Source organism: Klebsiella variicola (assembly GCF_000828055.2).
Lineage (GTDB): Bacteria > Pseudomonadota > Gammaproteobacteria > Enterobacterales > Enterobacteriaceae > Klebsiella > Klebsiella variicola.
Genome location: NZ_CP010523.2, coordinates 284,790 through 340,465 on the forward strand (window position 1 = coordinate 284,790; position 55,676 = coordinate 340,465).

Genomic DNA, 55,676 nt, shown 5'->3' on the forward strand with positions numbered 1-55,676 from the left:
TGATGTATCTAATGCGGGATTTTTCCCGCTGGTGTGACCAGAGTGAAATATTTACAAAACCCGACAATTGGGGAACGAGGAACGCGGTGTGGAAAGGTTTGATGCCATTGTCGTTGGCGCCGGAGCGGCAGGAATGTTTTGCGCAGCGCAGGCGGGCCAGCTCGGCTGCCGCGTCCTGCTGCTCGATAACGGCAAAAAGCCGGGACGAAAAATTCTGATGTCCGGCGGCGGCCGCTGCAACTTTACCAACATGTATGTTGAGCCGGCGGCCTATTTGAGCCAAAACCCGCATTTTTGCAAATCTGCCCTGGCGCGCTACACCCAGTGGGACTTTATCGAGCTGGTCGGCAAATATGGCATCGCCTGGCATGAGAAGACGCTCGGCCAGCTGTTTTGTGATGATTCGGCGGAGCAGATCGTCAATCTGCTGCTCGCGGAATGCGAAAAGGGCGACGTGCAGATCCGCCTGCGCAGCGAAATCCTCAGCGTCGAGCGAGATGAACAAGGCTACCGGCTACAGGTGAACGGCGAAACGCTGATGACCAAAAAGCTGGTGATTGCCTCCGGCGGTCTGTCGATGCCGGGGCTCGGCGCCTCGCCGTTTGGCTACAAGGTGGCCGAGCAGTTCGGCCTGAAGGTACTGCCGACCCGCGCCGGGCTGGTGCCGTTTACCCTGCATAAGCCGCTGCTCGAGCAGCTTCAGGTGCTCTCCGGCGTTTCGGTGCCTTCTACCATTACCGCCGAGAACGGCACCCTGTTCCGCGAAAATCTGCTGTTTACCCATCGTGGCCTTTCCGGGCCGGCGGTGCTGCAGATATCCAGCTACTGGCAGCCCGGCGAGTTCGTCACTGTTAACTTGTTGCCGGACTGCAATCTTGAGGACTTCCTTAACGAGCAGCGCAGCGCGCATCCCAACCAGAGCCTGAAAAATACCCTGGCGATGCAGCTGCCGAAGCGGCTGGTGGAGTGTCTGCAGCAGCTGGGACAGATACCTGATGTAACACTGAAGCAACTGAACGTTCGCGATCAGCAGACGCTGGTGGAGACACTGACCGCCTGGCGCGTGCAGCCGAACGGCACCGAAGGCTACCGGACGGCGGAGGTGACCCTCGGCGGCGTGGATACTAACGAACTTTCGTCACGTACCATGGAGGCGCGTAAGGCGTCGGGTCTCTACTTTATCGGCGAAGTGATGGACGTCACCGGCTGGCTCGGCGGCTATAACTTCCAGTGGGCGTGGTCAAGCGCCTGGGCCTGCGCGCAGGCGCTGGTGGAAGGGTAATCCAAGGGCCCGGGTACTGTGGCACCCGGGCTTACTTGATCAGTTCAACCCAAGAAAATACTGGGCTATTTTGAAATAGATAATCAGCCCGGTGCCATCAATCAGCGTAGCGATAAACGGCGCGGAAACCACCGCCGGGTCGATGCCGATCCGCTTAAGCACCATCGGAATGATCGACGAGACAATCGCGCTCCACAGGGTAATACATACCAGCGTCAGGCTGACGATCAGCGTGATTTCCATGCCAATCCCCATCATCCAGGCGCGCAGGCAGCCCGCCAGACCCAGGGTCAGGGCAATCAGAAACGAGGTCGACACCTCTTTGCGGATCACCCGCCCCATATCGCGCAGCCGCACTTCCCCCAGCGCCATCGAGCGCACCAGCGTCGAGGTGATCTGCGTTCCGCTATTGCCGCCGGTGCCGATGAGCAGCGGAATAAAGAAGGCGAGGGCGATGGCCGATTCCAGCGCCTCTTCGAAATGCTGCAGCACGCTGCTGGTATAGGCTTCGGCCACGAACAGCAGCAATAGCCAGACCGAACGTTTCTTCCACAGCGTCCACGGACTGATTTCCAGATACGGTTTTTCCAGCGGCAGCGTCGCCCCCTGCAGCTGGGCGTCTTCGGTGACGTCATCCTCCAGCAGATGGGCGATCTCCTTTTCCATCAGGCAGCCGACCAGCTCGCCTTTATCGACAACCGGTACCAGGTCGAGGCCGCGCTCGGTGAGTTCGGCAATCACCTGCGGGCGCTCGTCGTCAGGTTTGACGCGAAACAGGCAGCTGTCCATCAGGTAGCGGATAGACTGCCCGACATCCCCTTCCTGCAGGAGCTTTTTGACCGACAGGCTGCCGCGCAGTTTCCTGCCGGCGACGACAAACACCTGGCCGGGAATGTCATCACTGTCCAGCTGGGAGATAAAGTGTTCGCGCGCCTCATGGACGCTGAGATGTTCCTGCAGCGTAATAAAATCGGTACGCATGTACTGGGCGATCGCATCGCCGTCGAAGCCAGAGGTCGCCTGATGGGCGGCGCAGAGTTGAATGGAAGACATGATTAAAATCCCTATAAAAAATCACTCATAGGGGCGAACAAGACAGGGTTAGCGCAGGCAGATCCCTACGTCCTGGTTTTAGCACTGCATAACGTATCTGAACGGTCATGACCGCCAGAAGTTACCTTGGCAACACCTTGATTCGATGGAAGCCTGTATTTCCCTGAGTGGTCTCTCTCGATACCAACAGGGCGGTAACTTGTATTTATGCAGGAGCCTCGCCATAACGAGATCGTTAAATGAGGCGCCATTATTGGCGAAGAGGGATAATTCACAAAGCGTATAATTTATGTGGTTTATCAACTGTTGATAAACAAACTTCATCAGAATTTGGCTTGACTTCATCTTGTGCTATCATTAGCTTGACTTCAATGGATGAAGTCATGGGGCAGGGCGATGGAGCAGCAGGTTTTATCTTTACGTAATAAACAGCGCCACACGCTGGAGCAACTGTTTAAAATCCCTGTGCCACAGGGCATTAAATGGGCCGACATTGAATCGCTAATTAAAGCGTTAGGCGGGGAGATTAAAGAAGGACGCGGCTCGCGCTGTAAATTTTTGTTGAACCACAGCATTGCCAGCTTTCACAGGCCTCATCCTTCGCCGGATACTGACAAAGGCGCCGTGGAGAGCGTGCGCGATTGGTTAATCACTATAGGGGTAAAACCATGATCAAACCTAAAACGCCAAACTCAATGGAGATTGCCGGCCAGCCTGCCGTTATCAATTACGTGCCTGAGCTCAATGCATTCCGCGGTAAGTTCCTTGGATTATCAGGATATTGCGATTTTGTTTCCGATAGTATTCAAGGGTTACAACAGGAGGGCGAGATATCATTACAGGAGTATCTCGCAGATTGTCATGAAGCGGGGATTGAGCCTTATGCTCACCCGGAAAAGATGAAAACCTTCACGCTGCGCTATCCTGAGTCATTTGGCGAGCGTCTTAGCTCCGCCGCTGCGGAGGAGCAGGTTTCCGTAAATACCTGGATCCTTGAGACGCTCAATGAACGTCTCAAACAGGCTTAAAACAGTATGCAGCAGCTCGCCATCGTTTTAATTTTCATCCGCTAAACACTGCAAATGCCCATGGCGCACGCCGCGCTGGGCAATCACCTCGTCGGCAAAATGCTGTACCTCGGCCATGTCACCTTTCAGCACCGCAATCTCCAGGCAGTCGTCATGACTGATATGCACATGCAGCGTGGCGACGGAGAGATCGTGATGATGATGCTGGGTGGCCACCAGCCGGCTCGCCAGTTCGCGTTTCTCATGTTCATACACGTACGACAGGACGGCATACCCGCGCCGTGATTCCGGCGACGGAGGATCCTGGTTGAGGGCGTCGCGCAGAATATCGCGTACCGCCTCCGAGCGATTGTGGTAGCCACGGCGGGCGCTGAGCGCATCGAGGGCGGCCAGCAGGTCATCATCAAGGGTCAGGGTTACGCGCTGCATGGCATGGCCTCGTTTAGCAGAGTGGCAGGAAAAGGTGGCAGCACCGCGCGCTGCAGCGCCTGACCTGCAGGGGAGTGCAGGCGCAGCGGTAAGCTGACCGTCGCGGTTTCGACGATGCGCCCGTGCTCCATCACCAGCACTCGCTGGCAAAAGCGCTCCACCAGCCGCAGGTCGTGGGTGATGAACAGGCAGGCGGTGTCAAACTGCGCCTGCAGGCGCTTCAGCAGGGCGATAATCTCCGCCTGCAGCAGCAGATCGAGATTTGAAACCGCTTCATCCAGGATCAACAGCTGCGGCCGTACCGCCAGGGCGCGTGCCAGGCAGACGCGCTGCAGCTGTCCGCCGCTGAGCTGCGCCGGGCGCTTATCGAGCAGCGACGGCGCGAGGTCGACGGCCAGCAGCATCTCTTCCACCCGCCGCGAACGCGCCTCACGCGACAAGCGTAACAGATGGCGTAGCGGCTCGCTGACGATCTCGCGCACCGTTTTGCGCGGATTCACCGCGCTGAAGGCATCCTGAAATACCAGCTGAATATCACGGCGGAAGGCGCCGATGGCCTCGCCCTTGAGGGCAGTCAGCGGCGTGCCGCGCCAGGCAATATCACCGTGCTGCGGCGTTTCCAGACCCACCAGCATCCGCGCCAGGGTGCTTTTCCCACAGCCGCTGCGTCCGAGCATGGCCACCGTTTCGCCGGGGGCGATGGCGAGATGGATCGCATGTAGGACCCTGCCGTGGTGAGGATAATCGTGACTCACTCCGGTGACGCTGAGTAAATTCATGGTGTTTTCTCCAGGCCGTACAGCGCCAGATGCGCGGCCAGCAGGCGCTGGCTGAGCGGGTGCCGCGGGGCGCTAAATAGCGTATTCACATCGCAGTGTTCAACGAGGCGACCGTTCTCCATGACCGTCACGTGATGCGCCAGCCGCGCCACGACGCCCATATCATGCGTCACCAGCAGCAGCCCCAGACCGCGCCTGGCGACGATATCCGCCAGCAGATCGAGAATGCGCGCCTGGGCGATGGCATCGAGATCGGTCGTCGGCTCGTCGGCGATGATAAAGGGCGCGCGGCTGAGCAGGGCGAGAGCGACCATCATCCGCTGCAGCATGCCGCCGCTCATCTCAAAGGGGTAGCGCTTCAGCAGCGCCCGCGGATTGTCCAGACCGACCTCCTCCATCGCTGCTAGCAGCACGGCGTCATTTGTTTCACGACCCGCTGCCCGGCAGGTTTCCCGGGCGTGCGCGGCCATGGTCTGCAGTGGATTAAAGGCGCTGCGTGGGTTTTGCATGATGGTGGCAATAGTCGTGCCGCGCAGTTGTTCGCCGTGCACCGGAATGCCGTCGAGCAGCACCCGGCCGGCGGTTTGCCTGACGCCAGGCGGCAACATGCCCAGCGCGGCGGCGCAGGTCAGCGATTTTCCGCAGCCACTGCTGCCGAGCAGCGCCAGCACCTGCCCGCGGCGCAGGGTGAAGGAAACGTCGCTGACCAGCGGTCGGTCAGCGGCAAGCGAGATCTGTTCCAGTTGGATCTTCTGCGGCATCAGTGGCTATGCTCCGCGATCAGGTGGGGATCGAGACGATCGCGCAGCGCGTCGCCCAGCAGGTTAAAAGCCATCACGCTGATGAACAGCGCCAGCCCCGGCCAGACCATTTGCAGCGGCTGGGTCCAGATATACTGTCGGGCGTCGTTGATCATTACCCCCCATTCCGCCGTCGGCGCGCTGACGCCGAGACCGAGGAACGACATGCCGGCCACGTGAAGCATCATATGGCCGATATCCAGCGAGGCGAGCACCAGCAGCGAGGGGATCACCGCCCCGGCCAGATGGTCGCTGAACAGCCGCCACTGGCTGGCGCCGCTCAGTCGGGCGGCGAGGATAAATTCGCGCTGGCGCAGGGAAACCACCAGGTTACGCACCATTCTGGCATACCAGGCCCAGTGCGACAGCGCAATGGCGAGGATCACGTTGGTCAACCCGGTACCCAGCACCCCCACCATAAAAAAAGACAGGATCGAGGTCGGAAAGGTCATAAACAGTTCGGCGAGGCGCATCAGGCCGCGGTCGGCGCGGCCGCCCAGCAGCCCGGCGCAGCCGCCGACCGCCAGACCGATCAGCAGCACCAGCAGCAGACAAGCCATCACCGCCCCCAGCGAAACGCGGGTGGCGGCCAGCAGGCGTGAGAAAATATCCCGGCCGAGATGATCGGTGCCGAGCCAGTGCGCTGCGCCCGGCGGTAGCAGCCGCTGCTGAAGGTCAATCGCCGCTGGATCCCAGGGCAGCCACCAGCCGCTGCCGATGGCGATGACTGCCAACAGCGCGATAACCAGCATGGCCAGTTTTACCGGCCAGCGAAAGCTTTGTAGCCATCTCATGCGCTCACCTCCTCGTGGCGGCGCAGGCGCGGGTCGAGCGCCGCGTTAAGCACATCCACCGCCAGATTAGCCAGCACGAACACCGTCACCATCATCAGGGTAAAGCACTGGATCACCGGGTAATCGCGATTGAAAATGGCGGAAACCGCGTAGCGGCCGACCCCGGGCCAGGCAAAGATATTTTCGATAATCATGGTGCCGCCGATCAGCTCGCCAATGTGCATGCCTAGGGCGGTCACCACCGGCAGGGTGGCATTGCGCAGGATATGTCGGCGCTCCACCTGGCGCGCGCTCAATCCGCGTAGCCGCGCCCATATCACGTGACGCTGGCTGGCGGCGTCCAGCATGCTGGCGCGCAGCAGACGGGCGTTGATCGCCAGCGACATAAAGGCGATGGAGACGGCGGGCAAAATCAGGTGCTGCCAGTCGCCATACCCCATCGCCGGGAGCCACTGCAGATGCACGGAAAAGAGCATCACCAGCAGAAAGGCCAGCCAGAAGTTCGGCATTGAGACGCCAAGAAAGGCAATCAGCCGTACCACATAGTCCGGCAGGCGATCGCGATGGCGCGCCGCCCAGATGCCCAGCGGCAGGGAGGTGACGAGGATCAGCGCCAGCGCCGCGCCGGTGAGCAGCAGGGTGGCTGGCAGGAAGTGCAGCAGGTCATCCAGCACCGGGCGCTGGGTGGCATAGGAGAGACCGAAATCCAGGTGCAGCGCCCGCCACAGCCAGTGCAGATACTGCATCGCCAGCGGCTGGTTGAGCCCCAGCAGCTCGCGGGTCGAGGCAACCATCTCTTCAGTGGGCGGCAGGTTCGACAGGCGTAAATAATCCAGCGCCGGGTCACCGGTGCCGAGCCGCAGCAGCAGAAAGATGATGGCGGAGGCGGCGAGCAGCAGCGGGATCAGCAGCAGCAGGCGGCGTAAAATATAGCGTAGCATTATGGCGTTACCGGGTTAATCTGATCGAAAGGGATCTCGGTGGTCACCGGGGCGAACGGGATCTCCCCGACCTCCTGGTGCGCAACCGACATCAGCGAGACATAGCTGATGGGCAGATACACCGCGTCCTGATGCAGGCGGGTCAGCACATCGTGGTACCGTTTTCTCCGCAGCGCCTCGTCCCCCGTGGTCAGTACTTCGCTAATCTCTTTATCAATCAGCGCCTTGTCCGGCAGGCCTCGCTGGGCCTGGTAATCCGCATGCGACGGGACGCGCATCGAGCTTAAAAAGGCATGCGGATCGTAGGGCGCGCCCCAGGTGCGATTGAAGATCATACCGAAGCGGCCTTCGCGCTGGCGGGCGTAAATGCTGCTCTCCTCCTCACCCACCAGGGTGACCTGGACGCCGACCTGCCGCAGATTGGCCTGAATAATTTCGGCCATTGATTTAGCCAGCGCGTCGGTGCCGATAAACGCCAGCTCAATCGCCAGCGGTTGCCCGGCTTTTTGTCGCCAGGGCTGGCCCTCTGGCTGCTGCCAGCCAGCCTGCTCCAGCAGGGCGCGGGCTTTTGCCGGATCGTAACGGCGCGGCGTCAGATCCTGCGGCGCGTAGGGGACCGAGGGGGCAAACAGGGTGTCGGCAACCTGCTGGGTGCCATACAACACGCTATCGACAAGGGTCTGTTTATCGACGGCGTAGTTGAGCGCCTCACGAACCGCCTGCTCGCGGGTCGGGCCCTGGCTGGCGTTCAGCGCCAGCATCACCGTTTCCACCGGGGCGGACAGGCGCGCCACGTAGCCGGGGTGATGGCGAAAACGTTCGAAGGTGTCCAGCGGCAGCAGCCCTTCGTCACCGTAGAGCATATCGATTTCCCCGGTTTCGAACGCCACCGCCCGGCTGGTAGCGTCGGGGATCACCTTGATGGTGATTTGCTGCAGTGCCGGTTTGCGACCCCAGTAGCGCTCATTGCGTACCAGCACATCGCGCTGATTGAGCTGCGAGCTCGCCAGTCGCCACGGACCGGTGCCGATCGGGGCTTTAATGCCCCTGGCGGTGCCGCCATCGATAAACTGTGAGGGCGCGATGAAGCGGAACGGGCGGGGCAGGGCCAGCTCTTGTAGTAAGGGCGCGTAGGCGCTTTTCAGAGTGATCTGCAACTCAGTGGCGCTGAGCGCCCGCACGTCGGTGATCTGGTTGGCGAGCTCAAGCCAGGCATGGCGTTGGCGGTTGGCCAGCACCGCCTGGAAATTGGCCGCCGCGGCCTGGGCGTTAAACGGTTCGCCATTGGAGAAGGTCACATCGTCGCGCAGGGTGAACCACCAGGTTTTACCATCGGCGGCGTGACGCCAGCGGGTCGCCAGCCAGGGCTGTACGCTGCCGTCAGCCTGATACTTCACCAGCGGTTCATAGACCATGCTTTGGGCAAACATCTGGTTGGGTGTATAGAGATGGGGATTCAGCGGGCCGACGTTAACCGGCCAGGCGGTGGTGAGCTGGTGCGGCGCGGCCTGAGCCAGTAAAGGGACGCAGGCAACCAGCGCCAGCAGGGTGAGGCGGATAGTAGACAAGACGGTGATCTCAGCGACAGGAAAGTATGACGATTTTAGTGATTCATCATACTTTGGGAGTAACCTGGATCAATATTGCGCCGGAAAGTATAAGAAAATCGTATCATTACACGCGGGCGGTAAACACCGCCTGCGCTTCTCAGGGCGCCCGGAATAAGCCCAGCAGCGTGGCTACCTGCTCGTCGATCGGCGCCAGGTCCCGCTTAACGATCAGGTGCAGCGGCGTCGCGCGGCGCGCGCCGTGGCTGAGGGGCAGCCGCTTCAGCACGCCCTGGTCGAGATGGGAACGAATGCGCTCTTCCGGCAGCCAGCCGAACCCGACCTGATACATCACCGCATCAATGGCGGCGTCAATGGTGGAGAAGGTCCAGGCGTCACGCGTCGCCTGACCATCGCCGGTCTGATCGGCAATGCGCACCAGCGACCACGGCGCCAGCGTGCTGTCCTCCAGCGGCCCGTCGAGCGTGGCGAGAGGGTGGTCGCGGTGGGCGACGGCGATAAAATCAATATTCATCAGCCACTCTCCACGGCCGGTAATATCCTGGCGGCGGGTCAGCACCATCACATCAGCTTCCGTCCGCGCCGCGCTCTCGTCATCAACGTTTTCCAGCACTTCGGTGAGTCTGACCTGGGTCTGCGGATAGCGCTGCTGGAACTGGCGTAAAATCGCGAACAGCCGCTGGCGCGGGAAAATGCTGTCGACCACCAGATCCAGGCGGGTGCGCGCCCCGTTGCGTAAGGTGGCGGCGTGGGTCTCGACGTAGGCGAAGGCCTGCAGCAGCGGTTTGACCTGATTCAGCAGCAGTTCGCCGGCCGGGGTCAGCACCGCCCGCCGGCCGGACGGCGCCAGCAGCGCCACGCCTAAGCGCTCCTGCAGCAGCGCGAGGTTATAGCTCACCGAAGACTGACTGCGGTTGGTCTCCTCCGCCGCTCTGGCAAAGCTCCCCAATTCCACTACCTTTTCGAGTAACGCCCACTGCTCCAGGGTTGTCTTGTGCATAATCAATCTAAAATTTGGATGTATTTAATCCAAACATAGCGTTATTCATTCATTTTTTAAAGACGTATGCTGTCCTCAACAAAACAGAGGAGAATAAATGATGAGCACTTTCGACAAACATGACCTCAGCGGCTTTATCGGTAAACATCTGGTCTATACCTACGACAACGGCTGGAACTACGAGATTTACGTCAAAAATGGCCACACCCTCGACTACCGTATTCACAGCGGCATCGTCGGCAATCGCTGGGTGAAAGATCAGGAAGCGTACATCGTGCGGGTGGGGGAAAGTATCTACAAAATCTCCTGGACCGAACCGACCGGCACCGACGTCAGCCTGATCGTCAACCTGGGCGACAAACTGTTCCACGGCACCATTTTCTTCCCGCGCTGGATCATGAATAACCCGGAAAAAACCGTCTGCTTCCAGAACGACCATATTCCGCTGATGAATTCGTACCGTGATGCCGGCCCGGCCTATCCAACGGAAGTGATTGACGAGTTCGCCACTATCACCTTCATTCGCGACTGTGGCGCCGATAATGACGAGGTCATTAATTGCCCGGCGAGCGAATTACCTGCGGATTTTCCTGCAAACTTGTAATTCAGCAGAAATAACTTTGTGATCTGCGCTAACATTTTGTCATTAAGCGTGACGATCGCTAATTAAAGTATTGTGTATTGGTTTAATTCCCGTTTACTTTTTGCTATTGCGTTCCTGTTTCTTGCCGCTTAACAGGAACGCTTTCCTGTCATACCCCTGCCATAAAAAATTCCTATCATACTGTTTAGTAATGAGTTATTACTTATTCTGAGAAAATATTAATTTCTTAATATTATCCTAAGCAAGGTCGACTACATTAATAGTGGTCGAAATACCCTGAAATGGAATGCCGCGCTGAACTCACTTCATTTTAATTTCGTTTAAGTCCGCAGGCGCAGGATATTTTATTCTAACGACCCTGATTTGTGCGTGGGTCAACTACAGAACAGGATGATGATGAGCGATTTTTTGCCGTTTTCGCGCCCGTCGATGGGCGACGCAGAGCTGGCTGCGCTGCGTGAAGTTTTAGCGTCGGGCTGGATCACCACCGGACCGAAGAATCAGGCACTCGAAGCGGCATTCTGCCAGCTGACCGGCAACCGCCACGCGATTGCCGTCAGTTCAGCGACCGGCGGGATGCATGTGACCCTGATGGCGCTGGGTATTGGCCCCGGCGATGAAGTCATTACGCCGTCCCAGACCTGGGTCTCCACTCTCAATATGATCTGCCTGCTGGGCGCTACGCCGGTGATGATCGATGTCGATAACGACAATCTGATGATTACCCCTGACGCGGTGGAAGCGGCGATCACTTCGCGTACCAAAGCGATAATTCCCGTGCACTACGCGGGCGCGCCAGCCGACATCGACGCCATTCGCGCGGTGGGCGAGCGCCACGGCATTCCGGTGATTGAAGATGCCGCCCATGCGGCGGGTACCCATTATAAAGGCCGCCACATTGGCTGGCAGGGGACCGCCATTTTCTCGTTCCACGCGATCAAGAACATGACCTGCGCCGAAGGCGGGCTGATTGTCACCGACGACGACGAGCTGGCCTCCCGTATCCGCAGTCTGAAATTCCATGGTCTGGGCGTGGACGCCTATGATCGTCAGACCCACGGCCGCGCGCCGCAGGCGGAGGTGATCACCCCGGGCTTCAAGTACAACCTTGCCGATATCAACGCCGCTCTGGCGCTGGTCCAGCTGGAAAAACTGAGCCACGCCAATCAGCGCCGGACGGAGATTGCCCAGCGCTACCTGCGCGAGCTGGCGGACACGCCGTTTAAACCGCTGACCGTCCCGGCATGGGATCACCAGCACGCCTGGCACTTGTTTATCATCCGCGTCGATGAGGCCGCATGCGGCATCAGCCGCGACGCGCTGATGGAAAAGCTGAAGGCGATGGGTATCGGCACGGGTCTGCATTTCCGTGCGGCTCATACGCAAAAATATTACCGCGAGCGCTTCCCTGAGGTTTCCCTGCCAAATACCGAATGGAACAGCGCCCGCATCTGTTCTCTCCCGTTGTTCCCGGACATGACCGATGACGATGTCACTCGCGTCATTTCCGCACTGCGCCAGCTGTCAGGACGTTGATATGCTTACTTACCCTCCCGTGAAGAAGGTCTCGGTGGTTATCCCGGTTTATAACGAACAGGATAGTCTGCCGGAACTGCTTCGTCGTACGGATACCGCCTGCGCCACGCTGGGGCGGCAATATGAAATTCTGCTGATCGACGATGGCAGCAGCGACGATTCTGCGCGCATGCTGACCGAAGCCGCCGAGGCGGAAGGCAGTCACGTCGTCGCCGTGCTGTTAAACCGTAACTACGGCCAGCACTCGGCGATCATGGCCGGCTTTAGCCATGTGACGGGCGATCTGATTATTACCCTTGATGCCGATCTGCAAAACCCACCGGAGGAAATTCCGCGGTTAGTAGAGAAGGCTGATGAAGGCTACGACGTGGTGGGCACCGTCCGCCAGAACCGTCAGGACAGCATCTTCCGCAAAAGCGCCTCGAAGATGATCAACCGCCTGATCCAGCGCACCACCGGCAAAGCGATGGGCGACTACGGCTGCATGCTGCGCGCTTACCGCCGCCATATTATCGACGCGATGCTCAACTGCCACGAGCGCAGCACCTTTATCCCGATCCTGGCGAATACCTTCGCCCGTCGCGCGGTCGAGATCCCGGTGATGCATGCCGAGCGCGAATTCGGCGACTCCAAATACAGCTTCATGCGCCTGATCAACCTGATGTACGACCTGGTGACCTGTCTGACCACCACGCCGCTGCGTCTGCTCAGCATTTTCGGCAGCGTGATTGCCCTGCTGGGCTTCGCCTTCGGCCTGCTGCTGGTGGTGCTGCGCCTGGCCTTTGGGCCGCAGTGGGCGGCAGAAGGGGTGTTCATGCTCTTCGCCGTGCTGTTTATGTTCATCGGCGCCCAGTTTATCGGTATGGGCCTGCTCGGCGAGTATATCGGACGCATCTATAACGACGTTCGCGCTCGTCCCCGCTACTTTATTCAACGTGTTGTTCGCCAGCCGGAAACGGCATCTAAAGAGGAAGATCGTTCATGAAAGCCGTAGTCTTCGCTTATCACGATATGGGCTGCACCGGTATCCAGTCCCTGCTGGACGCCGGGTATGATATCGCTGCTATTTTCACCCACCCGGATAACCCTGGCGAAAACCATTTCTTTGGCTCCGTGGCGCGCCTTGCCGCCGAGCAGGGCATTCCAGTGTGGGCGCCGGAAGACGTGAACCATCCGCTGTGGATTGAGCGTATCCGCGAGATGAAGCCGGACGTGCTGTTCTCCTTCTACTACCGCAACCTGCTGGGCGATGAGATCCTCAATCTGGCGCCGAAAGGGGCGTTCAACCTGCACGGTTCGCTGCTGCCGAAATATCGTGGCCGTGCGCCGCTGAACTGGGTGCTGGTCAATGGCGAAAGCGAAACCGGCGTCACCCTGCACCGCATGGTGAACCGCGCGGATGCCGGCGATATCGTCGCCCAGCAAACCGTGGCGATTGGCCCGGATGACGCGGCCCTGACGCTGCATCGTAAGCTGTGCGCCGCCGCCACTGAGCTGCTGGGCCAGGCGTTGCCGGCGATCCTTGAAGGAAAAACCGAAGAGCGCCCGCAGGATCACAGCCAGGCGACCTACGTGGGGCGTCGTACCCCGGAGGATGGCCGCCTCGACTGGGAGCAGCCGGCGCAGACCCTGCACAATCTGGTGCGTGCCGTCTCGGATCCGTGGCCGGGCGCCTTCGGCTACGCTGGCGCGAACAAGTTTATCGTCTGGAAATCCCGCGTCCGTCACGATCTGCCGGCAGCCAAACCGGGCACCGTTATCTCCGTTGCGCCGCTGATCGTGGCGTGCCAGGACGGGGCGCTGGAAATTGTCACCGGCCAGACCGAACGCGGTGTGTACATGCAGGGCGCTCAGCTGGCGCAGGCGCTGGGCCTGGTGTCCGGGGCGGTGATCAGCAGCAAACCGGTGGTGGCGATTAAGCGTCGCACCCGCGTGCTGATCCTCGGCGTCAATGGCTTTATCGGTAACCATTTGACCGAGCGCCTGCTGCAGGACGACAACTATGAAATTTACGGCCTGGATATCGGCTCCGACGCCATCAGCCGTTTCCTTGAGAGCCCGCGTTTCCACTTCGTGGAAGGCGATATCAGCATTCACTCCGAGTGGATCGAGTATCACATTAAGAAATGCGACGTGGTGTTGCCGCTGGTGGCCATCGCCACCCCTATCGAATACACCCGCAACCCGCTGCGCGTGTTCGAGCTGGATTTCGAAGAGAACCTGAAGATCATCCGCGATTGCGTGAAATACAATAAGCGCATCATCTTCCCGTCGACCTCTGAAGTGTACGGCATGTGCACCGATAAAAACTTCGACGAAGATACCTCCAATCTGGTGGTCGGGCCGATCAACAAACAGCGCTGGATCTACTCGGTTTCCAAGCAACTGCTGGATCGCGTGATTTGGGCCTACGGCGATAAGTACGATCTTAAGTTCACCCTGTTCCGTCCGTTCAACTGGATGGGGCCGCGCCTGGATAACCTCAACGCCGCGCGTATCGGTAGTTCCCGCGCCATCACCCAGCTGATCCTCAACCTGGTGGAAGGGTCGCCGATCAAGCTCATCGAGGGCGGCAAGCAGAAGCGCTGCTTCACCGATATCAGCGACGGTATCGAAGCGCTGTTCCGCATCATCGAGAACAAAGACGGCCGCTGCGACGGGCAGATCATCAACATCGGCAACCCGGAAAACGAAGCGAGCATCAAAGAGCTGGCCGAAATGCTGCTCGCCTGCTTCGAACGCCATCCGCTGCGCGATCGCTTCCCGCCGTTTGCCGGCTTCCGTGAAGTGGAAAGCAGCGATTACTACGGGAAGGGCTACCAGGACGTTGAGCATCGTAAGCCGAGCATTCGCAACGCCAAACGCTGCCTGAACTGGGAACCGAAGGTGGAGATGGAAGAAACGGTCGAACACACGCTGGACTTCTTCCTGCGTACAGTTGAACTGGTGGACGATAAAAATCCATGAAACAGGTCGGCTTACGCATAGATGTCGATACCTTTCGCGGAACGCGGGACGGCGTTCCGCGGCTGCTGGACCTGCTGGGCCAGCACGGGATCCAGGCAAGCTTCTTCTTCAGCGTCGGGCCGGACAATATGGGGCGCCATCTGTGGCGCCTGGTAAAACCGAAGTTTCTGTGGAAGATGCTGCGTTCCAGAGCGGCTTCGCTGTACGGCTGGGATATTCTGCTGGCTGGCACCGCGTGGCCGGGACGCCGCATCGGCGCGGGGAACGAAGCGGTGATCCGCGCGGCCGCCGAGTCTCATGAAGTCGGGCTGCACGCCTGGGATCACTACAGCTGGCAGGCGTGGAGCGGCGTCTGGCCGCAGGAACGGCTGGCGCTGGAGGTTGAGCGCGGCCTGCTCGAACTGGAACGCATCATCGGCCGGCCGGTCACCTGTTCGGCTGTCGCCGGCTGGCGCGCCGATCAGCGGGTGGTCAAAGCCAAAGAATCCTTCGATTTTCTCTACAACAGCGACTGTCGCGGCACGCGGCCGTTCCTGCCCCAGCTCGGTAGCGGCACGTTTGGTACGGTGCAGATCCCGGTCACGCTGCCGACCTGGGATGAGGCGGTGGGCACGGCGGTCGATATCGCCGGCTTTAACCGCTACCTGCTCGACTGCATCCATCGCGACCCGGGCGTGCCGGTCTATACCATTCACGCCGAAGTGGAAGGTATTGCTTACGCCGATCAGTTCAATGAACTGCTGACCATGGCGGCGGAAGAGGAAATTCAGTTTTGCCCACTGAGCCAGCTGCTGCCCGCTGACTTTAGCGAGCTGCCGTCTGGCAAAGTGGTTCGGGGTGAACTGGCTGGCCGAGAAGGCTGGCTCGGACGTGAACAATTACTGACTTCGGGTGTTTGATGAAAAGCATTCGCTATGGCGTCTCTCTGATTGCGCTGTTTGCGCTGTATTACCTGCTGCCGCTTAATTTTCGTTTGCTCTGGCAACCCGATGAAACCCGCTATGCGGAGATCAGCCGTGAAATGCTGGCCACCGGTGACTGGGTGGTGCCGCATTTTCTCGGATTGCGCTACTTCGAAAAGCCGATTGCCGGTTACTGGATCAACAGTATCGGTCAGTGGCTGTTTGGCCATAATAACTTCGGCGTACGCTTTGGGTCGGTCTTCGCTATCACCATGACTGCCCTGCTGGTGGCCTGGCTGGCGTGGCGCGTCTTTCGCGACAAAAAGGTGGCTGTCCTGTCGCCGGTGATTTTCCTTACCGCGATGCTGGTGTATGCGATTGGCACCTATGCGGTGCTGGACCCGATGATCACCCTGTGGCTGGCGCTGGCGATGTGCAGCTTCTGGGGCGCGGCGCAGGCGCAGAGCCGCAGCGGCAAAATACTGGGCTACGCGCTGCTGGGCGTCGCCTGCGGTATGGGGGTGATGACCAAGGGCTTCCTGGCGCTGGCGGTGCCGGTGGTGGGCGTGCTGCCGTGGGTGATCGCCCGTAAACGCTGGCGTGAAGTGCTGACCTACGGCTGGCTGGCGGTGATCGTCTGTACGCTGGTGGTGCTGCCCTGGGGGCTGGCTATCGCCCAGCGCGAGCCGGACTTCTGGCGCTACTTCTTCTGGGTCGAGCATATTCAGCGTTTTGCCGAAAAAGATGCCCAGCACAAAGCGCCGTTCTGGTACTACATTCCGTTCCTGATCGCCGGCAGCCTGCCGTGGCTGGCCCTGCTGCCGGGGGCGCTGAAGCGCGGCTGGCTTGAGCGCGATGAGGCTCGCGGCGCGCTGTATCTGCTGGGTTGGGTGGCGATGCCGTTCCTGTTCTTCAGTATCGCCAAAGGCAAACTGCCGACCTATATCCTGCCGTGCTTTGCGCCGCTGTCGATTCTGATGGCCCGCTACGCGCTGGAGGCCGCAAAGACCGGCGCAAAAGCGCTGCGCATCAACGGGATGATCAACCTGGGCGTTGGCCTGCTGGGGCTGATCGCCGTGCTGGTGGTCTCACCCTGGGGCGTGATGCACAAGCCGGTGTGGACCAAGATTGAGCTGTATAAATGTCTGCTGGCGGCGATCGCCTTCGCAGTCTGGGCGCTGATGGGCTGGCTGGCGATGAAAAACCCGTGCCGCCGTTGGAGCCTCGCCGCGCTCTGTCCGCTCGGCCTGGCGCTGCTGGTGGGCTTCGCCATCCCGGACCGGGTTATCGACAGCAAACAGCCGCAGTTCCTCGTGGATATCGTCAGTGAATCCCTGCAGCCCAGCCGTTACGTCCTGACCAACAACGTTGGGATCGCCGGCGGCCTGGCCTGGGAGCTGAAGCGCAGCGATATTATTATGTTCGACAAACAGGGTGAGCTGAAGTACGGTCTCGACTGGCCGGATGCTCAGGGAAGCTTTGTCAGCCAGGCCGGTTTTGCCGACTGGCTGGCCACGCACCGTCAGCAGGGGCCGGTCTCGCTGGTGCTGTTGATGGATAAAGGAGAGAGTATGGTTGACTTACCGTTACCGAAGCCAGATAACGCCTACGAGCTGGGTCGGGTGGTCTTCCTTCAGTATCTGCCGCAATGAGCGTCTGGATCTGTCTGGTGTTCGCCAGCCTGCTGAGCTGCGCCGGGCAACTCTGCCAGAAACAGGCGACCCGCCCGTCCCGTCGCGGACGGCGGAGTCGCCATATACTCTTCTGGCTGGGGATGGCGCTGTTATGCCTGGGCTGCGGCATGCTGCTGTGGCTGAGCGTGCTGCAGTCTATTCCGGTCAGCATCGCCTATCCGATGCTGAGCCTGAATTTCGTCTGGGTTACCCTCGCGGGCTGGGGCATCTGGCATGAGCCGGTCGCTCGCCGTCACTGGCTTGGCGTCGGGTTGATCGTCGTGGGCATTGTCATTCTGGGGACCAGCGTCTGATGGGCTTTCTCTGGGCATTATTCAGCGTCGGCCTCGTCAGCGCCGCGCAGTTGCTGCTGCGCAGCGCCATGGTGGCCTTGCCGCCGCTGACCGATATTGTGGCATTTCTCCAGCATCTGCTGCATTTCCAGCCCGGGACCTTCGGCCTGTTTTTCGGCCTGCTGGGCTACCTGCTGTCGATGGTCTGCTGGTACTTTGCCCTGCATCGCCTGCCGCTGTCGAAAGCGTATGCCCTGCTGAGCCTGAGCTATATCCTCGTGTGGGCCGCCGCCATCTGGTTGCCCGGCTGGCATGAGCCGTTCTACTGGCAATCGCTGCTGGGCGTGACGATCATTGTCGCCGGCGTGTTGACCATCTTCTGGCCGGTCAAACGCCGCTAGCCGGGGAGCCGGCTTTTGGGACGGCCCGGGCCGAGCAGGATCGCCAGCTTGCTGCCTCCGACGGTGGTCTCCATCCAGATTTTACAGACGCTGGTTAACGGTACCGAGAGCAGCATCCCCACCGGCCCCAGCAGCCAGCCCCAGACCAGCAACGACAGGAACACCACCAGGGTCGACATTCCCAGCCGATGGCCCATCATGCGCGGCTCCACCATGTTGCCCAGCACCATATGCACCACCAGAAACAGCGCCCCGACCAACAGGCACTCATAAATGCCGCTAAACAGCAGCGCCTGCAGCATCGGGGGGATAGCGGAGATAGCGGAGCCAATGTTCGGCACATAGTTCAGCAGAAACGCCAGCACCCCCCACATCAGGGCGAACTGTACCCCCATCGCCAGCAGCCCTAGCCAGACAATCAGCCCGGTCCACAGGCTAATCAGCGTCTTCAGCGCCAGATAATGGGTGACGCCTTTCAGCGCCCGGTGCAATCCGGCGATATGCAGGCGCGGGTTATTGAGGGCAAAACGCAGTTTGTAGGGCAGGTGGCGAACCTCAAACAGCATAAAGATCACCGTCATCACCAGCAGCACGATGCTGGCCATCGCCCCGGAAAGCTGAGTCATTAGCGTCGTGGCCCAGGTCATCAGCCGTTCTGAATCCATGCGCCGCAGCATGCGCTCCGGATTGATATGCAGATTAAGGAAGGGGAGATACTCCTGGAGCTGGAGGATCTTGCGCGTCAGGGCGCGGTTGAAATCGGGGAGCATGGCGACAAAGTCATTGAGCGACGCCGCCAGTACGCCAAGCAGCGCGGTGAGCATCACCAACATCGCCGTCACCACCAGGGTAATGGCGAACGGACGCCGCACCCCGCGGCGAATGAACCAGGTGACCAGCGGGTTGAGAACAATAGCGAAAAACAGCGCCAGCAGCAGCTGCACCAGAATATCGGCGGCGGCGTGGATCCCGGCGAGGATAATCACTAACGCTGCCAGCTTAAGTAAAATATGGAGCCCGGCTTTATCAGCCTGCGGAGAGGACATAGGTATTCCTTTTTATGAGTCGCGCCAGATAAGTGTAGCGGTTCGCCGACTGCCAATATTCTGAAAGGAGGGCTGCTTTTCCGCCGACAGCGTGGTAATAGTGAAAGCTGATTGTCGAAATCTGGTGGAACCTGATGCCCGAACCCGTCGCCGAGCCGGCGCTCAATGGACTGCGCCTCAATCTGCGGATTGTCTCTGTCGTTATCTTTAACTTTGCCAGCTATCTCACCATCGGCCTGCCGCTGGCGGTGCTGCCCGGCTATGTGCATGATGTCATGGGCTTTAGCGCTTTCTGGGCCGGGCTGGTGATTAGTCTGCAATATTTCGCCACGCTGCTCAGCCGCCCGCATGCCGGGCGCTACGCCGACCTGCTGGGGCCTAAAAAGATTGTCGTCTTCGGTCTCTGCGGCTGTTTTTTGAGCGGTTTGAGCTATCTGTTGGCGGCCTGGAGCAGCGGCTGGCCTCTGGTTAGCCTGCTGCTGTTATGCCTCGGACGGGTGATCCTTGGTATCGGCCAGAGCTTCGCCGGCACAGGCTCGACGCTGTGGGGCGTCGGCGTGGTCGGTTCACTGCATATCGGGCGGGTGATCTCGTGGAACGGGATTGTGACCTACGGGGCGATGGCGATGGGCGCGCCGCTCGGCGTGCTGTGCTATTCACACATTGGCCTCAGCGGCCTGGCGGTAGTCATTATGGCGGTGGCGCTGGTGGCGATCCTCTGTGCGCTGCCCCGCGCGGCGGTGAAGGCTACCAAAGGTAAAGCGATGTCGTTTCGCGCGGTGCTTGGCCGGGTCTGGCCCTACGGTATGGCGCTGGCGCTGGCCTCCGCCGGCTTCGGGGTGATCGCCACCTTTATCACGCTGTTTTATGACGCCAAAGGCTGGGACGGCGCGGCTTTCGCTCTGACGTTATTCAGCTGCGCGTTCGTTGGCACGCGGCTGCTGTTTCCTAACGGCATTAATCGCCTCGGTGGACTGAACGTGGCGATGCTCTGCTTTAGCGTGGAGATTATCGGACTACTGCTGGTCGGCTTTGCCGATACGCCGTTGCTGGCGAAAATCGGTACCTTCCTTACCGGGGCGGGGTTCTCGCTGGTCTTCCCGGCGCTGGGGGTGGTGGCGGTCAAAGCGGTGCCGCAGCACAATCAGGGGTCGGCGCTGGCGACCTATACCGTGTTTATGGATTTGTCGTTGGGGGTCACCGGGCCGCTGGCCGGATTGTTGATGGCGTGGACCGGGATCTCGATGATTTATCTCGCCGCGGCTGGGCTGGTGATGGCGGCGCTGCTGTTGGGCTGGCGGCTAAAAAAACGGCCCCCGGTTAGCGAACCGGAGGCCATCGCACCAGGCCAGTAATTACTGGATGGTGAGGGTGTTGATGATGCTTTCTGCTTCGGTCTGCGCCTGCTGCTGGTTGTCCGCCGGCAGGGTCACCTGCAGGGTCAGCAGTTTGTCATCCACTTTGCCGAGGATCACTGAAGACCAGGCGGTCTGCCCCTTGGCAGAGATGATGCTGTCCAGCTGCTGCAGGGTATGGCCTTTCATCTCCAGCGATTTGTTGCTCACCACCTGCAGCTGCGGGTCGCGGCTACGCTGCTGATCTTCCAGTCGTTTCGCCAGTACCGCCAGATCTTCATTGGTGCTGTCGCCGACGATGACGATGACCGCTTTCTGGCCGGTAGCGTCAGAGTAGACGTGCATGTTGTTCGCCTGGGTACCCAGTTTGCCGCTCTGGTCGGCCATGCCCGCAGGCAGGGTGAAGCTCAGTTTGCCATCCAGCAGGCTGATTGCCTGGCCGCTGGCATTGCTCTCCGCTGCTGCGCCAACGGTTGGCGCTTTTGAATCGCTGTTATCGCAGGCGGCAAGCCCCATTACCAGCAGGCCAATACCGACATATTTAACCAAATTGCGCATTGACATCTTCCTTTCGATAAACGGCCACTAATGGCTCATCCGGCTATCTTAACACATCGGCCCGCGAGTACCTTTAACTCGGCTGTAATGCCGACAAATCAGATTTATCCGCCAGTCTTTTCAACAGCATATTTAACAGCACGCCGTACATCGGCAGGAAGAAAATAATGCTGATAAGCACTTTAAAGCTGTAGTCGACGAGGGCGATTTCCCCCCAGTGGGCGGCCATAAACGGGTCCGGGCTGCGCCAGAAAGCGATAAAGAAGAACGCGACGGTATCGCTGATGTTGCCGAACAGCGTCGAGGCGGTGGGGGCCAGCCACCAGTGGCGACTCTGCCGCAGGCGGTTGAAGACGTGGACGTCGAGGATCTGCCCCAGTGCATAGGCCATAAAGCTGGCGATGGCGATGCGCGCGACGAAGAGATTAAAGGTGCCCAGCGCGGCAAAGCCCTGCCACTCGCCCATGTAGAACAGCGCAGAGATGCCGTAAGAGATAACCAGCGCCGGGACCATCACCGCGAAAATGATGCGTCGCGCCAGCGGTGCGCCAAAAATGCGTACCGTCAGATCGGTGGCGAGAAAGATAAACGGAAAACTAAACGCGCCCCAGGTGGTATGGAAACCAAAAATGGAGATCGGCAGCTGAACCAGATAGTTGCTGGAGGTGATGACCAGCAGATGAAATAGCGAAAGCCAGACGAGCGCTTTTTTGCGCTGTACGGTAGTAAACGGATTCATATTGTGACCTTTTTATGCCCGTCATGCTTCAGGTGAATGAGCAATCGGCAGCGGAACGTTGGGGTGAGGGAACCCAATAAAAAACGGCTGCATGATACTGCGTTGTCGGCGTAATGCAATGGTTGTTTTTCGCGCAAACGTTAACCTGGCTTGCGTACTGGCGAACTGGGGGTAAACTAGGGCCGTTTTGTTAACGTGAGACTAAAATGAGCGAACTTTTCTCCACTCCTGACCATACCCTGGATGCCCTGGGGCTCCGCTGCCCGGAGCCGGTCATGATGGTGCGTAAAACCGTGCGGACGATGCCGGTCGGCGAGACGCTGCTGATTATTGCTGACGATCCGGCCACCACCCGCGATATCCCGGGATTCTGCCGCTTTATGGAGCATGAGCTGGTGGCCCAGGAAACCGAAGCCCTGCCGTACCGCTATCTGATCCGCAAAAGCCACTGAGCTTTTCCCGGATAGCGGCGCGTAGCGCCTTATCCGGGCTATCCGACGGTCCGGAACCGTAGCCCTGCTAAGCGCAGCGCGAGCAGGGAATACTCCGGATGGCGGCGCGTAGCGCCTTATCCGGGCTACCCGACGGTCCGGAATCGTAGCCCTGCTAAGCGTAGCGCGAGCAGGGAATATCCCGGATGGCGGCGCGTAGCGCCTTATCCGGGCTACCCGACGGTCCGGAATCGTAGCCCTGCTAAGCGCAGCGCGAGCAGGGAATATCCCGGATGGCGGCGCGTAGCGCCTTATCCGGGCTACCCGACGGTCCGGAATCGTAGCCCTGCTAAGCGCAGCGCGAGCAGGGAATACCCCGGATGGCGGCGCGTAGCGTCTTATCCGGGCTACCCGACGGTCCGGAACCGTAGCCCTGCTAAGCGCAGCGCGAGCAGGGAATATCCCGGATGGCGGCGCGTAGCGCCTTATCCGGGCTACCCGACGGTCCGGAATCGTAGCCCTGCTAAGCGCAGCGCGAGCAGGGAATACCCCGGATGGCGGCGCGTAGCGCCTTATCCGGGCTACCCGACGGTCCGGAATCGTAGCCCTGCTAAGCGTAGCGCGAGCAGGGAATATCCCGGATGGCGGCGCGTAGCGCCTTATCCGGGCTACCCGACGGTCTGGAACCGTAGCCCTGCTAAGCGCAGCGCGAGCAGGGAATACCCCGGATGGCGGCGCGTAGCGCCTTATCCGGGCTATCCGACGGTCCGGAACCGTAGCCCTGCTAAGCGTAGCGCGAGCAGGGAAGCCGGTATCTATGCTACAACTTCTTACGCAATAACCGCAGCGCGTTAGCCGTTACCAGCACAGTGGCGCCGGTATCCGCCAGCACCGCCAGCCACAGGCCGGTCAGGCCGAGCAGGGTGGTGACGAGGAAAATCCCCTTCAGCCCTAAGGCAATCGCGATGTTCTGGCGAATATTGGCATGGGTGGCGCGCGCCAGGGAAATCATCTGCGCCAGGCCGGTCAGACGGTTATGGGTCAGCGCGGCGTCGGCCGTCTCCAGCGCCACATCGGTGCCGCTGCCCATGGCGATGCCGATGGTGGCCGCTTTCATCGCCGGGGCGTCGTTGATGCCGTCCCCGATCATCGCCAGCGGCGCATCGGCATTCAGCGCCATGACGGCTTTCACTTTGTCCGCCGGCAGCAGACCGGCGCGGAATTCCAGCCCCAGTTCGCTGGCGATGGCTGCCGCGGCGCGCGGGTTATCTCCGGTAAGGATCACCCCTTGAACCCCCAACTGATGCAAGGCATCCACCGCCTGACGCGCGTCGTCGCGCAGGGTGTCGCGCAGCGCCAGAATACCGAGCAGCGTCTCGCCGCGCATCACCAGCACTACCGTTTGCCCGGCGCTTTCCAGCTGCTGGATCTGCGCCTCATGTTCTGCCGGGGCGGCTTTGCTGGCGGCGCAGATCAAGATGCGGCTGCCGTTCACCTCGGCTTCGATGCCAGAGCCCGCCAGCGCCCGCTGGCCGCTGGCAAGCGGAATACTCAGCTGACGCCGCTGTGCTTCACGGACGATGGCCTGCGCCAGCGGGTGGCTGGAGCCTTGCTCCACCGCCGCCGCCAGCGCCAGCAGCGCGTTGTCGTCAAACTCAGCCGTGGCGATCACCGAAGTCACCTGCGGCTGGCCGACGGTCAGGGTGCCGGTTTTATCGAACGCCACCTGCCGCACCTGGCCCAGCTGTTCCAGCGCCGCGCCGCCTTTGATTAGCGCCCCGCGGCGGGCGGCGACCGCCAGGCCGGAGGTGATGGCCGCCGGCGTGGAGATGACCAGCGCGCACGGACAGCCGATCAGCAGCAGCGTCAGCCCTTTATAAATCCACGGCAGCCAGGCGCTGGCGAAGAACAGCGGTGGGACAATGGCGACCAACAAAGCTACGACCATAATGGCCGGGGTGTAGATCCGGCTGAAGCGATCGATAAAACGCTCGATTGGCGCCCGACGTTCCTCTGCCTCTTCAATCAGCTTCAGGATGCGGTCGATGGCGCTGTCGCCCGGTTCGGATATCACGGTAAGCTGCACCAGGCGATCGACGCTGGTGGCGCCCGCCGCGACTCGTTCCCCGGCCTGACGCTCCACCGGCACCGACTCACCGGTCAGGGCGCTTTCATCAAAGCTGGCAAACGGCGACAGCAGCTGGCCATCCGCCGGCAGACGCCCGCCGGCGGCCACTTCAATCACATCTCCGGGACGCAGGTCGCGCTGGGCGACGATTTCCCGCACGCCGTTGCGCAGACGGATGGCGGTGTCGGGCTTCAGCGCCATCAGCGCGCTCACCCCCTGCCGTGCGCGGCTGGCGGCCCAGCCTTCGAGACGCTCGCCGATCAGGAACAGCAGCAGGACCATCGCCGCTTCCGCAGTGGCGCCGATAAACAGCGCCCCGATGGCGGCGACGCTCATCAGCGTTTCAATGGCAAACCAGCTCCCGCTTTTGATCAGGCGCAGCGCCTGGCGAGCAACCGGCCACAGGCCAACCAGGGTGGTGGCAATAAAGGCCAACTGACCGGCGGGGTGGTTGGCCTGCTCCAGCCCCCAGCTCAGGGCCATCATGATAACCAGCGTCAGTAACGGCAGATTGTCGCGCAGCAGCGACCCTCGGGTTTTCTCTGCTGCGGGAGCATCGGCATCGCGCAGCGTATAGCCCGCCTGGCGGACCGCGTTCTCAACCTGAGCGCGGATATCACCCTCGGCGTTAACCAGCAACTTTTCTGTGGCGAACAGCACCTGGACCTGACTGACGCCGGGTACCTGGCGAACCGCGGTTTCCACCTTGCGGGCGCAGGCGGCGCAGTCCATGCCATCAACCTGCCAGCTATAGCGGGCGTCGTCGAGCGCTTCGGCGGCAGGGGCGGATTCTGTGGCGCAGGCGTGATCTGTACAGCAGCTCTCCGCCGGCGCGGTCGCTGGCCGCATGGTGAATGACGAGAATTGTGGGACTTTTTTATCCTGCGCGTCTGGAGTCGACATGGCACCCTCCGGGAAATGATAATTTTCTCATTAGCCGTAGGATACACTCTGGAGTCGACTCCAGAGTCAAGGACTAAATTACAGGTATAACGCGCGCACGATCAGGAAGTGGCCGGCAAAGTAGAACGCGGCGGCAATGGCGTTATCGGCGCGGAAGCGGCGACGATAGTGGCTCACCAGCCATACGGCATTGCTCAGCAGCAGCAGGGCCGCGCCAGCGAAACCGGACAGCGCGGTGTTGGTGGGGCGGGCAAACCACAGCTCACCGGCCAGCCAGACCATCACCAGCGTCATTCCAATAAAGGTCAGCACCGGCATTTTCATCTCTTCCAGCCGACTCCAGATCACCGCCATCAGCAGGGCGCCGAATACCAGCAGCACCAGCGGCAGCGGCCAGAAGAACGACAGCGTCAGCTGGCTGGCGAACCAGATGGTATACAGCAGATGTGACAGGAAGAAAGCGCCCACCGCGTACATCACCCGCTGGCGCGGCAGCAGGGTCAGGGCGTCGCCGAGCAGCGAGGCGCACAGGCCGGCCAGCACCAGATAGCTGATGGCATTGAACATCGGCGCCTGCCAGGCCAGTAACAGCAACAGAATCAGGGTGACAGGTTTAAATACCCAACGTCGCCAGGCCGGCCCACGATAGGATGCATCGACATAAAGCCATGCGGAGAAACAGACAGCAATAAATGACCAAAGCATAGTAAGTCCCTGTATCTGTTATCATAAAGAAAGTTACGGATGCGTGATGCTACAACTCAGTGTAGTGGTTTGGCGTAGCAGATGACAATGTTATTCCCGACGCAGTATGCTGATTCCTGATATTTTTTATGGGTAACCTTGATGAGTAAAATGCCCCTCTTTTTTGTTCTGGTCGTCGCGGTGATTGTGGTGGCGGCTTCGTTTCGCTATGTCCAGCAGCGGCGTGAGAAACAGGCGAATGACGCCGCGCCGTTGCTACAAAAGCGGGTTATCGTCAGCAATAAACGGGAAAAAGTGATTAACGATCGGCGCTCGCGGCAGCAGACGGTGACGCCCGCAGGCAGTGAGATGCGCTATGAAGCGAGCTTTCGCCCCGAAAACGGTGGGCTGGAGGTGGTGTTTCGCCTCGACGCGCCGCAATATCATGCGCTAAGCGTGGGCGATCGCGGGATGTTGAGTTATAAGGGCACAGCGTTCGTGGCGTTTACGCCCGATCCCTGAGCCCTTTTCAGGACTACTTTTTCAGCGTCGCCTTCAGTTTTTTCTGCCAGGCGACGAGCTCAAACACGCCGAAGATAAAAATGCGGATTTGCTCAAAGCGGCTCAGCGGCGGCGCCTCTTTCGGCTGCGTCGCCTTGAGCAGCGTCAACTGCAGCCCGTGCATCAGGATCATGAAAATCAGCGCGACGTTGACGAAGATATTCAGCGGCTTCGGGAAGGGCTGAAACAGGTTCAATAACAGAAAGGCCCAGACGCACAGCATCAGCAGGCGGCCTAAATTAATCAGCATGGTGCTCTCCTTGGGCCTCACGTTGGTAAAGACGGTAGGCGACCTGTCCGGCCACTTTTTCACGATACAGCTGCCAGTTAGCTGGCACCGGCGGTAAACCGTTTTCGACTTCGCTTTCGACATACACCAGGGCCTCATCGGCCAGCCAGCCTTGTGTCTCCAGCAGACGTAGCGTCTCCTCCAGCAGCCCCTGACGGAACGGCGGGTCGACGAACACGATCTGGTGCGGTGTCCCCGGCTGGCTCAGGAAGCTGAGGGTGTTGGTGGTGATCACCTTGCCGCGATCCGCTTTTAGGGTGGCGAGATTTTTTTGCAACTGCTGGGCTACGCCGCGCTCCATCTCCAGTAGCGTGGTGCTGGCCGCATAGCGGGACAGCGCCTCCAGCCCCAGCGCGCCGCTGCCGGCAAAGCAGTCGAGGCAGTGCGCGTCAACGATGGACGGCGCCAGCCAGTTAAAAAGGGTTTCGCGAACCCGGTCGGTGGTCGGCCGCAGGCCCGGGCTCTCCGGCACCGGTAATTTACGGCCGCGCCATTGCCCACCAATAATGCGGATCTGGCCGCTGCCCGCGTGGTTTGGTTTTTTCATCTCTCTGCTCAAGTCTCAACTTCCGGCCTGCTATTCTAGCGATCGACGGCGGTTGACGAAACCTTAATCCGGGGGCGGTGCTGCGAGTTAAGTTAAGTGATAGACTATCCGACTAATTTCATCATTTTTTCAGCTTCTGATGAAGCTGCGCCATGAATAAAACAGCGAGGAGTGTGGTCGCAAATGGCAAAAGAGAAAAAACGTGGCTTCTTTTCCTGGCTGGGCTTTGGACAGAAAGAACAGGCACAGGAAACCGAGACTGAACAAAAAGTAGAAGAACAACAAGCGGTTGCCGATGAGACGCCGGTAGCGGAAACCCCTGCTGAGCCGAGCGCGCCGAAAGCAGACCCGGAGGCGTTTGCCGAAGATGTCGTCGAAGTGACCGAGACGGTGGTCGAAAGCGAAAAAGCGCACCTCGCGGAGCCTGCCAGCGTGCAGGAAGAAGAGGGGGTGGAAACGCCTGCTCTGGTCGAAGACGCGCCTGTTGTTGAACCGGAGCCCGCGGTCAGCGAACCGCCTGAACAGCCTGCGGTGGTTGAGCCTCTGGCGGAAGAGGTGATCGCCGAACCGGTGGTGGCGGAAGCCGTAGCAGAGCAGCCTGTGGCAGACGTTATCGCCGAGCCGCAGGAGACGGATGTCCCTGGAGAGGACGCCCCGTTAAGCGATGAAGAGCTGGAAGCACTGGCGCTGGCGGCCGAGGCGGCAGAAGAGGCGGCGGTCGTGGTGCCGGAGCCCGAGGACGAGGCGCCGGTGGAAGCGCTGGCCCAGGAGCAGGAAAAACCGACGAAAGAAGGCTTTTTCGCCCGCCTCAAGCGTAGCCTGCTGAAAACAAAAGAAAATCTCGGTTCCGGATTTATCAGCCTGTTCCGCGGCAAGAAGATCGACGATGATCTGTTTGAAGAGCTGGAAGAGCAACTGCTGATCGCCGACGTCGGGGTGGAAACCACTCGCAAGATCATTACCAACCTGACGGAAGGCGCCAGCCGTAAGCAACTGCGCGATGCGGAAGCGCTGTACGGCCTGCTGAAAGAAGAGATGGGCGAGATTCTCGCCAAAGTGGATGAGCCGCTGAACGTTGAAGGCAAAACGCCATTTGTTATTTTGATGGTCGGCGTAAACGGGGTGGGGAAAACCACCACCATCGGCAAGCTGGCGCGTCAGTTTGAGCAGCAGGGTAAATCGGTGATGCTGGCGGCGGGGGATACCTTCCGCGCGGCGGCGGTGGAACAGCTGCAGGTCTGGGGTCAGCGTAACAATATCCCGGTGATCGCCCAGCATACTGGCGCGGACTCCGCCTCGGTGATTTTCGACGCCATTCAGGCGGCGAAGGCGCGCCATGTTGACGTACTGATTGCCGACACCGCCGGGCGTCTGCAGAATAAATCGCACCTGATGGAAGAGCTGAAGAAGATTGTCCGGGTGATGAAAAAACTGGACGTCGACGCGCCGCATGAGGTGATGTTAACTATTGACGCCAGCACCGGGCAGAATGCCATTAGCCAGGCCAAACTGTTCCATGAGGCGGTAGGATTGACCGGGATCACCCTGACCAAGCTGGACGGCACCGCCAAAGGCGGCGTGATCTTCTCGGTGGCCGATCAGTTCGGCATTCCGATTCGCTATATTGGCGTCGGCGAGCGTATTGAGGATCTGCGTCCGTTTAATGCGGGCGACTTTATTGAGGCACTTTTTGCCCGAGAGGATTAAGAATGATTCGCTTTGAACAAGTCAGCAAAGCCTATCTCGGTGGGAGACAAGCGCTGCAGGGGGTGACCTTCCACCTGCAGCCGGGCGAGATGGCGTTTCTGACCGGCCATTCCGGCGCAGGGAAGAGTACCCTGCTGAAGCTTATCTGTGGTATCGAACGGCCCAGCGCCGGGAAAATTTTCTTCAGCGGTCATGAAATCAGCCGCCTGAAGAGCCGTGAGGTGCCGTTCCTGCGCCGCCAGATCGGCATGATTTTCCAGGACCACCATTTGCTGATGGATCGTACCGTGTATGACAACGTGGCGATCCCGCTGATTATCGCCGGCGCCAGCGGCGATGACATTCGTCGCCGCGTCTCGGCGGCGCTGGACAAGGTCGGCCTGCTGGACAAAGCGAAGAACTTTCCGATTCAGCTCTCCGGCGGTGAGCAGCAGCGCGTCGGTATAGCCCGCGCGGTGGTCAACAAGCCGGCGGTGCTGCTGGCGGATGAACCGACCGGTAACCTCGACGAGGCGCTCTCGGAGGGGATTTTACGTCTGTTTGAAGAGTTTAACCGCGTTGGGGTGACGGTACTGATGGCGACGCACGATCTGGGGCTTATCTCCAGTCGTCCGTACCGCGTGCTGTCGCTCAGCGACGGCCATCTGCATGGAGGCATTCGGGGTGAATAAGCGCGACGCAATGAACCAGATTCGCCAGTTCGGCAGTAAGTTCGATCGCCTGCGCAACGCGGCGGGTGGCAGCGGCGGCGGGCGCAATGCGCCAAAACGGCCGAAAGCGGCGCCTAACCCGGCCTCGCGTAAGAGTAACGTGTTCAACGAACAGGTGCGCTATGCCTGGCACGGCGCGTTGCAGGATCTCAAAAGCACGCCGCTGGCGACCTTCCTGACGGTGATGGTCATCGCCATTTCGTTGACCCTGCCAAGCGTCTGCTACATGGTCTACAAAAACGTCAGCAGCGCGGCGTCACAGTATTATCCATCGCCGCAGATCACCGTTTATCTGGAAAAAACGCTGGATGACGACGCCGCGGCGCGGGTGGTGGGCCAGCTGCAGGCGGAGCAGGGCGTCGACAAGGTAAACTATTTGTCCCGTGACGAGGCGCTGGGTGAATTCCGTAACTGGTCAGGCTTTGGCGGCGCACTGGATATGCTGGAAGAGAACCCGTTGCCGGCGGTCGCCATCGTGGTGCCGAAGCTGGATTTCCAGAGCACGGAAGCGCTCAATACCCTGCGCGAGCGGGTATCGCGGATCCAGGGGGTGGATGAGGTGCGGATGGACGACAGCTGGTTTGCCCGTCTCTCCTCGCTTACCGGGCTGGTAGGCCGCGTGTCGGCGATGATCGGCGTGCTGATGGTGGCGGCGGTGTTCCTGGTGATCGGCAACAGCGTGCGCCTGAGCATCTTTGCCCGCCGCGATACCATTAACGTGCAGAAGCTGATCGGCGCCACCGACGGCTTTATCCTGCGTCCGTTCCTCTACGGCGGGGCGATGCTGGGCTTCTCCGGCGCGTTTTTATCGCTGATCCTGTCGGAGATTCTGGTGATGCGCCTCTCGTCGGCGGTGACCGAAGTGGCGAAAGTGTTCGGCACCCAGTTTGAGCTGAGCGGCCTGGGCTTCGACGAGTGCCTGTTGATGCTGATTGTCTGCTCGATGATCGGGTGGGTCGCCGCCTGGCTGGCGACAGTGCAACATTTACGTCACTTTACTCCCGATTAAAAAAAGCGTGATATAATCTTTCCCTGCTGCAATGAGTTCCTGTTCGCAGGGAAAGATACCGCAAGCTTGTTCTCCTTTTCCTGCCCTCACTTGTTCATCGTGGTGTCACATTTTGTGCGTAATTTATTCACACCGTTGCATGGAACTTGTGGATAAAATCACTGTCTGATACTAATGTGAGTGATATTCTCGTTGCTCATGAATGCTGGCATGCTTGTTGCCTGATGGGGACAAGAACGCGTCAGAAGATATCAATTGAGAGGATTTGAATGACCAAAGAAATGCAAACTTTAGCTTTAGCCCCCGTTGGTAACCTGGAATCGTACATCCGGGCCGCTAACACTTGGCCGATGCTGTCGGCTGATGAAGAGCGGGAGCTTGCTGAAAAGCTGCATTACCAGGGCGATCTGGAAGCAGCGAAAAAGCTGATTCTGTCTCACCTGCGCTTTGTTGTTCACATTGCTCGTAACTACTCGGGCTATGGCCTGCCGCAGGCGGATCTGATCCAGGAAGGCAATATCGGCCTGATGAAAGCCGTGCGTCGCTTCAACCCGGAAGTGGGTGTGCGCCTGGTCTCCTTCGCCGTGCACTGGATTAAAGCTGAAATTCACGAATACGTGCTGCGTAACTGGCGTATTGTGAAGGTCGCTACCACCAAAGCACAGCGTAAGCTGTTCTTTAACCTGCGTAAAACCAAACAGCGTCTGGGTTGGTTCAACCAGGATGAAGTGGAAATGGTGGCCCGTGAGCTGGGCGTGTCGAGCAAAGACGTCCGCGAGATGGAATCCCGCATGGCGGCCCAGGACATGACCTTCGACATGTCTTCCGACGATGAGTCCGACAGCCAGCCGATGGCGCCGGTCCTTTATCTGCAGGACAAAACGTCTAACTTTGCCGACGGCATCGAAGACGACAACTGGGAAGAGCAGGCGGCGAATAAGCTGACTGACGCGATGCAGGGCCTGGACGAGCGTAGCCAGGACATCATCCGCGCCCGCTGGCTGGACGAAGACAACAAGTCCACGCTGCAGGAACTGGCCGACCGCTACGGCGTCTCCGCAGAGCGTGTGCGTCAGCTGGAAAAGAACGCCATGAAAAAACTGCGTGCCGCTATCGAAGCCTGATACGCCACGCCTGCCTGATACCTGATATCAGGCTCCCCGATAACGCCCCGCCTCAGGTTGGGGCGTTTTGTTTTTCTGCGTCCTCCCGGGGCAGGAGCATCTGCGGGCAGTGCGTCTGCAGGCAGCCGAGTAAGACGCTGAACGCCGGCGCCATCTGCTCTTCGGGCTGGCTGGCGAATCCCATCAGTAATCCTTTCTTCCGCGCCGCCGTCAGGTAGTAGCGCGACAGCGGCCGCACCAGAATGTGGCGCGCATTAGCCTCTTTGGCAATCGCCACATCGTCAGCCTCTGCGGGCAAATTGAGGATCAAATGCAGCCCGGCATTATCGCTGAAGTCAGACAGGGCGTACGGCATACAGTGCCGCTGGATAAGCTCAGTTAAAAAGGCGCGGCGACGGCTGTAGAGCAACCGCATACGGCGGATATGGGCCGAATAGTGGCCGGCGGTAATAAACTCCGCCAGCGCCATCTGGATCAGCGAATGGCCGCCGCGGTAAAGCTCGGCATGGGCGTGCTTCAGATCGCTGACCAGCGGACGGGGGATCACCACGTAGCCCAGGCGCAGGCCGGGATAGAGCGTTTTGCTGAAGGTGCCGATATAGACCACCGGGGCATCGGGGACCAGACCCTGCAGGGCGGGGATCGGCTGGCCGGAAAAGCGAAACTCACTGTCATAATCATCTTCGACGATCCAGCTCCCCTGCTGACGGGCGAGCGCCAGCAGTCGCTGGCGGCGCTCAAGGCTCATCACCGCGCCCAGCGGGTACTGGTGGGAAGGCGTAACGAAGATGAGCCTCGGCGCGTCGTCAACCGTTTCCGGCGGGCACAGGCCGTTGGCATCGACGGTCAGGGGTTCCACCCGAACGTCGTTCATCGCCAGCACGTGGCGGATCCCCCAATAGGAAGGCTCCTCCACCCACGCCAGATCGCCGTTATCACACAGCATGCGGGTGACCAGATCGATCGCCTGGTGGATCCCCTCGGTGATAAGAATTTGATCTGCCTGACAGTGGACGCCGCGCGACACGCGCAGATAATCCACCAGCGCCTGCTGCAGTTCCGGGGTGCCACCGTTGCAGCTATAGCTGAGCCGCTCCGGCTTGGGCCGACGGCTGATACGGGCCTGGATCTTACTGAACAGCGGGTGGGGAAAGGCGTTAACGTCCGGCACGCCGGGTATAAACGCCCCCCACTGGCGCGGGCTGGCGCTGACCTGGCCGAGCAGATGTTGGCCTCGGCGTGAAAGATGCACCGTCGGTGCCGCGATACTGCTGTTTTCTTGCTGACCTTTAGCCGTCAATGAGCTCTCAGGGGCGGTTTGGGCAACGAATGTTCCACTTCCCCGGCGGGAAACCACATATCCTTCCGCCAGTAATTGTTCATAAGTTGTTAATATGGTGTTTCTTGATACGCCGAGTTCACCCGCCAGATCGCGCGACGGCGGCAGGCGGCTTTGCGGCGCCAGCGAACCATCGAGGATCGCGCGGCGCAGCGCGTTATATAAGCGTTTGTGCAGAAGAGGATCCCGCTCTTCCTGCAGACGGACCAGCACCAGGTCACCCACCAGCGAACGCAATTGGATCCCTCAGATATTCTAAATTGGTACTCGATTATAGGGCCAACTCCTGTGTAAATAAACGACATCGTTTCTAATTTGTTGCGATAACGTGACATACACGACAGGAGATTCGCAGGTGAAAAGCTCAGAACTGAATCAACGTCGCCAGCAGGCGACGCCGCGCGGCGTAGGCGTAATGTGTAACTACTTTGTCGAGAAGGCGGAAAACGCCACGCTGTGGGATATCGAAGGCAATGAGGTGATCGATTTCGCCGCCGGGATCGCCGTGTTAAATACCGGTCACCGCCATCCGAAAGTGGTCGCCGCGGTCGCCGATCAGCTGCAGGCGTTCACCCACACCGCCTATCAGATTGTGCCGTACGAAAGCTATGTTTCGCTGGCGGAGCGTATCAACGATCTGGCGCCAATTGACGGGCCGGCAAAAACGGCTTTCTTCACCACCGGCGCGGAGGCGGTTGAGAACGCAGTGAAAATTGCCCGCGCTTACACCGGCCGCCCTGGACTAATTACTTTCGGCGGCGGCTTCCACGGCCGTACTTTTATGACCATGGCCCTCACCGGTAAGGTCGCGCCCTACAAAATCGGCTTCGGGCCGTTCCCGGGATCGGTGTATCACGGCGTTTATCCCAATGAGGCGCACGGCGTGACCACCGCGGATGCGCTGAAAAGCCTGGAGCGCATTTTCAAAGCGGATATTGCGCCGGACCAGGTAGCGGCCATCATCCTCGAGCCGATCCAGGGGGAAGGCGGCTTTAACGTCGCGCCGGCCGATTTTATGCAGGCGCTGCGCGATCTGTGCGATACCCACGGTATTCTGCTGATCGCTGATGAAGTGCAGACCGGTTTCGCCCGCACCGGCAAGCTGTTCGCTATGCAGCACTATCAGGTGAAACCGGATCTGATGACGATGGCGAAAAGCCTCGCCGGCGGCTTCCCGCTGTCGGGCGTTGTCGGTCGCGCCGAGGTGATGGATGCGCCAGCCCCAGGCGGGCTGGGCGGAACCTATGCCGGTAACCCGCTGGCGGTGGCCGCGGCGCACGCGGTGCTGGATGTCATTGCCGAAGAGCAGCTGTGTCAACGGGCTGAACAGCTGGGTAGCCATCTGCAGGAGGTGCTCAACCAGGCGCGCGCCACCTGCCCGGCGATCGTTGATGTCCGTGGCCGGGGGTCGATGGTGGCGGTGGAGTTTAACGATCCGCAAACTGGCGAGCCGTCGCCGGAGTTCACCCGCCTTGTGCAACAGAAAGCGCAGGAAAACGGCCTGCTGCTGCTGAGCTGTGGCGTCTACGGCAACGTGATCCGCTTCCTGTATCCGTTGACTATCCCCGACGCCCAGTTCTCGAAAGCGCTGGATATTCTGGCGCGCATCCTGAAGAGCTAACGTCTCCCCGGCGGGCTGCGGCGGCAGGGAAGCCGAACAGAAACAGGACGCCGCAGCCGGCTGTTCATGCTCAGCGTGAGTGGTGTATCACCCTGATATCACCTTTTTTCCGGCGGTAAAAACCGCCGGAGTAAAACGGAAAGTATTATGTCTGAAAACTCCACCTTTTCTCCCGTCCTCACCGGCCGGGAACGTACGGCTGTCCCTACAAAATCTCTGAGCTTCATCGAAGGGGTATCGATGATTGTCGGTACCAATATCGGTGCGGGTGTCCTCTCTATCGCCTATGCGTCGAGCAAAGCGGGCTTCTTACTGCTGCTGTTCTGGCTGGTGCTGGTGGGCAGCCTGACGACGGTGACCATGCTCTATGTCGCGGAATCCACGCTCCGTACCCGTAAACATCTGCAGCTCAGCGGTTTATCGAAGCGCTACGTCGGCGCCTTTGGCGCGCTGATGATGTTCCTCTCCGTTTGCGTCAACAGCGTCGGCGCATTGACGGCTTATATGACCGGCAGCGGCAAGCTGCTGCACTCGTTGTTTGGCATCTCGCCGGCGCTGGGCAGCGTGCTGTTTTTCGTCCCGGCGGCAGGGGTGCTCTACCTGGGCCTGAAGGCGATCGGCCGCGGCGAGAAATTTATCAGCATCGGCATGGTGGTGATGATCTCGGTGCTGGTGATTGCCACGCTGTTGAAAGAGACCACCCGTGTGGGCTATCTGCTCGACGGCAACTGGCTGTATATGGTTCCGGTCTTCAATGTCGTGGCATTCTGCTTCTCGGCACAGTATATCGTGCCGGAGATGGCGCGGGGCTTCGCCGACAAACCGGAAAAATTGCCCAGGGCCATTATGGTCGGTATGGCTTTGACCTTTGCCCTGCTGGCGCTGGTGCCGCTATCGGTTATCTCGCTTAATGGCCTGGACAATATCTCGGATGTGGCCACCATCTCCTGGGGCCGGGCGCTTGGCGAATGGGCGTTCTTCTCGGCCAACCTGTTTGCGCTGTGCGCCATGCTGACCTCTTACTGGGGGCTGGGCGGCAGCTTTCTGACCAATATCTTCGATCAGTTCCGCCTGGGGAATGACGAACAGCCCGCCCGGCGCCTGATGGTGCTGTTGGTGGTGGCGATCCCGCCGTTCGTGCTGGCCTATAGCGGCATGGTTTCTTTCGTCAACGCGCTCTATTTTGCCGGAGTGTTCAGCGGCGTCATTTTATCAATTATGCCGATCCTGATGCTGAAGGGCGCCCGCCAGCGTGGCGACCTGACCCCAGGCTGGACCTGTCCGGCCTGGATGACCCATCCGCTTATCCAATGCTTCATTGTGTTGTTGTATCTTTGCAGCGCCGTCTACGCGATAGCGTCCGCGGTAGGCTACCTGCCCGCTGGCTGGTAATCAGGGCCTGTTTTGCACCGCGTCCGGTTCATGCTGGCGCGGTTTTTTTATTTGTCACTTATCTGTTACATAGCCCGCAATTTAGTCGTTTCAAATTCCTCAGAATGACGGTATGTTTAGCATAGTGTGCTGCAAAAGCGCGAGCAGCCCCCGGTGGATTAGCTATCATATGCTTTTCCTATCGATATAAACAAAATAATGCGCTAACAAACAACATCACAACAAATGCAAAAACCATAATAATGGGGAGCCTCAGGATGAATATGAAGGGTAAAGCGTTACTGGCAGGATGTATTGCCTTAGTTATGAGCAGCGCGGCGCTGGCGGAAGACATCAAAATCGCGGTCGTCGGGGCGATGTCCGGCCCGGTGGCTCAGTACGGCGACCAGGAGTTTACCGGTGCCGAGCAGGCGGTAGCGGATATCAACGCTAAGGGCGGCATCAAGGGCAATAAGCTTCAGATCGTCAAATATGATGACGCTTGCGACCCGAAACAGGCGGTAGCGGTCGCCAACAAAGTGGTCAACGACGGCATCAAGTACGTTATTGGCCATCTGTGCTCCTCTTCCACTCAGCCGGCGTCTGACATCTATGAAGACGAAGGCATTCTGATGATCACGCCGGCCGCGACTGCTCCGGAGCTGACCGCGCGCGGCTATAAGCTGATCCTGCGCACCACCGGCCTGGACTCCGATCAGGGACCCACCGCAGCGAAATACATTCTCGACAAAGTGAAGCCGCAGCGTATCGCTGTGGTACATGATAAACAGCAGTACGGTGAAGGTTTGGCCCGTGCGGTGCAGGATGGCCTGAAAAAAGGCGGGGCGAACGTGGTCTTCTTCGACGGCATCACCGCCGGTGAGAAAGATTTCTCCACCCTGGTGGCGCGCCTGAAGAAAGAGAATATCGATTTCGTTTACTACGGTGGCTACCACCCGGAAATGGGCCAGATCCTGCGTCAGGCCCGTGCTGCCGGTCTGAAAACCCAGTTTATGGGCCCGGAAGGCGTAGCGAACGTCTCCCTGTCTAACATCGCCGGCGAGTCGGCGGAAGGCCTGCTGGTGACCAAGCCGAAGAACTACGACCAGGTGCCGGCGAACAAACCGATCGTGGATGCGATCAAGGCGAAGAAACAGGATCCGAGCGGCGCCTTCGTGTGGACCACCTACGCGGCGCTGCAGTCGCTGCAGGCGGGCCTGAATCAGTCTGACGATCCGGCGGAAATCGCTAAATACCTGAAAGGCGCGACGGTAGACACCGTGATGGGCCCGCTGTCGTGGGATCAGAAAGGCGACCTGAAAGGCTTCGAGTTCGGGGTCTTTACCTGGCATGCTAACGGTACGGCGACCGACGCCAAATAATTTAACCGGCGCCTTTCACGCTGCAAATGCGTTGTCTGCGGCCCTCAACCCCGGTCACTTACTGATGTAAGCTCCCGGGGATTTCGGGTCTTGACGCCTTTTTGCAACGCGAAATGCTGGGTTAAATGGGTGGGGGGCGCCTTTCCCGCTGCCGATGCGTTGTCTGCGGCCCTCAACCCCGGTCACTTACTGATGTAAGCTCCCGGGGATTTCGGGTCTTGACGCCTTTTTGCAACGCGAAATGCTGGGTTAAATGGGGGGCGCCTTTCACGCTGCAAATGCGTTGTCTGCGGCCTTCAACCCCGGTCACTTACTGATGTAAGCTCCCGGGGATTTCGGGTCTTGACGCCTTTTTGCAACGCGAAATGCTGGGTTAAATGGGTGGGGGGCGCCTTTCCCGCTGCCGATGCGTTGTCTGCGGCCCTCAACCCCGGTCACTGACTGAGTAAGCTCCCGGGGATTTCGGGTCTTGACGCCTTTTTGCAACGCGAAATGCTGGGTTAAATGGGGGGGGGGCCTTTCACGCCACAGATGTGTTGTCAGACCCCGGTCGTGCTGCGCTTACCGGGGCTACAATTTCCAGGTAGCCCGGCTAAGCGAAGCGCCGCCGGGTTCTTCCTTGGTCATGCTCCGCATATTGGGGCTACGGCTTAATGCTTTTCCCAACCGGTCTGCTGGGCGCTAAAGCCGAGCGCCTGCATAAATGCGGCCATCACGCCGCGGTCCTCCACCCCTTGGTCGGCGACGCGCCAGCTATTGATGGCCGGGTTATCACGCAACGTCTCTTCCACTAAGTATTGCCCGACGCCGCGGCGGCGGGTCACTTCACGCACGCACAGATCGCTGAGCTCGGCTTCGACGCCGCGCAGGGTGACGCGCACGGCGCCCAGCAGGCGTTCGTTAAAGCGGGCGGCGTAGAGACGATGATTCTCGTCCAGGGTTAGGGTCGACAGATCCTGCGACGGCCAGATTTTCCCCAGGTCGATGCGATCCTGATCGCTGAAGTGCTGTAAACGGATAATGGTCAGTTTCATGGGCGGCAAATCCAGTGCAAAACAGAGGCGCCAGTGTACCCAAAATTGCTGTCTGGCGGAGCGCTGTTTTTTGCGCATACATCAGGGGATTCGTTTTCCGGATGTAGTCAGGGTAGCGCAATCCGTCATGGATCGAAAAATAAGCAGAATTTTAACCTAATGTGCAGCGTTTTATTCCGCCTTATGTATCGTTATTTTATGCTGCAGGATGGACTTTTTTTTGTTTATCTTCACCAAAATACAGAATATTATCTTTGCTTAATCGACTGAAAAATAGAGATTTTAATCTGTTTTTTAGTGAAAAGCTGCGCTAAACCATTAAACTCAATGGTAAAAATGGCGTTGTTTAATAAAAGCACAGAATGCTTTTTAACCATAAAAATACAAAACATTTACACCACATCACGAACGGGGTTCTGCAGCATGAAAAGGAACGCGAAAACCATCGTCGCGGGCATTGTCGCATTAGCGATGTCGCACGCGGCGATGGCCAAGGATATTAAGGTCGCCGTGGTCGGCGCGATGTCGGGTCCGGTGGCCCAGTGGGGCGACATGGAGTTCAATGGCGCGCGTCAGGCGATTAAAGACATCAACGCCAGCGGCGGTATTAAGGGTGACAAGCTGGTGGCCGTCGAATATGACGACGCCTGCGATCCGAAGCAAGCGGTCGCGGTGGCCAACAAAATCGTCAACGACGGCATTCAGTACGTTATCGGCCACCTCTGCTCCTCTTCCACCCAGCCGGCTTCCGACATCTATGAGGATGAAGGCATCCTGATGATCTCCCCCGGGGCGACCAACCCGGAGCTGACCCAACGCGGATACCAGTACATCATGCGTACCGCCGGCCTCGACTCCTCGCAGGGGCCGACCGCGGCGAAATATATCGTCGAGAAAGTCAAACCGCAGCGTATCGCCATCATTCATGACAAGCAGCAGTACGGCGAAGGGCTGGCGCGTTCGGTGCAGGACAACCTGAAGAAAGCCGGGGCCAATATCGTCTTCTTCGACGGCATCACCGCGGGGGAAAAAGATTTCTCCGCCCTGCTGGCGCGCCTGAAGAAAGAGAACATTGACTTCGTCTACTACGGCGGCTACTACCCGGAAATGGGCCAGATGCTGCGCCAGGCGCGCTCCGTCGGGCTGAAAACCGTGTTTATGGGGCCGGAAGGGGTCGGCAACGCCTCGCTGTCCAATATCGCGGGCGCCGCGGCGGAAGGCATGCTGGTGACAATGCCAAAACGCTACGATCAGGACCCTGCCAATAGCGCCATCGTGAACGCGCTGAAAGCGGAGAAGAAAGATCCGAGCGGGCCGTATGTCTGGATCACCTATGCCGCCGTTCAGTCGCTGGCGCAGGCGATGGACAGAACCGGCAGCCAGCAGCCGCTGGATTTAATCAAAGATTTGAAAGCGCACGGGGCGAAAACCGTGATTGGGCCGCTGACCTGGGATGAAAAAGGCGATCTGAAGGGATTTGAGTTTGGTGTCTTCCAGTGGCACGCCGACGGCTCTTCGAGCGCGGCGAAATAAGCGCTGAAGACGAGTTATCCCTCCGCCCGCGAACCGCGGGCGGTTTGAAAAAGGTTACCTTATGTCCGAGCAGTTTCTCTATTTTCTGCAGCAGATGTTTAACGGCGTCACGCTGGGCAGTACCTATGCGCTGATCGCCATCGGCTACACGATGGTGTATGGCATTATTGGCATGATCAACTTCGCCCACGGCGAGGTCTACATGATTGGCAGCTATGTCTCCTTCATGATCATCGCCGCGCTGATGATGATGGGCATCGACACCAGCTGGCTGCTGGTCGCCGCCGGATTCGTGGGCGCCATTGTGATTGCCAGCGCCTACGGCTGGAGTATCGAGCGCGTTGCCTATCGGCCGGTGCGTAACTCTAAGCGTCTGATTGCGCTGATCTCCGCTATCGGGATGTCTATCTTCCTGCAGAACTACGTCAGCCTGACCCAGGGGTCGCGCGACGTGGCGCTGCCAAGCCTGTTTAACGGCCAGTGGATCGTCGGCCACAGCGACAGCTTCTCCGCGACGATCACCACCATGCAACTGGTGATATGGGTGGTGACCTTTATCGCCATGCTGGCCCTGACGCTGTTTATTCGCTACTCGCGGATGGGCCGCGCCTGCCGCGCCTGCGCCGAAGATCTGAAAATGGCGAGCCTGCTCGGCATTAACACCGACCGCGTCATTGCCCTGACTTTTGTCATTGGCGCAGCGATGGCGGCGGTGGCGGGCGTGCTGCTCGGCCAGTTCTACGGCGTAATTAACCCCTACATCGGCTTTATGGCCGGGATGAAGGCCTTCACCGCCGCCGTGCTTGGCGGTATCGGCAGTATCCCTGGCGCAATGATCGGCGGCCTGATCCTGGGTATTGCCGAGGCGCTCTCTTCTGCCTATCTCAGCACCGAATATAAGGACGTTGTTTCCTTCGCGCTGCTGATTCTGGTGCTGTTAGTGATGCCGACCGGCATTCTGGGCCGCCCGGAGGTGGAAAAAGTATGAAACCGATGCAAATTGCAATGGCGCTGCTGTCTGCCGTGATGTTCTTCATTCTGGCGGGCGTCTTTATGGGCGTGCAGCTGGAGCTGGACGGCACCAAGCTGGTGGTCGATACCGCCGCCGATATTCGCTGGCAGTGGATCTTTATCGGCACCGCGGTGGTCTTTTTCTTCCAGCTGCTGCGGCCGCTGTTCCAGAAAGCGGTTAAGAACGTCTCCGGGCCGAAGTTTATTATGCCGGCGATTGACGGCTCAACGGTGAAGCAGAAGCTGTTCCTGATAGCCCTGCTGGTGATCGCCGTGGCCTGGCCGTTTATGGTGTCGCGCGGCACGGTGGATATCGCCACCCTGACGATGATCTATATCATCCTCGGCCTCGGGCTGAACGTGGTGGTCGGCCTTTCCGGCCTGCTGGTGCTGGGCTACGGCGGGTTCTACGCCATCGGCGCGTATACCTTCGCGCTGCTGAACCACTATTACGGTCTCGGCTTCTGGACCTGTCTGCCGCTGGCTGGCCTGGTCTCCGCGGCGGCCGGCTTCCTGCTGGGCTTCCCGGTGCTGCGTCTGCGCGGCGACTATCTGGCGATTGTGACCTTAGGCTTCGGTGAAATTGTGCGTATTCTGCTGCTCAACAATACCGAGATCACCGGCGGGCCGAACGGCATCAGCCAGATCCCGAAACCGACTTTCTTTGGCCTCGAATTTAGCCGTACCGCCCGCGAAGGCGGCTGGGATACCTTCAGCAATTTCTTCGGCGTCAAATACGATCCCTCCGATCGGGTGATTTTCCTCTACCTGGTGGCGCTGCTGCTGGTCGTGCTCAGCCTGTTCGTCATCAACCGCCTGCTGCGAATGCCGCTGGGGCGGGCGTGGGAAGCGCTGCGTGAAGATGAGATCGCCTGTCGTTCGCTGGGCCTGAGCCCGACGCGCATCAAGCTGACCGCCTTTACCATCAGCGCCGCGTTTGCTGGCTTCGCCGGGACGCTGTTCGCTGCGCGCCAGGGCTTCGTCAGCCCGGAATCCTTCACCTTCGCCGAGTCGGCCTTCGTGCTGGCGATCGTGGTGCTGGGCGGGATGGGCTCGCAGTTCGCGGTGATCCTCGCGGCTATTCTGCTGGTGGTCTCGCGCGAGCTGATGCGTGACTTCAACGAATACAGCATGTTAATGCTCGGCGGCCTGATGGTGCTGATGATGATCTGGCGTCCGCAGGGGCTTCTGCCAATGACGCGCGTGCAGTTGAAGCTGAAAAACGGTCAGGCGAAAGGAGAGCAGGCATGAGTCAGCCATTATTATCCGTCAGCGGCCTGATGATGCGTTTCGGCGGCCTGCTGGCCGTCAACAATGTTTCGCTGGAGCTCAGAGAGCGCGAGATTGTCTCGCTGATCGGCCCCAACGGCGCCGGGAAGACCACCGTCTTTAACTGCCTGACCGGTTTCTACAAGCCCACTGGCGGCATCATTATGCTGCGCGACCAGCACCTGGAAGGGCTGCCGGGTCAGCAGATTGCGCGGATGGGCGTGGTGCGGACCTTCCAGCACGTGCGTCTGTTCCGCGAAATGACGGTGATTGAAAACCTGCTGGTGGCGCAGCATCAGCAGCTGAAAACCGGGCTCTTCTCCGGCCTGCTGAAAACGCCGGCCTTCCGTCGGGCGCAGAGCGAAGCGCTGGACCGGGCCGCCACCTGGCTGGAGCGTATCGGCCTGCTGGAGCACGCCAACCGTCAGGCCAGCAACCTGGCCTACGGCGACCAGCGCCGGCTGGAGATTGCCCGCTGCATGGTGACCCAGCCGGAAATTCTGATGCTCGATGAACCGGCGGCGGGGCTGAACCCGAAAGAGACCAAAGAGCTGGACGAGCTTATCGCCGAGCTGCGTAACCATCACAACACCACCATCCTGCTTATCGAACACGATATGAAGCTGGTGATGGGCATTTCCGATCGCATCTACGTCGTGAACCAGGGGACGCCGCTGGCCAACGGGACGCCGGAAGAGATTCGTAATAACCCGGACGTGATCCGCGCATACCTTGGTGAGGCATAAGATGGAAAACGCGATGTTAACTTTTGACAACGTCAGCGCCCACTACGGCAAGATTCAGGCGCTGCACAACGTCAGCCTGCATATCAAACAGGGCGAGATCGTTACGCTGATCGGCGCCAACGGCGCGGGGAAAACCACCCTGCTTGGCACGCTGTGCGGCGATCCGCGCGCCTCCAGCGGGCGCATTGTCTTTGACGGTAAGGATATTACCGACTGGCAGACGGCGAAAATCATGCGTGAAGCGGTGGCGATCGTCCCGGAAGGGCGGCGCGTCTTTTCGCGTATGACGGTGGAAGAGAACCTGGCGATGGGCGGTTTCTTTGCCGACCGCGATCAGTTCCAGACCCGCATCAAATGGGTGTATGAGCTGTTCCCGCGTCTGCATGAACGCCGTATTCAGCGCGCCGGCACCATGTCCGGCGGCGAGCAGCAGATGCTGGCGATCGGTCGTGCTCTGATGAGCCAGCCGCGCCTGCTGCTGCTTGATGAGCCCTCATTAGGGCTGGCGCCGATTATCATTCAGCAGATTTTCGACACCATCGAGCAGCTGCGCGAGCAGGGGATGACTATCTTCCTCGTCGAGCAGAACGCCAACCAGGCGCTAAAGCTGGCCGACCGCGGCTACGTGCTGGAGAACGGCCACGTGGTGCTGGAGGATACCGGCGACGCGCTGCTGGCCAACGAGGCGGTGCGCAGCGCCTATCTCGGCGGTTAATTCATCGCAACCCGGCGTCGTTCACTTCGCCGGTTTGTAGGTTTGTAGCCCGGGCGAGGCGCTTGCGCCGACCCCGGGAGCCGATCGCAAGAATACCTTTAAAAGAGCCTGATGGCTCTTTTTTTGTACATGTATGTTGTACAATAAAAGAGTACAGCTTTGGAGGTTTTTATGAAAACGGTTAACTATAGCGAAGCCCGGCAAAATCTGGCCGATGTGCTGGAAAGCGCAGTGACAGGTGTACCTGTGACCATTACCCGTCGTGGGCATAAATCTGCAGTCATCATTAGTGCAGAAGAATTTGAACGCTACCAGGCGGCCAGAATGGATGATGAGTTCGCGGCTATTATGGCGGTTCATGGTGATGAGATCAGGGAGCTTGCGGATAAATGACGCTGCAGATTATCTCAGCGGAAGAGATAATACAGTTTCACGACAGGCTGCTCCGCGTCACGCCTGGCGTTGCCGGTATGCCCGACCCGGGGCGTGCCGAAGCGATAATGTATAGGGTGCTAAACAAAATTGAATATGAAGGTGTGACAGACGTGTGGCGACTCGCTGCGATGCACCTGCTGGCGATTTCTCGCGGCCATATTTTCAATGATGGAAATAAGCGTACGGCACTGTTTATTACCCTGCTTTTTTTAAAGCGAAATGGAATTATATTGCCGGCGAACCCGGACTTCGTCGGCATGACCGTCGAGGCGGCAGCGGGGCAACTTACCCTGGAACAGATTGTCGCGCGTTTGCGCGGATGACGGTTAAATCGTTGCAACCCGGCGGCGCTTCGCTTGGCCGGGCTACCCAAGCCGTTGTAGCCCGGGCGAGGCGCTTGCGCCGACCCCGGGAGCCGATCGCGCAACTATTATCCGTGTCTCAGCTCCCACTTTACTTCCCCCGTCCTTTCATCGGCTTGTCATCTCTCTGACCCGTTACTATCTTTTTTTTGTAATAAAAAAGTTATTTTTCTGTAATTCGAACATGTCATGTTACCCCGCGAGCATAAAACGCGTGAAATCGCGCATCCGGCACAACAAGAGAGATAACCGATGATATCGTTACGACATACAGCTTTAGGACTGGCGCTGAGCCTGGCTTTTGCCGGTCAGGCCCTGGCGGTTACCACCATCCCATTCTGGCACTCAATGGAAGGCGAGCTGGGTAAAGAAGTGGATTCTCTGGCGCAACGCTTTAACGCGGCCAATCCTGATTACAAAATCGTTCCGGTATACAAAGGCAACTATGAACAGAGCCTGAGCGCTGGTATCGCCGCTTTCCGTACCGGCAACGCCCCGGCGATCCTGCAGGTGTATGAAGTCGGCACCGCCACCATGATGGCGTCAAAAGCCATTAAGCCGGTGTACCAGGTGTTTAGCGAGGCGGGCATCAAGTTTGATGAATCGCAGTTCGTGCCGACGGTATCCGGGTATTACACCGATTCGAAAACCGGCCATCTGCTCTCCCAGCCATTTAACAGCTCTACGCCGGTGCTGTACTACAACAAAGACGCCTTCAAAAAAGCCGGCTTAGATCCGGAGCAGCCGCCGAAGACCTGGCAGGATCTGGCGGCTTACACCGCCAAACTGAAAGCGGCCGGAATGAAGTGCGGCTACGCCAGCGGTTGGCAGGGCTGGATCCAGATTGAAAACTTCAGCGCCTGGCACGGCCTGCCGGTGGCCACGAAAAATAACGGTTTTGACGGCACCGACGCGGTACTGGAGTTCAACAAGCCGGAGCAGGTGAAGCATATCGCGCTGCTCGAAGAGATGAACAAGAAGGGTGATTTCAGCTATTTCGGGCGCAAAGACGAATCCACCGAGAAGTTCTATAACGGCGACTGCGCGATCACTACCGCGTCATCCGGCTCGCTGGCCGATATTCGTCAGTACGCCAAATTCAACTACGGCGTCGGCATGATGCCATACGATGCCGACGTGAAAGGCGCGCCGCAGAACGCCATCATCGGCGGGGCCAGCCTGTGGGTGATGCAGGGTAAAGACAAAGAGACTTACACCGGCGTGGCGAAGTTCCTCGACTTCCTGACCAAACCGGAAATCGCCGCCGAATGGCACCAGAAAACCGGCTATCTGCCGATCACCACTGCGGCCTACGATCTGACGCGCCAGCAGGGCTTCTATGATAAGAACCCGGGCGCCGATATCGCCACCCGCCAGATGCTGAACAAGCCGCCGTTGCCGTTCACCAAAGGCCTGCGTCTGGGCAACATGCCGCAAATCCGCACCATCGTCGATGAAGAGCTGGAGAGCGTGTGGACCGGCAAGAAAACCCCGCAACAGGCGCTGGATTCCGCTGTTCAGCGTGGGAATCAGCTGCTGCGTCGCTTCGAGCAAGCGACCAAATCGTAATCTGTAACTTGCCCGGTGGCGCTGCGCTTACCGGGCCTACGATGTGCCCTATGTAGGCCGGGTAAGGCGTAGCCGCCTCCCGGCATTGTTCAGGAACCCAATCTCAATGTCATCATCCCGTCCGGTATTCCGCTCGCGCTGGCTGCCCTATGTGCTGGTCGCGCCGCAGCTGATTATCACGCTGATTTTCTTTATCTGGCCCGCGGGCGAAGCGCTGTGGTACTCGCTGCAGAGCGTCGATCCGTTTGGTCTCTCCAGCCAGTTTGTCGGCCTGGATAACTTCGTTGCGCTGTTCCACGACCCGTACTATCTGGACTCGTTCTGGACCACTATAAAATTCAGCACCCTGGTGACTGTTAGCGGCCTGCTCGTTTCGCTGTTTTTTGCCGCGCTGGTCGACTATGTGGTGCGCGGCAGCCGCTTTTATCAAACGCTGATGCTGCTGCCGTACGCCGTGGCTCCCGCCGTCGCGGCGGTGCTGTGGATCTTCCTTTTTAACCCCGGGCGCGGGCTGATCACCCATTTCCTCGGCGAGCTGGGCTACGACTGGAACCACGCGCAAAACAGCGGCCAGGCGATGTTCCTGGTGGTCTTCGCCTCGGTATGGAAGCAGATAAGCTACAACTTCCTGTTCTTCTTCGCCGCGCTGCAGTCGATCCCGCGTTCGCTGGTTGAGGCCGCCGCCATTGACGGCGCCGGGCCCATTCGTCGCTTCTTTAAGCTGGCGCTGCCATTGATTGCGCCGGTGAGCTTCTTCCTGCTGGTGGTCAACCTGGTTTACGCCTTCTTCGACACCTTCCCGGTGATCGATGCCGCCACCGCCGGCGGCCCGGTGCAGGCCACCACCACCCTAATCTACAAAATATATCGCGAAGGTTTTGCCGGACTCGATCTTTCCGCTTCCGCCGCGCAGTCGGTGGTGCTGATGTTCCTCGTTATTATCCTGACGGTGGTGCAGTTCCGTTACGTTGAAAGTAAGGTGCGTTACCAATGATTGAGAACCGTCGCGGGCTGACGATTTTCAGCCACACCATGCTCATTCTGGGTATTGCCGTCATTTTATTCCCGCTGTACGTCGCCTTCGTGGCGGCGACGCTGGATAACCAATCGGTGTTTGAAACGCCGATGACCCTGATCCCCGGCGGCCATCTGCTGGAGAACATGAAGACCATCTGGGTGAACGGCGTCGGCGTCAACAGCGCGCCGTTCTGGCTGATGATGCTCAACAGTTTCATCATGGCATTCGCCATTACGGTCGGCAAAATCGTGGTGTCGATGCTTTCGGCGTTCGCCATCGTCTGGTTCCGCTTTCCGCTGCGTAACCTGTTCTTCTGGATGATCTTTATCACCCTGATGCTGCCCGTTGAGGTGCGGATTTTCCCGACGGTGGAGGTCATCGCTAACCTCAACATGCTCGACAGCTACGCCGGGTTAACGCTGCCGTTGATGGCTTCGGCCACCGCCACCTTCCTGTTCCGCCAGTTCTTTATGACCCTGCCGGACGAACTGATTGAAGCGGCTCGTATTGATGGCGCTTCGCCGATGCGTTTTTTCCGCGACATCGTGCTGCCGCTGTCGAAAACCAATCTTGCGGCGCTGTTCGTCATCACCTTTATCTACGGCTGGAACCAATATCTGTGGCCGCTGCTGATTATTCAGGATGTGAATCTTGGCACCGCCGTCGCCGGTATCAAAGGCATGATCGCCACCGGCGAAGGTACTACCCAGTGGAATCAGGTGATGGCGGCGATGCTGCTGACCCTGATCCCGCCGGTTGTCATCGTTTTAGCCATGCAGCGCGCCTTTGTGCGTGGCCTGGTCGATAGTGAGAAATAAAATGGCTGGTTTAAAACTACAGGCAGTAAGCAAAAGCTGGGATGGCAAAACCCAGGTGATTCAACCGCTGACGCTGGACGTGGCGGACGGGGAATTTATCGTCATGGTCGGCCCGTCGGGCTGCGGGAAATCAACGCTGCTGCGGATGGTTGCCGGACTGGAGCGGGTGACCAGCGGCGATATCTGGATCGATCGCAAACGGGTGACTGAGATGGAACCGAAAGATCGCGGCATCGCGATGGTGTTCCAGAACTATGCGCTTTATCCGCATATGAGCGTGGAAGAGAACATGGCGTGGGGGCTGAAGATCCGCGGCATGGGTAAGGGATTGATTGCCGAGCGGGTGCAGGAGGCGGCGCGTATTCTGGAGCTGGATGGTCTGCTCAAGCGTCGCCCGCGGGAGCTCTCCGGCGGTCAGCGCCAGCGCGTGGCGATGGGCCGCGCTATCGTGCGTGACCCGGCGGTATTCCTGTTCGACGAACCGTTGTCAAATCTCGACGCCAAGCTGCGCGTGCAGATGCGTCTGGAACTGCAGCAGCTGCATCGCCGCCTGAAAACGACTTCGCTGTATGTCACCCACGATCAGGTCGAAGCGATGACCCTGGCCCAGCGGGTGATGGTGATGAATAAAGGCGTTGCCGAGCAGATCGGCACGCCGGTGGAAGTGTATGAGAAGCCCGCCAGCCGCTTTGTGGCAAGCTTTATCGGCAGCCCGGCCATGAACCTGCTGGAAGGGCGGGTGAGCGATGACGGCGGCCGCTTCGAGCTGGCCAGTGGCATGGCGTTGCCGATGAATCACGAGCATCGGCGCTACGCCGGGCGTAAAATGACGCTCGGTATCCGCCCGGAGCACTTTATTTTAAGCTCGCAGGCGCAAGGCGGCATCCCGCTGCTGATGGATACCCTGGAAATTTTAGGTGCCGATAACCTCGCCCACGGGCGCTGGGGCGAGCAGAAGCTGGTGGTCAGACTGCCGCATCAGCAGCGCCCGGCGGGCGGCAGTACGCTATGGCTGCATCTGCCCCTGGAACATCTGCATCTCTTTGATGGTGAAACAGGACAACGCGCATGAGTAACTGGCCTTATCCCCGCATCGTCGCCCATCGCGGCGGCGGTAAACTGGCGCCGGAGAACACCCTGGCGGCTATCGACGTTGGCGCCCGCTACGGGCACACGATGATTGAATTTGACGTCAAGCTGTCGAAGGACGGGCAGATCTTTCTGCTGCACGACGATAATCTCGAACGCACCAGCAACGGCTGGGGCGTGGCGGGCGAGCTGGCGTGGGACGATCTGCTGAAGGTCGATGCCGGCAGCTGGTTCAGCCGTGAATTTAAGGGCGAGCCGCTGCCGTTGCTCTCTCAGGTGGCGGAGCGCTGCCGCCGTCACGGTATGATGGCGAATATCGAAATTAAGCCGACCACCGGGCTGGGGCCGCAGACCGGCAACGTGGTGGCCCTGGCTGCGCGCGATCTGTGGCAAGGCATGGCCGCGCCGCTGCTCTCCTCTTTTGAAATCGATGCTCTGGAGGCGGCGCAGGAAGCCGCGCCCGAGCTGCCGCGCGGGCTGCTGCTGGATGAGTGGCGCGATGACTGGCGCGAATTGACCACCCGGCTGGGCTGCGTGTCGATTCACCTCAATCACAAGCTGTTGGATGCGGCGCGGGTGGCGAGCCTGAAACAGGCCGGCCTGCATATTCTGGTGTACACGGTCAATAAACCCCAGCGCGCCGCCGAGCTGCTGCGCTGGGGTGTAGATTGCATCTGCACCGATGCCATTGACGTCATCGGGCCGAATTTCCACCCTTAAGACGGATTTGCGGCGGCTGACCTTTACGGGTTGGTCTGCCGCAGCATTCCACCGTTGTTGTTCGGTAGCACCTGCTGCGGCGGATTGAGATTACCGCCCTGGGCCGCGCGCTGCTGATTCGTCTGCAACTGGTTTTGCAAATGCTGCTGCTGCGAGCGGGTCTGATTGTTCAGATCCTGCTTCAGCATGCTCTGCTGCTGCTGTTGCTGCACCTTCATCTCATTTTGCATGCGCTGCTGGCTGGGCACCACGTAACCCGGCTGGTTAGGGTTGTTATTAATATTGATCGGCTGGGCTAATACGCCAAGCGGCATCAGCGCCGCCAGAAACAGAATCGCTTTCATGGTTTTCTCCTCCCGTGCGTGGGATCACTTAAGTGTACCTCGAATCCGCCATAACAATGATTTTTTAGGAGTTATCAACCAGGCTTAAGCGGGGAATGAAACCTACCTTTCAGGAGTAAGACAATGATAAAAACAACAATATGGCGCCAGGTGGTCATCGCTGCGTTGCTGGCGGGCGGTAGTTTCACCGTCGCCGCCAATCCGCCACCGCCGCCGCCGGTCTCTTATGGCGTAGAGGAAGATGTGTTCCACCCGGTACGCGCCCGGCAGGGGATGGTGGCGTCGGTGGACGCGCTGGCGACCCGCGTCGGCGTGGATATTCTGCGCCAGGGCGGCAACGCTGTCGATGCGGCGGTGGCGGTTGGCTACGCGCTGGCGGTCACGCATCCGCAGGCCGGGAATATCGGCGGCGGCGGTTTTATGATGCTGCGGACTAAAGACGGCAAGACCACGGCGATCGATTTCCGCGAAATGGCGCCGGAACAGGCCACCCGCGACATGTTCCTTGACGACCAGGGCAACCCGGACAGTAAAAAATCACTGACTTCGCATCTGGCCTCCGGCACGCCAGGCAGCGTCGCCGGTTTCTCTCTCGCCCTGGAAAAATACGGCACCATGCCGCTGAACAAAGTGATCCGCCCGGCGATTAAGCTGGCAGAAGAGGGCTTTATCGTTAACGATGCGCTGGCGGACGATCTGAAGACCTATGGCAGCGAAGTGATCCCGCAGCATGAAAACAGTAAAGCGATCTTCTGGAAGAACGGCGAGCCGCTGAAAAAGGGCGACCGGCTGGTGCAAAAGAATCTCGGTAAGAGCCTGGAGCTGATTGCCGAGCACGGCCCGGAGGCCTTCTATAAAGGGGCCATCGCCGACCAGATCGCTGACGAGATGAAAAAGCACGGCGGGCTAATCACCAAAGCCGATCTTGCCAGCTATAAGGCCGTGGAGCGTACGCCGGTTAGCGGCGAATATCGCGGGTATGAGGTTTATTCCATGCCGCCGCCGTCTTCCGGCGGGATCCACATCGTGCAGATCCTCAATATCCTCGAAAACTTCGATATGCAGAAATATGGCTTTGGCAGTGCCGATGCTATGCAGGTGATGGCGGAGGCGGAGAAACACGCCTATGCCGACCGTTCTGAATATCTCGGCGACCCTGACTTCGTCAAAGTGCCGTGGCAGGCGCTGACCAGCAAAGCTTACGCCAAAGCAATTGCCGCCGAGATTGATGTCAACAAGGCCAAACCTTCCAGTCAGATCCGCCCGGGCAAGCTGGCGCCGTATGAAAGTAACCAGACCACCCACTTCTCGGTGGTCGATAAAGAGGGTAATGCGGTGGCGGTGACCTATACGCTGAATACCACCTTTGGCACCGGCATCGTGGCGGGGGACTCCGGCATTCTGCTGAATAACCAGATGGATGACTTCTCGGCGAAGCCCGGCGTGCCTAACGTTTATGGTCTGGTGGGCGGCGACGCCAATGCGGTGGAGCCGAAAAAACGCCCGCTGTCGTCGATGTCGCCGACCATTGTGGTGAAAGACGGCAAAACCTGGCTGGTGACCGGCAGCCCGGGCGGCAGTCGGATCATCACCACCGTACTGCAGATGGTGGTCAATACCATCGATTTCGGGATGAACGTCGCGGAAGCCACCAACGCGCCGCGTTTCCACCATCAATGGCTGCCGGATGAGCTGCGGGTGGAGAAAGGCTTTAGCCCGGATACCCTGAAGCTGCTGGAGGCGAAGGGGCAGAAAGTGGCGCTGAAAGAGGCGATGGGCAGTACCCAGAGCATCATGGTAGGGCCGGACGGTATGCTGTATGGCGCCTCCGATCCGCGTTCGCCGGATGATTTAACGGCGGGGTATTGATGTGTTGCCCGGTGGCGCTGCGCTTACCGGGCTTACAACTGCACGAACGCAGGCCGGGTAAGGCGAAGCCGCCACCCGGCAACACGCTACTTCATTCTGGCCATATAATACGCATCCACATACTCACCGTTGCGCAGCGCGTAACGCCTGCCGGTGCCTTCGATCTCAAAGCCGTACTTCTTATACACCGCAATCGCCGGAGCATTATCGGCGAACACCGTCAGCTCAATACGTTCGACCCGCAGCCAGTTGTCGCACATATCAATCATGGTACGCATCAGCGCGCTGGCGACGCCGCGGTTGTGCCAGCGCGAATCCACGCTGACACCAAAATCGGCGACGTGGCTACGGCGGGGACGTTGGACGACGGCAATGCTTAAATGGCCGACGACTTGCTCATCGATACAGGCCACCAGCTGCTTCACGCCGGGCGTATCGGTTAGCCGCTCCCGCCACATATGTTCGGATGGATGAGGGACCTGTAGCGTGTTGTGATACACCTCCGGCTGGGCGTGAATTTGACGAATCGCGTCAATATCTTTCGGTTCAGCATGGCGTATCACGATGTCACTCATTCCTTGTTCCTCATTCAGGTGAAAAGTCCCTTTAAACATCACTGACTACGGCGTTCGAGTCAACACGCATTATTTGCAAAAAAAAGTAGACAAGTGCGAATGAGAATGATTATTATTGTCCTGCATTCAGGGAGACCCTTGCGGAAAGCCTGAAAGCACGACATTGCTCACATTGCTTCCAGTATTACTTTAGCCAGCCGGGTGCTGGCTTTTTTTTTGCCGCTATTTCAGGCGCTCTGCGGCCTGGCGGGCTCCGCGTCGGCTTTGGATGGCGTGTCTGCTACCAGACCGAGAATATGACTTTTGTTCTCCGCTGCGGCCAGCATTTCAGCGCGACCGCTAAAAACCCCGCCTTTCTTGATCGCCAGCGCGCGATAGGCGAGGGTACCATCCAGATGGCCGTGCTCCTCGATGGTGATGCTATCGCCATGACACTGGCCCTGCACCTTGCCGTCAATAATCAGCTCCCGGCAGCTGATGTTGCCCTCCACCTGGCCTTCACGCATTATCTTAATCAGATGCTCTTTGGCCTCAATGTTGCCGGTCAACTGGCCGTGAATATAGACATGGCCGCTGGCGACGATATTGCCGACGAAATGTACCCCGCTGGCGATGATCGTGGTCTCGTGTTTTTTGCTGGCGACCGCTTCGGGTTCTGGGTTTATTGCCGGAAATGTGGCTGCTTCTGACGCTTGAGGTTCCGTTTTATTTTTCTTAATAAACATCGCGTTAATCTTGTTCCGTTGGCTATGGAGGAGGAAAGCGACAAGCGCGCAGGCGGCCGCCAGGCGCGCCAGCGCGATGGCATCGACAGACCAGGCGATCAGTCCAAGAAGCCAGAAAAAAAGGGTGCCGTTTATGGCGAAATACTGTTTGTCCATTAGCAGCGGCTGGCTACTCCGTTAGTCATCAGCAACGTCCTGGTTTGCCCTCCACTTATCCGTAGTTTCGCCGTTAGGATCAAGTTTTTTAGCTGGAAAATGGCGAATTAATTCCTGGTTAATCAATTGGTTATTAATATTTTCGTATAAGTGATGCTTGAACTATTTTGCTGGCGAATCTTCCAGGAAAGCGGACAGAGAGGATGAAGTGATGGCCCGGCTTGCGCTATGGTTGAAGGTAGCTCATCAACTAAGGACAGCGTTATGACTCTGCACTGCGCATTTATTGGCTTCGGCAAAAGTACCACCCGCTACCATCTTCCTTACGTTTTGCACCGCAAAGACCGTTGGCATGTGGCGCATATCTACCGCCGCCGGGCGAAGCCCGAGGAGCAGGCGCCGCAGTATTCCCATATCCATTTCACCAGCGATCTTGATGACGTGTTAAACGACCCACAGGTCAATCTGGTGGTGGTCTGCACCCACGCCGACAGTCATTTCGAATATGCGAAAAAGGCGCTGGAGGCGGGGAAAAACGTGCTGGTGGAAAAGCCGTTCACCCCGACGCTTGAGGAAGCAAAAACCCTGTTTTCCCTGGCAAACAGCAAAGGTCTCACGGTGACGCCCTACCAGAATCGCCGTTTCGACTCCTGCTTCCTGACCACCAAAAAGGTGATTGAGAGCGGGAAACTCGGCGAACTGGTGGAGATCGAAAGTCATTTTGATAACTACCGCCCGGTGGCGGAGACCAACCCCGGCGGCCCGCAAAACGGCGAGTTCTATGGCCTTGGCGTACATACCCTGGATCAGATCATTTCGCTGTTCGGCCGTCCGGACCATGTCTCTTACGATCTGCGCTCGCTGCGCAATAAAGCCAACCCGGATGACACCTTTGAGGCCCAACTGTTCTACGGCGATCTGAAGGCCATCGTCAAAACCAGCCACCTGGTGCAGATCGACTACCCGAAATTCATCGTTCACGGCCATAAAGGTTCGTTTGTGAAATACGGCATTGACCAGCAGGAGACCAGCCTGAAGGCCAATATCATGCCGGGCGAGCCGGGTTTTGGCGCGGACGACAGCGTCGGCGAGCTGGTGTACGTCAACGAGGCGGGGGAGACGGTGCGTGAAGCGGTGCCGCTGGAGACCGGCGACTACGGTCGGGTGTACGACGCGCTGTATGAAACTCTCGTCAACGGCCAGCCGAATTACGTCAAGGAATCTGACGTTCTCACCAATATGGAGATCCTGGAGCGCGGCTTTGAACAGCCTTCTCCGGCCACCATCACCCTGGCAAAATAAGCAAAACGGGCTCCTCGACGCTTGTTCATATTTTTTGAACAGAGGAGTCAATTTTCACCCTCTATGATCGACGGCGAAATGGGTCCACACTGACTCCATCGAAAACATACGGGGGTGCAACATGATCTACTTACGCAAAGCGAACGAACGTGGCCACGCTAACCATGGTTGGCTGGATTCCTGGCATACTTTCTCTTTCGCCAACTATTATGACCCGAATTTTATGGGCTTCTCTGCCCTGCGGGTGATTAACGACGACGTCATCGACGCCGGTCAGGGCTTCGGTACCCATCCACACAAAGACATGGAAATCCTGACTTATGTGCTGGAAGGGGCGGTGGAGCACCAGGACAGTATGGGCAACAAAGAGCAGGTGCCGGCAGGCGAGTTCCAGATCATGAGTGCGGGTACCGGGGTGCGCCACTCTGAGTACAACCCGAGCAAAACCGATCGTCTGCGTCTGTATCAGATCTGGATTATTCCGGAAGAAACCGGCATTACCCCGCGCTACGAGCAGCGCCGCTTCGACGCCGCCCAGGGCAAACAGCTGGTGTTGTCGCCAGATGCGCGAGATGGCTCGCTGAAGGTGTACCAGGATATGGAACTCTATCGCTGGGCGCTGCTGAAAGATGAGCAGTCGGTTCACCAGATTGCCGCGGAACGCCGCGTGTGGATCCAGGTGGTGAAAGGCGAAGTGACCATCAACGGTACCAAAGCCACCACCAGCGACGGTTTGGCCATCTGGGACGAGCAGGCGATTTCGGTTCATGCCGACAGCGATAGCGAGATCCTGCTGTTCGATCTGCCGCCGGTTTGATAGTTATCTGAGCCA

General features: G+C 59.1%; 56 protein-coding genes and 1 riboswitch. Of the genes, 36 read left to right on the plus strand and 20 right to left on the minus strand.

Annotated elements, in window-relative coordinates:
• Positions 1-88 precede the first annotated feature (88 nt).
• On the plus strand, positions 89-1,282 hold the full coding sequence (locus SP68_RS01260) for a BaiN/RdsA family NAD(P)/FAD-dependent oxidoreductase (protein WP_012967106.1): 1,194 nt from the start codon (positions 89-91) through the stop codon (positions 1,280-1,282).
• A gap of 39 nt (positions 1,283-1,321) precedes the next feature.
• Here SP68_RS01260 and SP68_RS01265 read toward each other — a convergent pair whose 3' ends face one another.
• Entirely contained in the window at positions 1,322-2,335 is a 1,014-nt protein-coding gene (locus SP68_RS01265) for a magnesium transporter (protein ID WP_012540371.1), read from the minus strand.
• A gap of 56 nt (positions 2,336-2,391) precedes the next feature.
• Positions 2,392-2,573: riboswitch (M-box (ykoK) riboswitch) on the minus strand.
• Between the two features lie 158 nt (positions 2,574-2,731).
• On the opposite strand from SP68_RS01265, the gene SP68_RS01270 reads away from it, so the two are divergent.
• Together SP68_RS01270 and SP68_RS01275 are read left to right on the plus strand one after the other, a co-directional pair.
• A complete protein-coding gene (locus tag SP68_RS01270; protein WP_044650325.1) occupies positions 2,732-3,007 on the plus strand; it encodes a type II toxin-antitoxin system HicA family toxin in 276 nt (91 codons plus the stop codon).
• A complete protein-coding gene (locus tag SP68_RS01275) occupies positions 3,004-3,363 on the plus strand; it encodes a type II toxin-antitoxin system HicB family antitoxin (RefSeq protein ID WP_004181489.1) in 360 nt (119 codons plus the stop codon). The genes SP68_RS01270 and SP68_RS01275 overlap by 4 nt, the downstream gene beginning before the upstream one ends.
• A 27-nt stretch (positions 3,364-3,390) precedes the next feature.
• On the opposite strand, the gene nikR is transcribed toward SP68_RS01275, so the two are convergent.
• The 7 genes from nikR to SP68_RS01310 all read right to left on the minus strand — a co-directional run bounded on the left by nikR (position 3,391) and on the right by SP68_RS01310 (position 9,674).
• Complete coding sequence (nikR, locus tag SP68_RS01280; protein ID WP_032733900.1) at positions 3,391-3,792, minus strand: nickel-responsive transcriptional regulator NikR; 402 nt, start codon at positions 3,790-3,792, stop codon at positions 3,391-3,393.
• Complete coding sequence (gene nikE / locus SP68_RS01285; protein WP_040968932.1) at positions 3,780-4,571, minus strand: nickel import ATP-binding protein NikE; 792 nt, start codon at positions 4,569-4,571, stop codon at positions 3,780-3,782. The genes nikR and nikE overlap by 13 nt, the downstream gene beginning before the upstream one ends.
• Positions 4,568-5,332 (minus strand): nickel import ATP-binding protein NikD, encoded by a 765-nt coding sequence (locus SP68_RS01290; RefSeq protein ID WP_008806946.1) that lies wholly within the window; start codon positions 5,330-5,332, stop codon positions 4,568-4,570. The genes nikE and SP68_RS01290 overlap by 4 nt, the downstream gene beginning before the upstream one ends.
• Positions 5,332-6,165: a nickel ABC transporter permease subunit NikC gene (gene nikC / locus SP68_RS01295; RefSeq protein ID WP_012540374.1), complete on the minus strand. Its 834-nt coding sequence runs from the start codon at positions 6,163-6,165 to the stop codon at positions 5,332-5,334. Before nikC ends, SP68_RS01290 begins: the two co-directional genes overlap by 1 nt.
• Positions 6,162-7,106, minus strand: a complete 945-nt coding sequence (gene nikB, locus SP68_RS01300) for a nickel ABC transporter permease subunit NikB (protein ID WP_008806948.1) — start codon at positions 7,104-7,106, stop codon at positions 6,162-6,164. Before nikB ends, nikC begins: the two co-directional genes overlap by 4 nt.
• Positions 7,106-8,674, minus strand: a complete 1,569-nt coding sequence (gene nikA, locus SP68_RS01305) for a nickel ABC transporter substrate-binding protein (RefSeq protein ID WP_022066417.1) — start codon at positions 8,672-8,674, stop codon at positions 7,106-7,108. Before nikA ends, nikB begins: the two co-directional genes overlap by 1 nt.
• A gap of 139 nt (positions 8,675-8,813) precedes the next feature.
• Positions 8,814-9,674: a LysR family transcriptional regulator gene (locus SP68_RS01310; RefSeq protein ID WP_016161922.1), complete on the minus strand. Its 861-nt coding sequence runs from the start codon at positions 9,672-9,674 to the stop codon at positions 8,814-8,816.
• Positions 9,675-9,771: 97 nt separating this feature from the next.
• Here SP68_RS01310 and SP68_RS01315 point away from each other — a divergent pair, with 97 nt between their 5' ends.
• The 8 genes from SP68_RS01315 to arnF all read left to right on the plus strand — a co-directional run bounded on the left by SP68_RS01315 (position 9,772) and on the right by arnF (position 18,050).
• On the plus strand, positions 9,772-10,278 hold the full coding sequence (locus tag SP68_RS01315; RefSeq protein ID WP_012540376.1) for a phenolic acid decarboxylase: 507 nt from the start codon (positions 9,772-9,774) through the stop codon (positions 10,276-10,278).
• A gap of 396 nt (positions 10,279-10,674) precedes the next feature.
• A complete protein-coding gene (arnB, locus tag SP68_RS01320; protein ID WP_012540377.1) occupies positions 10,675-11,814 on the plus strand; it encodes a UDP-4-amino-4-deoxy-L-arabinose aminotransferase in 1,140 nt (379 codons plus the stop codon).
• A gap of 1 nt (position 11,815) precedes the next feature.
• The gene (arnC, locus tag SP68_RS01325) at positions 11,816-12,799 is read left to right on the plus strand and encodes an undecaprenyl-phosphate 4-deoxy-4-formamido-L-arabinose transferase (RefSeq protein WP_008806952.1); all 984 of its coding nucleotides are present in this window, start codon (positions 11,816-11,818) and stop codon (positions 12,797-12,799) included.
• The gene (gene arnA / locus SP68_RS01330; RefSeq protein WP_040968931.1) at positions 12,796-14,781 is read left to right on the plus strand and encodes a bifunctional UDP-4-amino-4-deoxy-L-arabinose formyltransferase/UDP-glucuronic acid oxidase ArnA; all 1,986 of its coding nucleotides are present in this window, start codon (positions 12,796-12,798) and stop codon (positions 14,779-14,781) included. Before arnC ends, arnA begins: the two co-directional genes overlap by 4 nt.
• Positions 14,778-15,680, plus strand: coding sequence for a 4-deoxy-4-formamido-L-arabinose-phosphoundecaprenol deformylase (arnD, locus tag SP68_RS01335; RefSeq protein ID WP_008806954.1), 903 nt, complete (start codon positions 14,778-14,780; stop codon positions 15,678-15,680). The genes arnA and arnD overlap by 4 nt, the downstream gene beginning before the upstream one ends.
• Positions 15,680-17,335 carry a lipid IV(A) 4-amino-4-deoxy-L-arabinosyltransferase gene (gene arnT / locus SP68_RS01340; protein WP_016161920.1) on the plus strand — a complete coding sequence of 552 codons (1,656 nt, stop codon included), beginning with the start codon at positions 15,680-15,682 and terminating at the stop codon, positions 17,333-17,335. Before arnD ends, arnT begins: the two co-directional genes overlap by 1 nt.
• Positions 17,332-17,670 (plus strand): 4-amino-4-deoxy-L-arabinose-phosphoundecaprenol flippase subunit ArnE, encoded by a 339-nt coding sequence (gene arnE, locus SP68_RS01345; protein WP_008806956.1) that lies wholly within the window; start codon positions 17,332-17,334, stop codon positions 17,668-17,670. Before arnT ends, arnE begins: the two co-directional genes overlap by 4 nt.
• Positions 17,670-18,050, plus strand: coding sequence for a 4-amino-4-deoxy-L-arabinose-phosphoundecaprenol flippase subunit ArnF (gene arnF / locus SP68_RS01350; protein WP_008806957.1), 381 nt, complete (start codon positions 17,670-17,672; stop codon positions 18,048-18,050). The genes arnE and arnF overlap by 1 nt, the downstream gene beginning before the upstream one ends.
• Here arnF and SP68_RS01355 read toward each other — a convergent pair.
• The gene (locus tag SP68_RS01355) at positions 18,047-19,096 is read right to left on the minus strand and encodes an AI-2E family transporter (RefSeq protein ID WP_008806958.1); all 1,050 of its coding nucleotides are present in this window, start codon (positions 19,094-19,096) and stop codon (positions 18,047-18,049) included. The genes arnF and SP68_RS01355 overlap by 4 nt on opposite strands.
• Before the next feature lie 134 nt (positions 19,097-19,230).
• On the opposite strand from SP68_RS01355, the gene SP68_RS01360 reads away from it, so the two are divergent.
• Entirely contained in the window at positions 19,231-20,451 is a 1,221-nt protein-coding gene (locus SP68_RS01360) for an MFS transporter (protein WP_008806959.1), read from the plus strand.
• Here SP68_RS01360 and SP68_RS01365 read toward each other — a convergent pair whose 3' ends face one another.
• Entirely contained in the window at positions 20,452-21,009 is a 558-nt protein-coding gene (locus tag SP68_RS01365; RefSeq protein ID WP_012540380.1) for a DcrB family lipoprotein, read from the minus strand.
• A 73-nt stretch (positions 21,010-21,082) separates the two neighbouring features.
• The gene (locus SP68_RS01370) at positions 21,083-21,748 is read right to left on the minus strand and encodes a 7-cyano-7-deazaguanine/7-aminomethyl-7-deazaguanine transporter (RefSeq protein ID WP_008806961.1); all 666 of its coding nucleotides are present in this window, start codon (positions 21,746-21,748) and stop codon (positions 21,083-21,085) included.
• A gap of 206 nt (positions 21,749-21,954) precedes the next feature.
• Here SP68_RS01370 and tusA point away from each other — a divergent pair, with 206 nt between their 5' ends.
• Entirely contained in the window at positions 21,955-22,200 is a 246-nt protein-coding gene (gene tusA, locus SP68_RS01375) for a sulfurtransferase TusA (RefSeq protein ID WP_002920858.1), read from the plus strand.
• Between the two features lie 799 nt (positions 22,201-22,999).
• Here tusA and zntA read toward each other — a convergent pair.
• Positions 23,000-25,210 carry a Zn(II)/Cd(II)/Pb(II) translocating P-type ATPase ZntA gene (zntA, locus tag SP68_RS01380; protein WP_040968930.1) on the minus strand — a complete coding sequence of 737 codons (2,211 nt, stop codon included), beginning with the start codon at positions 25,208-25,210 and terminating at the stop codon, positions 23,000-23,002.
• 78 nt (positions 25,211-25,288) lie between these two features.
• A complete protein-coding gene (locus SP68_RS01385; protein WP_004173987.1) occupies positions 25,289-25,915 on the minus strand; it encodes a lysoplasmalogenase in 627 nt (208 codons plus the stop codon).
• A gap of 150 nt (positions 25,916-26,065) precedes the next feature.
• Here SP68_RS01385 and SP68_RS01390 point away from each other — a divergent pair, with 150 nt between their 5' ends.
• Positions 26,066-26,416: a DUF2500 domain-containing protein gene (locus SP68_RS01390; RefSeq protein ID WP_004173989.1), complete on the plus strand. Its 351-nt coding sequence runs from the start codon at positions 26,066-26,068 to the stop codon at positions 26,414-26,416.
• 13 nt (positions 26,417-26,429) lie between these two features.
• Here the strand turns inward: SP68_RS01390 and SP68_RS01395 are convergent, their stop codons facing one another.
• Both SP68_RS01395 and rsmD read right to left on the minus strand, forming a co-directional pair.
• Positions 26,430-26,705, minus strand: a complete 276-nt coding sequence (locus tag SP68_RS01395) for a DUF1145 family protein (RefSeq protein ID WP_002920822.1) — start codon at positions 26,703-26,705, stop codon at positions 26,430-26,432.
• Positions 26,695-27,291 (minus strand): 16S rRNA (guanine(966)-N(2))-methyltransferase, encoded by a 597-nt coding sequence (gene rsmD / locus SP68_RS01400; protein WP_002920820.1) that lies wholly within the window; start codon positions 27,289-27,291, stop codon positions 26,695-26,697. Before rsmD ends, SP68_RS01395 begins: the two co-directional genes overlap by 11 nt.
• Before the next feature lie 183 nt (positions 27,292-27,474).
• Here rsmD and ftsY point away from each other — a divergent pair, with 183 nt between their 5' ends.
• The 4 genes from ftsY to rpoH all read left to right on the plus strand — a co-directional run bounded on the left by ftsY (position 27,475) and on the right by rpoH (position 31,841).
• Positions 27,475-28,998, plus strand: a complete 1,524-nt coding sequence (gene ftsY, locus SP68_RS01405) for a signal recognition particle-docking protein FtsY (RefSeq protein WP_023323356.1) — start codon at positions 27,475-27,477, stop codon at positions 28,996-28,998.
• Positions 28,999-29,000: 2 nt separating this feature from the next.
• Positions 29,001-29,669, plus strand: a complete 669-nt coding sequence (gene ftsE, locus SP68_RS01410; RefSeq protein WP_008806964.1) for a cell division ATP-binding protein FtsE — start codon at positions 29,001-29,003, stop codon at positions 29,667-29,669.
• Positions 29,662-30,717 carry a permease-like cell division protein FtsX gene (gene ftsX / locus SP68_RS01415; protein ID WP_008806965.1) on the plus strand — a complete coding sequence of 352 codons (1,056 nt, stop codon included), beginning with the start codon at positions 29,662-29,664 and terminating at the stop codon, positions 30,715-30,717. The genes ftsE and ftsX overlap by 8 nt, the downstream gene beginning before the upstream one ends.
• 269 nt (positions 30,718-30,986) lie before the next feature.
• On the plus strand, positions 30,987-31,841 hold the full coding sequence (rpoH, locus tag SP68_RS01420) for an RNA polymerase sigma factor RpoH (protein WP_002920815.1): 855 nt from the start codon (positions 30,987-30,989) through the stop codon (positions 31,839-31,841).
• Positions 31,842-31,893: 52 nt separating this feature from the next.
• Here rpoH and pdxR read toward each other — a convergent pair whose 3' ends face one another.
• Positions 31,894-33,417: a MocR-like pyridoxine biosynthesis transcription factor PdxR gene (pdxR, locus tag SP68_RS01425; protein ID WP_023323355.1), complete on the minus strand. Its 1,524-nt coding sequence runs from the start codon at positions 33,415-33,417 to the stop codon at positions 31,894-31,896.
• Positions 33,418-33,535: 118 nt separating this feature from the next.
• On the opposite strand from pdxR, the gene SP68_RS01430 reads away from it, so the two are divergent.
• From SP68_RS01430 to livJ, 3 genes are all read left to right on the plus strand, one after another.
• Positions 33,536-34,801 (plus strand): 4-aminobutyrate--2-oxoglutarate transaminase, encoded by a 1,266-nt coding sequence (locus tag SP68_RS01430; RefSeq protein ID WP_016161915.1) that lies wholly within the window; start codon positions 33,536-33,538, stop codon positions 34,799-34,801.
• Between the two features lie 147 nt (positions 34,802-34,948).
• The gene (locus SP68_RS01435) at positions 34,949-36,193 is read left to right on the plus strand and encodes an aromatic amino acid transport family protein (RefSeq protein WP_040968929.1); all 1,245 of its coding nucleotides are present in this window, start codon (positions 34,949-34,951) and stop codon (positions 36,191-36,193) included.
• Between the two features lie 257 nt (positions 36,194-36,450).
• Entirely contained in the window at positions 36,451-37,554 is a 1,104-nt protein-coding gene (gene livJ, locus SP68_RS01440) for a branched chain amino acid ABC transporter substrate-binding protein LivJ (RefSeq protein ID WP_002920812.1), read from the plus strand.
• Between the two features lie 650 nt (positions 37,555-38,204).
• On the opposite strand, the gene panM is transcribed toward livJ, so the two are convergent.
• Positions 38,205-38,588, minus strand: a complete 384-nt coding sequence (panM, locus tag SP68_RS01445) for an aspartate 1-decarboxylase autocleavage activator PanM (protein ID WP_012540387.1) — start codon at positions 38,586-38,588, stop codon at positions 38,205-38,207.
• A gap of 423 nt (positions 38,589-39,011) precedes the next feature.
• On the opposite strand from panM, the gene livK reads away from it, so the two are divergent.
• From livK to ugpQ, 12 genes are all read left to right on the plus strand, one after another.
• Positions 39,012-40,121, plus strand: coding sequence for a high-affinity branched-chain amino acid ABC transporter substrate-binding protein LivK (gene livK / locus SP68_RS01450; RefSeq protein ID WP_002920808.1), 1,110 nt, complete (start codon positions 39,012-39,014; stop codon positions 40,119-40,121).
• A gap of 61 nt (positions 40,122-40,182) precedes the next feature.
• Entirely contained in the window at positions 40,183-41,109 is a 927-nt protein-coding gene (livH, locus tag SP68_RS01455; protein WP_012540389.1) for a high-affinity branched-chain amino acid ABC transporter permease LivH, read from the plus strand.
• Positions 41,106-42,383: a branched chain amino acid ABC transporter permease LivM gene (gene livM, locus SP68_RS01460; protein WP_008806971.1), complete on the plus strand. Its 1,278-nt coding sequence runs from the start codon at positions 41,106-41,108 to the stop codon at positions 42,381-42,383. The genes livH and livM overlap by 4 nt, the downstream gene beginning before the upstream one ends.
• Entirely contained in the window at positions 42,380-43,147 is a 768-nt protein-coding gene (livG, locus tag SP68_RS01465) for a high-affinity branched-chain amino acid ABC transporter ATP-binding protein LivG (protein WP_012967117.1), read from the plus strand. The genes livM and livG overlap by 4 nt, the downstream gene beginning before the upstream one ends.
• A gap of 1 nt (position 43,148) precedes the next feature.
• Positions 43,149-43,862, plus strand: coding sequence for a high-affinity branched-chain amino acid ABC transporter ATP-binding protein LivF (gene livF / locus SP68_RS01470; RefSeq protein ID WP_004145133.1), 714 nt, complete (start codon positions 43,149-43,151; stop codon positions 43,860-43,862).
• 171 nt (positions 43,863-44,033) lie between these two features.
• Positions 44,034-44,255 carry a type II toxin-antitoxin system Phd/YefM family antitoxin gene (locus SP68_RS01475; RefSeq protein WP_023298302.1) on the plus strand — a complete coding sequence of 74 codons (222 nt, stop codon included), beginning with the start codon at positions 44,034-44,036 and terminating at the stop codon, positions 44,253-44,255.
• Positions 44,252-44,620: a type II toxin-antitoxin system death-on-curing family toxin gene (locus SP68_RS01480; protein WP_002920800.1), complete on the plus strand. Its 369-nt coding sequence runs from the start codon at positions 44,252-44,254 to the stop codon at positions 44,618-44,620. Before SP68_RS01475 ends, SP68_RS01480 begins: the two co-directional genes overlap by 4 nt.
• A 291-nt stretch (positions 44,621-44,911) precedes the next feature.
• The gene (ugpB, locus tag SP68_RS01485; RefSeq protein ID WP_008806974.1) at positions 44,912-46,228 is read left to right on the plus strand and encodes a sn-glycerol-3-phosphate ABC transporter substrate-binding protein UgpB; all 1,317 of its coding nucleotides are present in this window, start codon (positions 44,912-44,914) and stop codon (positions 46,226-46,228) included.
• Between the two features lie 106 nt (positions 46,229-46,334).
• The gene (gene ugpA / locus SP68_RS01490) at positions 46,335-47,222 is read left to right on the plus strand and encodes a sn-glycerol-3-phosphate ABC transporter permease UgpA (protein ID WP_012967120.1); all 888 of its coding nucleotides are present in this window, start codon (positions 46,335-46,337) and stop codon (positions 47,220-47,222) included.
• Positions 47,219-48,064: a sn-glycerol-3-phosphate ABC transporter permease UgpE gene (ugpE, locus tag SP68_RS01495; RefSeq protein ID WP_008806976.1), complete on the plus strand. Its 846-nt coding sequence runs from the start codon at positions 47,219-47,221 to the stop codon at positions 48,062-48,064. The genes ugpA and ugpE overlap by 4 nt, the downstream gene beginning before the upstream one ends.
• Position 48,065: 1 nt before the next feature.
• Positions 48,066-49,136: a sn-glycerol-3-phosphate import ATP-binding protein UgpC gene (locus SP68_RS01500; protein ID WP_022066272.1), complete on the plus strand. Its 1,071-nt coding sequence runs from the start codon at positions 48,066-48,068 to the stop codon at positions 49,134-49,136.
• Positions 49,133-49,873, plus strand: coding sequence for a glycerophosphodiester phosphodiesterase (gene ugpQ / locus SP68_RS01505; RefSeq protein ID WP_022066273.1), 741 nt, complete (start codon positions 49,133-49,135; stop codon positions 49,871-49,873). The genes SP68_RS01500 and ugpQ overlap by 4 nt, the downstream gene beginning before the upstream one ends.
• A 23-nt stretch (positions 49,874-49,896) precedes the next feature.
• Here ugpQ and SP68_RS01510 read toward each other — a convergent pair whose 3' ends face one another.
• Positions 49,897-50,217, minus strand: a complete 321-nt coding sequence (locus tag SP68_RS01510) for a DUF2756 family protein (RefSeq protein ID WP_008806979.1) — start codon at positions 50,215-50,217, stop codon at positions 49,897-49,899.
• A 123-nt stretch (positions 50,218-50,340) separates the two neighbouring features.
• Between SP68_RS01510 and ggt the strand changes: the two genes are divergently transcribed.
• On the plus strand, positions 50,341-52,086 hold the full coding sequence (ggt, locus tag SP68_RS01515; protein ID WP_023340785.1) for a gamma-glutamyltransferase: 1,746 nt from the start codon (positions 50,341-50,343) through the stop codon (positions 52,084-52,086).
• 86 nt (positions 52,087-52,172) lie between these two features.
• Here the strand turns inward: ggt and yhhY are convergent, their stop codons facing one another.
• On the minus strand, positions 52,173-52,661 hold the full coding sequence (gene yhhY, locus SP68_RS01520; protein ID WP_004181470.1) for an N-acetyltransferase: 489 nt from the start codon (positions 52,659-52,661) through the stop codon (positions 52,173-52,175).
• A 227-nt stretch (positions 52,662-52,888) separates the two neighbouring features.
• The gene (locus SP68_RS01525) at positions 52,889-53,542 is read right to left on the minus strand and encodes a bactofilin family protein (protein ID WP_022066275.1); all 654 of its coding nucleotides are present in this window, start codon (positions 53,540-53,542) and stop codon (positions 52,889-52,891) included.
• 264 nt (positions 53,543-53,806) lie between these two features.
• Here SP68_RS01525 and SP68_RS01530 point away from each other — a divergent pair, with 264 nt between their 5' ends.
• A complete protein-coding gene (locus SP68_RS01530; RefSeq protein ID WP_022066276.1) occupies positions 53,807-54,844 on the plus strand; it encodes an oxidoreductase in 1,038 nt (345 codons plus the stop codon).
• Between the two features lie 121 nt (positions 54,845-54,965).
• Complete coding sequence (locus SP68_RS01535; protein WP_002920779.1) at positions 54,966-55,661, plus strand: pirin family protein; 696 nt, start codon at positions 54,966-54,968, stop codon at positions 55,659-55,661.
• Positions 55,662-55,676 lie beyond the last annotated feature (15 nt).

What these genes read in the sequence shown, in the direction of transcription:
- SP68_RS01265 (WP_012540371.1), bottom strand. Translation starts at nt 2,335, where the DNA reads ATGTCTTCCATTCAACTCTGCGCCGCCCATCAGGCGACCTCTGGCTTC.
- SP68_RS01270 (WP_044650325.1), top strand. Translation starts at nt 2,732, where the DNA reads ATGGAGCAGCAGGTTTTATCTTTACGTAATAAACAGCGCCACACGCTG.
- SP68_RS01275 (WP_004181489.1), top strand. Translation starts at nt 3,004, where the DNA reads ATGATCAAACCTAAAACGCCAAACTCAATGGAGATTGCCGGCCAGCCT.
- nikR (WP_032733900.1), bottom strand. Translation starts at nt 3,792, where the DNA reads ATGCAGCGCGTAACCCTGACCCTTGATGATGACCTGCTGGCCGCCCTC.
- nikE (WP_040968932.1), bottom strand. Translation starts at nt 4,571, where the DNA reads ATGAATTTACTCAGCGTCACCGGAGTGAGTCACGATTATCCTCACCAC.
- SP68_RS01290 (WP_008806946.1), bottom strand. Translation starts at nt 5,332, where the DNA reads ATGCCGCAGAAGATCCAACTGGAACAGATCTCGCTTGCCGCTGACCGA.
- nikC (WP_012540374.1), bottom strand. Translation starts at nt 6,165, where the DNA reads ATGAGATGGCTACAAAGCTTTCGCTGGCCGGTAAAACTGGCCATGCTG.
- nikB (WP_008806948.1), bottom strand. Translation starts at nt 7,106, where the DNA reads ATGCTACGCTATATTTTACGCCGCCTGCTGCTGCTGATCCCGCTGCTG.
- SP68_RS01310 (WP_016161922.1), bottom strand. Translation starts at nt 9,674, where the DNA reads ATGCACAAGACAACCCTGGAGCAGTGGGCGTTACTCGAAAAGGTAGTG.
- SP68_RS01315 (WP_012540376.1), top strand. Translation starts at nt 9,772, where the DNA reads ATGATGAGCACTTTCGACAAACATGACCTCAGCGGCTTTATCGGTAAA.
- arnB (WP_012540377.1), top strand. Translation starts at nt 10,675, where the DNA reads ATGAGCGATTTTTTGCCGTTTTCGCGCCCGTCGATGGGCGACGCAGAG.
- arnC (WP_008806952.1), top strand. Translation starts at nt 11,816, where the DNA reads ATGCTTACTTACCCTCCCGTGAAGAAGGTCTCGGTGGTTATCCCGGTT.
- arnA (WP_040968931.1), top strand. Translation starts at nt 12,796, where the DNA reads ATGAAAGCCGTAGTCTTCGCTTATCACGATATGGGCTGCACCGGTATC.
- arnD (WP_008806954.1), top strand. Translation starts at nt 14,778, where the DNA reads ATGAAACAGGTCGGCTTACGCATAGATGTCGATACCTTTCGCGGAACG.
- arnT (WP_016161920.1), top strand. Translation starts at nt 15,680, where the DNA reads ATGAAAAGCATTCGCTATGGCGTCTCTCTGATTGCGCTGTTTGCGCTG.
- arnE (WP_008806956.1), top strand. Translation starts at nt 17,332, where the DNA reads ATGAGCGTCTGGATCTGTCTGGTGTTCGCCAGCCTGCTGAGCTGCGCC.
- arnF (WP_008806957.1), top strand. Translation starts at nt 17,670, where the DNA reads ATGGGCTTTCTCTGGGCATTATTCAGCGTCGGCCTCGTCAGCGCCGCG.
- SP68_RS01355 (WP_008806958.1), bottom strand. Translation starts at nt 19,096, where the DNA reads ATGTCCTCTCCGCAGGCTGATAAAGCCGGGCTCCATATTTTACTTAAG.
- SP68_RS01360 (WP_008806959.1), top strand. Translation starts at nt 19,231, where the DNA reads ATGCCCGAACCCGTCGCCGAGCCGGCGCTCAATGGACTGCGCCTCAAT.
- SP68_RS01365 (WP_012540380.1), bottom strand. Translation starts at nt 21,009, where the DNA reads ATGCGCAATTTGGTTAAATATGTCGGTATTGGCCTGCTGGTAATGGGG.
- SP68_RS01370 (WP_008806961.1), bottom strand. Translation starts at nt 21,748, where the DNA reads ATGAATCCGTTTACTACCGTACAGCGCAAAAAAGCGCTCGTCTGGCTT.
- tusA (WP_002920858.1), top strand. Translation starts at nt 21,955, where the DNA reads ATGAGCGAACTTTTCTCCACTCCTGACCATACCCTGGATGCCCTGGGG.
- zntA (WP_040968930.1), bottom strand. Translation starts at nt 25,210, where the DNA reads ATGTCGACTCCAGACGCGCAGGATAAAAAAGTCCCACAATTCTCGTCA.
- SP68_RS01385 (WP_004173987.1), bottom strand. Translation starts at nt 25,915, where the DNA reads ATGCTTTGGTCATTTATTGCTGTCTGTTTCTCCGCATGGCTTTATGTC.
- SP68_RS01390 (WP_004173989.1), top strand. Translation starts at nt 26,066, where the DNA reads ATGCCCCTCTTTTTTGTTCTGGTCGTCGCGGTGATTGTGGTGGCGGCT.
- SP68_RS01395 (WP_002920822.1), bottom strand. Translation starts at nt 26,705, where the DNA reads ATGCTGATTAATTTAGGCCGCCTGCTGATGCTGTGCGTCTGGGCCTTT.
- rsmD (WP_002920820.1), bottom strand. Translation starts at nt 27,291, where the DNA reads ATGAAAAAACCAAACCACGCGGGCAGCGGCCAGATCCGCATTATTGGT.
- ftsY (WP_023323356.1), top strand. Translation starts at nt 27,475, where the DNA reads ATGGCAAAAGAGAAAAAACGTGGCTTCTTTTCCTGGCTGGGCTTTGGA.
- ftsE (WP_008806964.1), top strand. Translation starts at nt 29,001, where the DNA reads ATGATTCGCTTTGAACAAGTCAGCAAAGCCTATCTCGGTGGGAGACAA.
- rpoH (WP_002920815.1), top strand. Translation starts at nt 30,987, where the DNA reads ATGACCAAAGAAATGCAAACTTTAGCTTTAGCCCCCGTTGGTAACCTG.
- SP68_RS01435 (WP_040968929.1), top strand. Translation starts at nt 34,949, where the DNA reads ATGTCTGAAAACTCCACCTTTTCTCCCGTCCTCACCGGCCGGGAACGT.
- livJ (WP_002920812.1), top strand. Translation starts at nt 36,451, where the DNA reads ATGAATATGAAGGGTAAAGCGTTACTGGCAGGATGTATTGCCTTAGTT.
- panM (WP_012540387.1), bottom strand. Translation starts at nt 38,588, where the DNA reads ATGAAACTGACCATTATCCGTTTACAGCACTTCAGCGATCAGGATCGC.
- livK (WP_002920808.1), top strand. Translation starts at nt 39,012, where the DNA reads ATGAAAAGGAACGCGAAAACCATCGTCGCGGGCATTGTCGCATTAGCG.
- livH (WP_012540389.1), top strand. Translation starts at nt 40,183, where the DNA reads ATGTCCGAGCAGTTTCTCTATTTTCTGCAGCAGATGTTTAACGGCGTC.
- livM (WP_008806971.1), top strand. Translation starts at nt 41,106, where the DNA reads ATGAAACCGATGCAAATTGCAATGGCGCTGCTGTCTGCCGTGATGTTC.
- livG (WP_012967117.1), top strand. Translation starts at nt 42,380, where the DNA reads ATGAGTCAGCCATTATTATCCGTCAGCGGCCTGATGATGCGTTTCGGC.
- livF (WP_004145133.1), top strand. Translation starts at nt 43,149, where the DNA reads ATGGAAAACGCGATGTTAACTTTTGACAACGTCAGCGCCCACTACGGC.
- SP68_RS01475 (WP_023298302.1), top strand. Translation starts at nt 44,034, where the DNA reads ATGAAAACGGTTAACTATAGCGAAGCCCGGCAAAATCTGGCCGATGTG.
- SP68_RS01480 (WP_002920800.1), top strand. Translation starts at nt 44,252, where the DNA reads ATGACGCTGCAGATTATCTCAGCGGAAGAGATAATACAGTTTCACGAC.
- ugpB (WP_008806974.1), top strand. Translation starts at nt 44,912, where the DNA reads ATGATATCGTTACGACATACAGCTTTAGGACTGGCGCTGAGCCTGGCT.
- ugpA (WP_012967120.1), top strand. Translation starts at nt 46,335, where the DNA reads ATGTCATCATCCCGTCCGGTATTCCGCTCGCGCTGGCTGCCCTATGTG.
- ugpE (WP_008806976.1), top strand. Translation starts at nt 47,219, where the DNA reads ATGATTGAGAACCGTCGCGGGCTGACGATTTTCAGCCACACCATGCTC.
- SP68_RS01500 (WP_022066272.1), top strand. Translation starts at nt 48,066, where the DNA reads ATGGCTGGTTTAAAACTACAGGCAGTAAGCAAAAGCTGGGATGGCAAA.
- ugpQ (WP_022066273.1), top strand. Translation starts at nt 49,133, where the DNA reads ATGAGTAACTGGCCTTATCCCCGCATCGTCGCCCATCGCGGCGGCGGT.
- SP68_RS01510 (WP_008806979.1), bottom strand. Translation starts at nt 50,217, where the DNA reads ATGAAAGCGATTCTGTTTCTGGCGGCGCTGATGCCGCTTGGCGTATTA.
- ggt (WP_023340785.1), top strand. Translation starts at nt 50,341, where the DNA reads ATGATAAAAACAACAATATGGCGCCAGGTGGTCATCGCTGCGTTGCTG.
- yhhY (WP_004181470.1), bottom strand. Translation starts at nt 52,661, where the DNA reads ATGAGTGACATCGTGATACGCCATGCTGAACCGAAAGATATTGACGCG.
- SP68_RS01525 (WP_022066275.1), bottom strand. Translation starts at nt 53,542, where the DNA reads ATGGACAAACAGTATTTCGCCATAAACGGCACCCTTTTTTTCTGGCTT.
- SP68_RS01530 (WP_022066276.1), top strand. Translation starts at nt 53,807, where the DNA reads ATGACTCTGCACTGCGCATTTATTGGCTTCGGCAAAAGTACCACCCGC.
- SP68_RS01535 (WP_002920779.1), top strand. Translation starts at nt 54,966, where the DNA reads ATGATCTACTTACGCAAAGCGAACGAACGTGGCCACGCTAACCATGGT.